General features: G+C 57.6%; 44 protein-coding genes and 2 pseudogenes. 16 read left to right on the top strand and 30 right to left on the bottom strand.

Annotated elements, in window-relative coordinates:
* The 6 genes and pseudogenes from RSSM_RS19395 to RSSM_RS19420 all read right to left on the bottom strand — a co-directional run.
* Nucleotides 1–215: pseudogene (locus RSSM_RS19395) on the bottom strand (type II secretion system F family protein); the annotation flags it as partial.
* Between the two features lie 51 nt (nt 216–266).
* Nucleotides 267–1,232, bottom strand: a complete 966-nt coding sequence (locus RSSM_RS19400; protein ID WP_008682556.1) for a type II secretion system F family protein — start codon at nt 1,230–1,232, stop codon at nt 267–269.
* A 110-nt stretch (nt 1,233–1,342) separates the two neighbouring features.
* Nucleotides 1,343–2,662, bottom strand: coding sequence for a CpaF family protein (locus tag RSSM_RS19405; protein ID WP_008682559.1), 1,320 nt, complete (start codon nt 2,660–2,662; stop codon nt 1,343–1,345).
* Between the two features lie 154 nt (nt 2,663–2,816).
* Entirely contained in the window at nt 2,817–4,658 is a 1,842-nt protein-coding gene (locus tag RSSM_RS19410) for a serine/threonine-protein kinase (protein ID WP_008682561.1), read from the bottom strand.
* Nucleotides 4,659–4,672: 14 nt separating this feature from the next.
* A complete protein-coding gene (locus RSSM_RS19415; RefSeq protein WP_008682562.1) occupies nt 4,673–6,466 on the bottom strand; it encodes a glucan biosynthesis protein in 1,794 nt (597 codons plus the stop codon).
* Nucleotides 6,467–6,733: 267 nt separating this feature from the next.
* Nucleotides 6,734–8,074 carry a glucoamylase family protein gene (locus RSSM_RS19420; RefSeq protein ID WP_008682564.1) on the bottom strand — a complete coding sequence of 447 codons (1,341 nt, stop codon included), beginning with the start codon at nt 8,072–8,074 and terminating at the stop codon, nt 6,734–6,736.
* 633 nt (nt 8,075–8,707) lie between these two features.
* Between RSSM_RS19420 and RSSM_RS19425 the strand changes: the two genes are divergently transcribed.
* A complete protein-coding gene (locus RSSM_RS19425) occupies nt 8,708–8,968 on the top strand; it encodes a hypothetical protein (RefSeq protein WP_008682565.1) in 261 nt (86 codons plus the stop codon).
* A gap of 351 nt (nt 8,969–9,319) precedes the next feature.
* On the top strand, nt 9,320–11,398 hold the full coding sequence (gene mdoH / locus RSSM_RS19430) for a glucans biosynthesis glucosyltransferase MdoH (protein ID WP_008682569.1): 2,079 nt from the start codon (nt 9,320–9,322) through the stop codon (nt 11,396–11,398).
* Nucleotides 11,399–11,457: 59 nt separating this feature from the next.
* On the opposite strand, the gene RSSM_RS34295 is transcribed toward mdoH, so the two are convergent.
* A complete protein-coding gene (locus RSSM_RS34295) occupies nt 11,458–11,910 on the bottom strand; it encodes a hypothetical protein (RefSeq protein ID WP_008682574.1) in 453 nt (150 codons plus the stop codon).
* A gap of 246 nt (nt 11,911–12,156) precedes the next feature.
* Here RSSM_RS34295 and RSSM_RS19440 point away from each other — a divergent pair, with 246 nt between their 5' ends.
* From RSSM_RS19440 to RSSM_RS19460, 5 genes are all read left to right on the top strand, one after another.
* A complete protein-coding gene (locus RSSM_RS19440) occupies nt 12,157–12,771 on the top strand; it encodes a hypothetical protein (RefSeq protein WP_044303069.1) in 615 nt (204 codons plus the stop codon).
* A 146-nt stretch (nt 12,772–12,917) separates the two neighbouring features.
* On the top strand, nt 12,918–13,880 hold the full coding sequence (hemB, locus tag RSSM_RS19445; protein WP_008682578.1) for a porphobilinogen synthase: 963 nt from the start codon (nt 12,918–12,920) through the stop codon (nt 13,878–13,880).
* Complete coding sequence (locus RSSM_RS19450; protein WP_008682580.1) at nt 13,877–14,620, top strand: class I SAM-dependent methyltransferase; 744 nt, start codon at nt 13,877–13,879, stop codon at nt 14,618–14,620. Before hemB ends, RSSM_RS19450 begins: the two co-directional genes overlap by 4 nt.
* Before the next feature lie 4 nt (nt 14,621–14,624).
* On the top strand, nt 14,625–15,482 hold the full coding sequence (larE, locus tag RSSM_RS19455) for an ATP-dependent sacrificial sulfur transferase LarE (protein WP_044303062.1): 858 nt from the start codon (nt 14,625–14,627) through the stop codon (nt 15,480–15,482).
* Nucleotides 15,479–17,092, top strand: coding sequence for a serine/threonine-protein kinase (locus RSSM_RS19460; protein WP_008682585.1), 1,614 nt, complete (start codon nt 15,479–15,481; stop codon nt 17,090–17,092). Before larE ends, RSSM_RS19460 begins: the two co-directional genes overlap by 4 nt.
* A 1-nt stretch (nt 17,093) precedes the next feature.
* Here the strand turns inward: RSSM_RS19460 and RSSM_RS19465 are convergent, their stop codons facing one another.
* The 4 genes from RSSM_RS19465 to RSSM_RS19480 all read right to left on the bottom strand — a co-directional run bounded on the left by RSSM_RS19465 (nt 17,094) and on the right by RSSM_RS19480 (nt 20,920).
* Nucleotides 17,094–17,594 (bottom strand): 6-pyruvoyl trahydropterin synthase family protein, encoded by a 501-nt coding sequence (locus RSSM_RS19465; RefSeq protein ID WP_008682589.1) that lies wholly within the window; start codon nt 17,592–17,594, stop codon nt 17,094–17,096.
* 110 nt (nt 17,595–17,704) lie between these two features.
* Nucleotides 17,705–18,472: a peroxide stress protein YaaA gene (gene yaaA, locus RSSM_RS19470; protein ID WP_008682591.1), complete on the bottom strand. Its 768-nt coding sequence runs from the start codon at nt 18,470–18,472 to the stop codon at nt 17,705–17,707.
* Nucleotides 18,473–18,503: 31 nt separating this feature from the next.
* Nucleotides 18,504–19,121 (bottom strand): metallophosphoesterase family protein, encoded by a 618-nt coding sequence (locus RSSM_RS19475; protein ID WP_008682593.1) that lies wholly within the window; start codon nt 19,119–19,121, stop codon nt 18,504–18,506.
* Nucleotides 19,118–20,920: an FMN-binding protein gene (locus RSSM_RS19480; protein ID WP_236621244.1), complete on the bottom strand. Its 1,803-nt coding sequence runs from the start codon at nt 20,918–20,920 to the stop codon at nt 19,118–19,120. The genes RSSM_RS19475 and RSSM_RS19480 overlap by 4 nt, the downstream gene beginning before the upstream one ends.
* A gap of 105 nt (nt 20,921–21,025) precedes the next feature.
* Between RSSM_RS19480 and RSSM_RS33275 the strand changes: the two genes are divergently transcribed.
* Nucleotides 21,026–21,205 (top strand): hypothetical protein, encoded by a 180-nt coding sequence (locus tag RSSM_RS33275; protein WP_144059962.1) that lies wholly within the window; start codon nt 21,026–21,028, stop codon nt 21,203–21,205.
* Between the two features lie 11 nt (nt 21,206–21,216).
* Here the strand turns inward: RSSM_RS33275 and RSSM_RS19485 are convergent, their stop codons facing one another.
* The 14 genes from RSSM_RS19485 to RSSM_RS19555 all read right to left on the bottom strand — a co-directional run bounded on the left by RSSM_RS19485 (nt 21,217) and on the right by RSSM_RS19555 (nt 36,612).
* A complete protein-coding gene (locus RSSM_RS19485) occupies nt 21,217–22,299 on the bottom strand; it encodes a BPSS1187 family protein (protein ID WP_008682598.1) in 1,083 nt (360 codons plus the stop codon).
* 90 nt (nt 22,300–22,389) lie between these two features.
* Nucleotides 22,390–22,878, bottom strand: a complete 489-nt coding sequence (locus RSSM_RS19490) for a hypothetical protein (RefSeq protein ID WP_063709098.1) — start codon at nt 22,876–22,878, stop codon at nt 22,390–22,392.
* Between the two features lie 128 nt (nt 22,879–23,006).
* Complete coding sequence (locus tag RSSM_RS33840; RefSeq protein WP_008682603.1) at nt 23,007–23,177, bottom strand: hypothetical protein; 171 nt, start codon at nt 23,175–23,177, stop codon at nt 23,007–23,009.
* Nucleotides 23,178–23,490: 313 nt separating this feature from the next.
* Nucleotides 23,491–23,745, bottom strand: a complete 255-nt coding sequence (locus RSSM_RS19500) for a hypothetical protein (RefSeq protein ID WP_008682605.1) — start codon at nt 23,743–23,745, stop codon at nt 23,491–23,493.
* 6 nt (nt 23,746–23,751) lie between these two features.
* Entirely contained in the window at nt 23,752–25,341 is a 1,590-nt protein-coding gene (locus RSSM_RS19505; protein WP_236621246.1) for a HEAT repeat domain-containing protein, read from the bottom strand.
* Nucleotides 25,334–25,744: a hypothetical protein gene (locus RSSM_RS19510; protein ID WP_008682610.1), complete on the bottom strand. Its 411-nt coding sequence runs from the start codon at nt 25,742–25,744 to the stop codon at nt 25,334–25,336. Before RSSM_RS19510 ends, RSSM_RS19505 begins: the two co-directional genes overlap by 8 nt.
* Before the next feature lie 42 nt (nt 25,745–25,786).
* Entirely contained in the window at nt 25,787–26,587 is an 801-nt protein-coding gene (locus tag RSSM_RS19515; RefSeq protein WP_008682611.1) for a hypothetical protein, read from the bottom strand.
* Nucleotides 26,588–26,726: 139 nt separating this feature from the next.
* Nucleotides 26,727–27,458 (bottom strand): SOS response-associated peptidase family protein, encoded by a 732-nt coding sequence (locus RSSM_RS19520; protein WP_008682613.1) that lies wholly within the window; start codon nt 27,456–27,458, stop codon nt 26,727–26,729.
* 17 nt (nt 27,459–27,475) lie between these two features.
* Nucleotides 27,476–29,614 carry a DUF4129 domain-containing protein gene (locus tag RSSM_RS19525; protein WP_008682616.1) on the bottom strand — a complete coding sequence of 713 codons (2,139 nt, stop codon included), beginning with the start codon at nt 29,612–29,614 and terminating at the stop codon, nt 27,476–27,478.
* Between the two features lie 441 nt (nt 29,615–30,055).
* Nucleotides 30,056–30,997, bottom strand: a complete 942-nt coding sequence (cysK, locus tag RSSM_RS19530) for a cysteine synthase A (RefSeq protein WP_008682617.1) — start codon at nt 30,995–30,997, stop codon at nt 30,056–30,058.
* 153 nt (nt 30,998–31,150) lie between these two features.
* Nucleotides 31,151–32,161: a 2-oxoacid:ferredoxin oxidoreductase subunit beta gene (locus RSSM_RS19535; RefSeq protein WP_008682619.1), complete on the bottom strand. Its 1,011-nt coding sequence runs from the start codon at nt 32,159–32,161 to the stop codon at nt 31,151–31,153.
* A gap of 143 nt (nt 32,162–32,304) precedes the next feature.
* Nucleotides 32,305–34,194: a 2-oxoacid:acceptor oxidoreductase subunit alpha gene (locus RSSM_RS19540; protein ID WP_008682621.1), complete on the bottom strand. Its 1,890-nt coding sequence runs from the start codon at nt 34,192–34,194 to the stop codon at nt 32,305–32,307.
* A gap of 343 nt (nt 34,195–34,537) precedes the next feature.
* Entirely contained in the window at nt 34,538–36,046 is a 1,509-nt protein-coding gene (locus tag RSSM_RS19550) for a P-loop NTPase family protein (RefSeq protein WP_008682623.1), read from the bottom strand.
* Nucleotides 36,047–36,057: 11 nt separating this feature from the next.
* Nucleotides 36,058–36,612, bottom strand: coding sequence for a gluconolactonase (locus tag RSSM_RS19555; protein WP_236621247.1), 555 nt, complete (start codon nt 36,610–36,612; stop codon nt 36,058–36,060).
* Nucleotides 36,613–36,965: 353 nt separating this feature from the next.
* Between RSSM_RS19555 and RSSM_RS19560 the strand changes: the two genes are divergently transcribed.
* Together RSSM_RS19560 and RSSM_RS19565 are read left to right on the top strand one after the other, a co-directional pair.
* Nucleotides 36,966–37,916, top strand: a complete 951-nt coding sequence (locus RSSM_RS19560) for a membrane protein (protein WP_044303065.1) — start codon at nt 36,966–36,968, stop codon at nt 37,914–37,916.
* Between the two features lie 108 nt (nt 37,917–38,024).
* Nucleotides 38,025–39,881, top strand: coding sequence for a Gfo/Idh/MocA family protein (locus RSSM_RS19565; protein ID WP_008682629.1), 1,857 nt, complete (start codon nt 38,025–38,027; stop codon nt 39,879–39,881).
* A gap of 606 nt (nt 39,882–40,487) precedes the next feature.
* Here the strand turns inward: RSSM_RS19565 and RSSM_RS31815 are convergent.
* Nucleotides 40,488–42,659, bottom strand: a complete 2,172-nt coding sequence (locus RSSM_RS31815) for a sulfatase-like hydrolase/transferase (protein WP_160168156.1) — start codon at nt 42,657–42,659, stop codon at nt 40,488–40,490.
* Between the two features lie 571 nt (nt 42,660–43,230).
* Between RSSM_RS31815 and RSSM_RS19575 the strand changes: the two genes are divergently transcribed.
* Nucleotides 43,231–44,241, top strand: coding sequence for a transglutaminase-like domain-containing protein (locus RSSM_RS19575; protein WP_008682637.1), 1,011 nt, complete (start codon nt 43,231–43,233; stop codon nt 44,239–44,241).
* Between the two features lies 1 nt (nt 44,242).
* On the opposite strand, the gene RSSM_RS19580 is transcribed toward RSSM_RS19575, so the two are convergent.
* Both RSSM_RS19580 and RSSM_RS19585 read right to left on the bottom strand, forming a co-directional pair.
* On the bottom strand, nt 44,243–45,832 hold the full coding sequence (locus RSSM_RS19580; RefSeq protein WP_236621248.1) for a family 16 glycoside hydrolase: 1,590 nt from the start codon (nt 45,830–45,832) through the stop codon (nt 44,243–44,245).
* 265 nt (nt 45,833–46,097) lie between these two features.
* Nucleotides 46,098–49,154: a COG1361 family protein gene (locus tag RSSM_RS19585; RefSeq protein WP_008682644.1), complete on the bottom strand. Its 3,057-nt coding sequence runs from the start codon at nt 49,152–49,154 to the stop codon at nt 46,098–46,100.
* A gap of 321 nt (nt 49,155–49,475) precedes the next feature.
* Between RSSM_RS19585 and RSSM_RS19590 the strand changes: the two genes are divergently transcribed.
* The 5 genes from RSSM_RS19590 (at nt 49,476) to RSSM_RS19610 (ending at nt 54,976) form a co-directional block, all read left to right on the top strand.
* On the top strand, nt 49,476–49,826 hold the full coding sequence (locus RSSM_RS19590) for a tetratricopeptide repeat protein (RefSeq protein ID WP_008682645.1): 351 nt from the start codon (nt 49,476–49,478) through the stop codon (nt 49,824–49,826).
* Nucleotides 49,823–50,722 (top strand): DNA repair protein RecO, encoded by a 900-nt coding sequence (gene recO, locus RSSM_RS19595; protein ID WP_008682647.1) that lies wholly within the window; start codon nt 49,823–49,825, stop codon nt 50,720–50,722. Before RSSM_RS19590 ends, recO begins: the two co-directional genes overlap by 4 nt.
* A 56-nt stretch (nt 50,723–50,778) precedes the next feature.
* The gene (locus RSSM_RS19600) at nt 50,779–52,044 is read left to right on the top strand and encodes a tetratricopeptide repeat protein (protein ID WP_144059964.1); all 1,266 of its coding nucleotides are present in this window, start codon (nt 50,779–50,781) and stop codon (nt 52,042–52,044) included.
* Between the two features lie 5 nt (nt 52,045–52,049).
* Nucleotides 52,050–52,601, top strand: coding sequence for an LPS assembly lipoprotein LptE (gene lptE, locus RSSM_RS19605; RefSeq protein WP_081613844.1), 552 nt, complete (start codon nt 52,050–52,052; stop codon nt 52,599–52,601).
* Nucleotides 52,602–53,128: 527 nt separating this feature from the next.
* Nucleotides 53,129–54,976: a potassium/proton antiporter gene (locus RSSM_RS19610; protein WP_008682655.1), complete on the top strand. Its 1,848-nt coding sequence runs from the start codon at nt 53,129–53,131 to the stop codon at nt 54,974–54,976.
* Nucleotides 54,977–55,032: 56 nt separating this feature from the next.
* Here RSSM_RS19610 and RSSM_RS35200 read toward each other — a convergent pair whose 3' ends face one another.
* Both RSSM_RS35200 and RSSM_RS33845 read right to left on the bottom strand, forming a co-directional pair.
* Nucleotides 55,033–55,155: a hypothetical protein gene (locus tag RSSM_RS35200; RefSeq protein ID WP_008682657.1), complete on the bottom strand. Its 123-nt coding sequence runs from the start codon at nt 55,153–55,155 to the stop codon at nt 55,033–55,035.
* A gap of 141 nt (nt 55,156–55,296) precedes the next feature.
* Nucleotides 55,297–55,889 (bottom strand): annotated as a pseudogene (locus RSSM_RS33845) (hypothetical protein); the annotation flags it as partial.

Consider the following 55,889-nt stretch of genomic DNA (forward strand, 5'->3'; position numbering starts at 1 on the left):
CTGCGTGCTTTCTCGTCGGCTTCGATGTTTCGAATGCCGCGTTTGGCCTGTTTCATTCGGTCCAAACGTGATTCCGCAGGCTCCTGGTCGGAACCACTGATTTTGTTGATGACCAACCAGGAAATCGAAGCGACGCCCAGGAAGATCGCCACGGTAGTCAGTAGCATCGGGTTAATGAATCCCGGGGCGGCGTTTTCAGCGAGGAGTGTGAACATGGGAGTGACGATGGATTGGATGAATGAATGGGAAACGGCGCGGAACAAAAGTTAAACCTTGATCGTGATAATCTTCTTGATCACCAACGCACCGATGATCTGTGACACGATCGCGGCACCGAGTGCGTATCGACCGAGGTCGTCGGTGAACAGCATCATTACGTAGTCATAGTTGAGTTTGAGCATCGTCAGGAAAAGAACCGGCGGCAACGCGAGCAAAACCGCACCACTCATCCGACCTTCCCCAGTGAGAGCTTGGATCGTGCCGAGGATCTGCAAACGCTCGCGAACCAGGTGGCCGATCTTGTCGAGGATCTCGCTCAAGTCACCCCCGGTTTGACGTTGTAGAATAACGGCCGTTGCAAAGAACCGAATGTCCATGTTGGGAATACGTTCGGCCATGTCTTCAATCGATTCGTCCAGCGGAATGCCGAACTTCTGCTCTTCGTAGCAGCGTTTAAACTCGGTAGCCAACGGCGGTTCCATTTCCTCACCGACCAATCCGAAACCGGCCTGTAGAGAGTGACCGGCACGAAGAGATCGACCGAGTAGTTCGAGTGCCTCGGGAATCTGCTGACCAAATCGGGCGAGTCGTTTCTTCCGTTTAAACAGCACAACACCCAACGGAAGAGTCGCGAGAAACAGACCCAAGACAGGACCGAGCAATACCGGTACGGGGGACATCACGCAGATGACAACACCGGCCAAGAAGCAGGCACCACACATTCCCATGAACTGCACCATGGTGATGTTCATGTCGGCCTGTTCGAGATACTTGTGAACAGCCGGGACGTGATCCATGACTCGGTCGAGTAGCGACCTCGCTTTATCCATATCGTCCACCAATAGCAGAGATTGGCTTTTCTCTTGCGTGCCTCCGCGATTATTCGTTGCCAGAGCGGCAAGTCGATCTTCGGTCGCGGTCGTCTCTTCGGATGGCATTAGCACGGAAGCGGCAAACGCGACCATGGCAGCAACGAAAACACCGACGGCGGCAATGATGATGAGCGAGGACATGGGAAAACTGAAACTTGGAGAAGAGTGAAAAAAGAGATCGTCGAACAACGGCGCGTTGACCGCGGGGGAAATGCGAACGGTTCCCCCCGGTCAACATCTTCGCTTGTTCGTTAAGCTTCCATCATGACTCGTTCGCGGAACGCGCTGCTAGGCAAACGCACACCTGCGGACTCGAGTTTGCTCATGAAACCAGGGCGAACGCCGGGGCATTCGAACACGCCGTGTGCCTTGCCTTCTTCGTTGATGCCCATTTGGCGGTAGCGATAGATGTCTTGAAGCACGATGGTGTCTTGTTCCATACCGACGACTTCGGTAATGGCGGTTACCCGTCGAGGGCCACCCTGCAATCGGTTAGCCTGGATCAACACGTCCACCGCACCGGATACCTGTTGACGGATGGCTTTGACGGGCAGTTCGAACCCGGCCATCATGACCAGCGTTTCGAGACGTGCGATCGCGTCACGTGGCGTGTTGGCGTGAATCGTAGTGAGCGATCCGTCGTGACCGGTGTTCATCGCCTGCAACATGTCCAACGTTTCCCCACCACGGCATTCCCCGATGATGATTCGTTCAGGACGCATCCGCAGGGCGTTTTTAACGAGGTCCGTTGCGGTGACGGCGCCGGACCCTTCGATGTTGGGTGGACGAGTTTCCAATCGAACAACATGGTCTTGTTGCAGTTGCAATTCAGCCGCATCCTCGATCGTCACAATCCGGTCTTCGTGGCCGATGAACGATGAAAGTGTGTTGAGGAGCGTCGTTTTACCCGAACCGGTACCACCCGCGATGATCATGTTCAATCGCGCTTTGATACAACCTTCGAGCAGCATCACCATTTCGGGCGTGAACGCACGGTAGTTGAGCAGGTCTTCGAGCTTGAGCGGGTTGCTACCGAATCGACGAATCGAAACGGCCGCACCATCGAGTGCCAGTGGCGGGATGATCGCGTTAACCCGAGAGCCGTCTTCGAGACGGGCATCCACCATCGGGCAGGTCTCGTCAACACGACGTCCAACCTTGCTCACGATACGGTCGATGATCTGCAGAAGGTGCTTCCCGTCGCGGAATTCCACGTCGGTCTTCTGCATCTGGCCGCCTTTTTCGACGTAGATGTTTTTCGGACCGTTGATCAGAATATCGCTGACTTTGGGGTCTTTCAAAATCAGTTCGAGAGGTCCGAGACCGAAGGTTTCATCGAGAACTTCATCGACAATCCGTTCCCTTTCCTGACGGTTGAGCAGGGTGTCTTCGGCATCGCAGAGATGCTCGACGACCATACGGATTTCTCTTTTGAGTGTGTCCCCTTGAAGGTCACCAACACGAGAGAGATCGAGTTTATCGACCAGTTTACCGTGAATACGGCGTTTGATTTCTTCGAACTGTTCCTGGCGACTGGTTTCGGGGCGGGCTGGTGCTGTGTTCGTGCGCATTGAGTGCTGTCCTTTGCGAGATGTCTAAACCGACTCACGCAAATCTACGACGGGAAACGTGACACACCCGTTTTAGGCAACCAATGCGATCACTTTGGGTAGCGGAAACTTTCACGCCCAGGTTATCCGTAACGGTTGTACCGATAAGGACGATTTACTTCGGCGATTGCTCGAAAGTACCAGCGGGTGATTGTGGGGCGGCATAGCGGTTACCGAGGACCGCCATCGCAATCATCCAACCTCCGCCCAAAAAGAGAGGGCTCAAACGCGGCCAAACCGCACTGCAGGCCGCAAGGGCGAAGAACATCAAACCCGAGATCGCGTTGCCTCCCCAAACATGCCCCGCCATCGCGAAGAAGCCAAAACCGCTCAGGATGCTAGCGAAGACCATCACATCGGGATGCTCTAGAAATCCCCAACCCCAAAGGATGTTGACCATCGTCATGGTCGCGAGATACCCCAGCCAGATTGACCAAACCGGGCGTTCGGCATTTCCCTGCGGCATCCACTCGCCGTCACGTGCGTAGTGGATCGACCAGGCGATTCCTAGCAGCATCAAAAGCCGAGGGATGAAATAGCCGAGGATGGACGCACTGCTCAGGGCCGAGGACTGCATCGACTGCAAACCGGACGGCGACATTGACTCCTGTATGATGAACATCACCACGTGTGCGGCCAACACAATCGCGCCAATGCGAAGTAATGCGCGCCCCCAGTTGGCGAACGTTGCCTGATGCTGGTCACGTGTTAGTTCTCGTGCGACTTTGGAGACGATGCCGTCTTTTCCTGCCGACGGGGGTTCACCATTAAGGATTCGGTCGAGATCGTCGGCAAACTCGTCTGCCCATCGATATCGGTCTGTTCGACGGGGAGCCATGGCTCGGCAAAGAACATGCTCGAGGTCCGAAAGTTCGGAAATTCTCGGCATGCCGCCCGGCCAATTCATGCGGAGCGACGGAGCGTCGGCACCGAGAACGCTCGAAAGGACCTCGGCAGTCGAGTCGCCGCGATGAGGAGGGGTGCCGGTCAACAAGGCGAACAGGATGCCGCCTACCGAGTAGATATCGGTCGCCGCCGTGACGTCCGACTCGCCCCGCGCCTGCTCGGGACTCATGTAGTGCGGTGTGCCGAGAATCTGTCCGTCCAACGTGACGCCCGGTTCATCTCGGTGCCATTTCGCCAAACCAAAATCGACAATCTTCGGGAGACCGTCGTCATCGATTAGAACGTTGTCCGGCTTGAGATCACGGTGGATAATGCCACGGCGATGAGCGTACCCGACCGCTCGGGCGATATCGCGGGCAATCTGTATCGATTGACGAACCGCCTCACGTTCGGTCATCTCGCATCCAGACAAACGTGTGTTCGCCGCGTTGACCTCGAGATGTCCTTTTCGTTCTTTGACGGTTGCCTGCAGTGATCGACCGCTGACCAGCGGCATCACGAAATAGTCCATCCCACGCCAGCAACCGATTGCGTGAATCGGAAGAATGTTCGGGTGAGAGAGCGTGGCGGCGGCCTCCGCTTCGATCCGAAACCGCATCTTCAGTTCGTCATCGGCGAGCAAACCGTCGCTGATCAATTTAACCGCGACGTCACGACGGAGACTTTGCTGCGTCGCCTCGTAAACGGTCCCCATGCCTCCTCGGGCGATTTCTCGTTTAAGAACGAAGTCATCAAGGACTTCACCGATGAGCGAATCTCTAGCGGGCTTGGTTGCCGGATCGAACCACTGTTGGTTGGCAAAGAAGCTGCGCAGCGGCTCGGCATGTTGCGGGAACCGATCCACTATCTCATCGAGACGGACGGGGATCCCTGCCTCGCGACGTTCAATGAAAAACGCCAACACGACTTCGAGCGATGCATCCGATGGCAACGGAATGCGCGCACAGATCGTTTCACCAACGGCGTTTTCATTCAATTTGCCGTCCGGCGTATCGCTCGATACGTCATCCGATCGAGAAGCGAGAGGTTTGGGAACTGGAGCGTCTGGCATGCTCCAATTCTAGCTTACTCCTGCCTCGTATATACGGCGGGATAGACAAAATTGGGGGTGCCTCTCGGGCAGAGATACCGGAACGTTTCACTCTGCGGGATTCCGTCTGCATCGTTCAAGGTCATCTCGATCTCAATCGGTGCGTCTTCGGTCGCCTCGAATGCGATCTCGACCGACACGCGGTCGCCCGTTTGCACCACTTTACGATCAACCAGCTTCCCGCGAACCAATCGAACCAACGGATCGAATTTGCTGTCGGACGCGGCGATATTCTCCGCATCGGAGACCAAGCGTTCCTCCTCCGGTTCGGCAGCGAGAGACACATTCTCTTCGACAGACGAGACTCCGGCGGACACCTCATCGACGTACCGCTGCGCGGTGCGATTGAAATCGAATCGCATTCGGATAAGCCTGTCGTCGCGCTGCACGTCAAACTCTCGGCACGTCAACAAAGGAAGCCCGCTTTCGTTTTTCGGCACGACGGCGGACGAGAGAGCCGACTCTTCGGAGAAGAAGAAAACCGTGTAGTTCAATTCCAATGGCCGGTTTGCATCGACCGGTGAGTCGCTAACGAAGTATGCCCCGATGTTGTCGATCCCCTCGTGGGCTCCCGGTATTTCAAGCAGTTCGATCCGTCCGGCGCCCCATGACTCGTTGGGACGGACCCAAACACTTGGTCTCTCGTGATAGCGAGCATTGGAGTCACGGAAGTGCTCGACGTCGCGGTCTCGCTGCAACAGCCCAAAGCCGTGAACCTGATTGACGGACGTGCTGGTGACCGACGGATAAGGCAGACGCGCGAGGCCTCGCCACATCCAACGGTCGCCTTCGTGGATCAGCAATCCGTCACAGTCATGTACCGAAGGACGTTCATCGAGCTTGGGGCCCTGCAACCCATCGCCCCAAATCCACATGCTCGTCAGTGGCGCGATAGCGACCTTGTTAGGTACGTCTCGAAAGTAGAGCGTTGCCCTCACGTCCATTTGCGACACATTCTGTCCGGGGTCGACCGAAAACTCATAGGCACCGGTCAGCGACGGACTGTCCATCAGCGCAAGCACTCGAACAACCCGGTCGCTCGGGCTAGGCTCCTGAACCCAGAAGGAGCGGAAGTCGGGAAATTCTTCGTCCTGGTTCATCCCTATGTTCACGGCCAAGCCCCGCGCCGAGGTTCCGTACACGGTGTCTGCGGTGCGAGACCGAAAATAACTCGATCCGAGAAACGTCAGCAGTTCCTGCGGGTCACCCTCCGGCTCAAAGCGACCTGCGATCTTGATCCCCGCGTAGCCGACCGACGCCGGAACCGAGAGGTCGGCGGCGGCACCGCCAAAGCGAAACTGGCTCGGGTGATAATGCAACTGCTTTGCGGTCCCGGTTCGCGAGAACTGATCAACAGCAAACACATTGACGCGATCTTTTTGAACGAAGCCGCGGTGGAAGAACTCCAGCCAAAACGGGTGCTTCGAATCGTTCCAGACGCCTTGTTCGTGCCGGAACTGAATCTCGCGATACTGTTCGTAATCCATGTTTGCGAGCACCGGAATGAGCGGCGGCTCGGGGACATACTCAGACGCCGCAACTCGTTTGGCGAACTCCTGCAAATCGCGGAACTCGGAAATGCGAAGTTCAGGCTGATGAGCACGCCGCAGAGAGGACGACGCCGTGCGATTGGCGGCAAACAAAGGTGGCTGCTCGGCGGTTGCGGTGCCGTATACGCTGAACAGCAACGTCGAGGAAAGCAGGAGCGTGGAGCCGAGCAGTAGCGTTGCGATTGCACCATTAGCGGTGCTGATGTGTCGAGTGACCATGCGCGGTTGGGGCAGTTGAGGAGGAGAGAAGAGAAAGTGCCTCGCTCGCCCAAAGTGCGAATCCTGCGCCGAAAACGCCTGGTTGGTTTCCGTCCGGACCGTGATCGATGTTCGTTATCGATGCCGGTTTCGGCACAATCTTATTCGCTGCCAAGCATGTCGCCATGCCGCGCATAAAACCGCATTGAAGGCGAAGACATCGCCTTAAGAGAACATCGCGTAGACACCGGCAAACCATCGCGAACCGGCGTCGCTCGTACGCCAAAATCAGACTGGTGTAAAACCGGCCAATCGGAACGCCCGTTGTGGCAGCGGATGCTTCATGAAAGCGCTCCATACGCCACCGCTGCGTAAATTTTCAGCCATCAAGAGAGAGATGCCGGTGTCGATTCCGATCACGTCACGGCTGACCCAGCCCGTGGCGGGATTGAACGCGTTGGCGAATCCATAGCGTCCGTAGACTCGATCGCCAAAGTGATCACGTTGATATCGAAGTGTGGCGATCGCTTCGTCAGGAACGACCGCGAGTCCGCCCGCCGACGCACTCGGAACGACTGTTCCGTCGATACCGCGGTCGGGTTCGAAACGGTTGTCCTCGTACGGCCCACCCCAATCGCGATAGCCGGACACCGAATCGCTGCTCGTGATCCCCCACAGGTTCTCGCTGTAGTGTCCCATCTCGTCGGGAAAACGTTCGGCGAGTTGCGAGAGGAACTCGATTTGGGCGTGATGAGCGGTGATCGAGTTCCGCCAATAGCTACGTCCGCTCGGACTGCGAACGTCACGGAAGTCGAAGAATGCCATCGGGTATTGATGAACGAACAACGGCGGATAGCTCAAGAATGTTTCGCCGCGATGCACCAACATCCGGTCGCGTTTCCACGCGTTCCATGCCGAAGGATCGATCGCATGGTTGGGGGCGCCGATCGCCATCAAAACAAGGATCGTCAACTCACTGAACCGGTCCCATTGGCAAGGCAACAAACCGTGTTCGGGCGACCACCCCATATGCAGGCAGTTACCATCGCCCAGCATTGATTGCCAATTGGTGCGGGTGATCAGTTCCTGACAGAGATTCTTGATTTCGATGTCATCGCCGAACGTCGTTTCGCTGCAGATCACCCCCGCCAACATCAACGCGGTGTCGACCGTGGAGGCTTCGCTGTTCATGCGTCGCCCGCCGTCGCTGCGGCCGATGAAGTGATAGACGAATCCGTTGTGGTGCTCGGCCACATCGACCAAAGACCGCAGCATGATTCGCGATCGTTCGCGAGCACTCTCAAAACTCTCGAGTCCTGATTCCGGAGCGATCGCGTACGCGGCGAGCCCAAACCCGCAACTCGCCGAACTCGCATGTTCGCTGAAACCGCCACCGTTGCGCATCCCACGGTCGCTAATAAACCCGGTTACCGGGTCTGCCGCATCGAGAAAATACCGGTAGCAGCGTTTGCGAAGGTCGGTCAAAAATGGGTCGTCGTGCACCACGGAAGATCCGCCGAGGGAAGAACCGCATACGAGAGGTGCGGAGGCCGCAACAACGCTAGAAATGAAACGGCGGCGAGTCAATGTGCCGAGAAGCTGCGACGAGGCAAATTTCGGAGTAGACATAAGGCACGAGGCGAGGCGGGAAGCAGGCGGGATAGGAAATTTCAGGAGGGAACGCGAGAAAGTCGAACCGGGTTGAAAATGGTTCGCCGTCACCGCGGCCCGAAGGATACTGAAAGGGCCCAACTGCCGTCAATCTGTCCTTTGCAGCCGCCACACTGCGAGAATCGACGCCAATAGGCTTGTTCGATACGACAGCCGGGTGAAACCTGTTCACTGGTATCGCTGTCGAGTGCTCAATTTTGGAGCATTTTCCGCCAAACGCTTAGTAAGTGTTGGGCATCATGGTCAATTTACGATCACGTCGGACGTGATAAATCAAACCGATGTCCACACTACTGAAATAGCATCCTTTTTCTGCATAGGGAGCCCCAAAATGAAGATTTGGTGGTCCTCCGCGGCATGGTCGCCGACACACACCTCGTCCGCCCCTAATGTGGAACCATCTCGCAATAAAACGTGCTTTCGAACCGCGGTTTCTCGCCTGCCAATTTTAGTTGCATGCAACTGCACTAGGTTGACGACTACTTTGGCACACGCTTTGAAGTTACTCGATACCCATCGGGATGAACCGACAACCGGGACGTCAAACTCTTCTCAATGTCCCGACACTCTTCTATCGAAAAGGCTTCTGTCATGGACACGAATCAACAACATCAACGCGCCGAAGGATCGGGCATCGCATCAACATTCCAATCGACGAGCAAGAGAAGCGTTCCGCCGATCATGCAACGTTCGATGAACCATCCCGAACCCATTCGGATGGCCGCTCCGTTGCGATGGGATTGGTGGTCACGCTCGATTATGGAGGGCTCGCAAATGTTGCTGCGGAGCATCTTCCTGCCGCAGCACGAAACCTTTCGAGTCGCCAACGACTCATCACGACGAGGTCGTTAGGGGCCGGAGAATCATCGACCATGATGACTGCAAACCCGCGGCGGATGGATCTCCCTACGTCGCTCTGATGTAGGTCGATCGTCGTCGTCGATCAGTCATCGTTAACGATCAATCGCGTTGACGCAGCCTCGCATGGCAGAGCCTGCCGGCGAGGCTGCGCGCAACGCATCGGTCGATCGTACCCCCGGTCTGCGCCGAAACGACAGAGCGGTTCTCGACAAAGCCGGTCTCTCGGCACGCGCGACTCACCCCCGCGTCGCTCGTTTTGGGTGCAACCGTCTTCGACGCAACTGACCGACGCGAAACTCTTCTCTTCACCAAAGCTTCTCCCAACGTTCAACTGGAACCATCATGACCGCCCCTGGACTCAACCGCGACGAGTCGACCGCCGACGTCATTGCGTCACGATGGCGAGTGCTCGTCACATCGTTCCTATTGTGGTTAGTCGGATGCTGTGCGTTCTACACGATCGCGATCGCTGACAACTCACTTCGTTTCTTCGAAGCGATGAGCATGCTGCTCTTTGTCGTGCTCTTCGGTTGGATCGCGTTTTCGTTTTCGCTAGCGATGGAAGGCTTCCTCGGCAAATGGTCAACCAAAAAGCAACAGACACCTGAGAACGCTCAACGAGACGACAACCCGTCGCGTCGCACCGCGATTTTAATGCCGGTTTACAATGAGTCACCAACACGGGTGTTCGCTGCGATCGCGGCGATGCGAGAACAGTTGTTGGAGCGAGACCATCCCGGCGGATTCGATTTCTTCGTGCTCAGCGATTCAACGGATCCCGACGTTTGGTTGGAGGAGGAGTGGTGTTGGTCGGAACTGACCGATCGGTTGGGCATCCACACCAACGGCGGACATCTCGATAACCCGGCCGCCGTGGGTGAAGAGAATCCTGCTCAGGGCGACGTTGGTATTTACTATCGACACCGCTCGGAAAACACCGCCCGTAAGGCGGGCAACGTCGCCGACTTCTGTGAGAATTGGGGCGTCCAATACCGGTACATGATTGTCCTCGACGCCGACAGCCTCATTTCGGGCGATACGATCGTGGAAATGGTACGCCGAATGGATGCCGATGACGCGATCGGGATTCTGCAGGTTCCACCGGTGCCGGTGGGGCGACGTTCGCTTTTCGCTCGCCTACAGCAATTCGCGGCGGCGGTGTATGGGCCGATGTTTGCCGAAGGTTTCGACCGGTTTGCCGGTGACCGTGGAAACTATTGGGGACACAACGCGATCATTCGTACAAGTGCCTTCATGCGACACTGCAGCCTGCCGGTGTTGAGCGGTTTGCCTCCACTGGGCGGCGAGATCCTGAGTCATGACTTTGTCGAAGCCGCGTTGATGGTCAAAGCAGGATGGAAAGTCAAACTGGCCAACGATCTCGGCGGCAGCTACGAAGAATGCCCGACCACGTTGCTCGATTTTGTGAAGCGGGACCATCGCTGGTGCCAGGGCAACCTGCAGCATTGGCGAATCATGCTCGCCGAACGGATCCACCCGGTTTCTCGCATGCATTTTCTCAGCGGGATCCTCTCGTATGTTGCCGCACCGTTGTGGTTAATCTTTCTCGCGACAACTTTGGTCGCGGCGATCATCAATTCACGACTCGGACAGGCAGGCTCCTGGGACGGTGCAACTGCGGTGTGTGTCACCTTATTCGTCGGCTCGATGGCTTTGCTGCTGCTTCCCAAAGCGATCGCGGTTGCCACGTTATGCATGGACCGACAAGAACGCAAACGTCTCGGAGGCGTCGGTCCCATTGTCACCAGTGCGATCCTCGAGACGCTACTGTCTACAGTCCTCGCACCCATGATTGCGGTGTACCACGCCCGGTGCGTGTTTTCAGTGCTGGCCGGACACAATGTGAAATGGACCGCCCAGCAACGATCCGAAACCGGCGTATCGTGGTCGGAAGCGTCGGCACAAATGTGGCCACTGACCGTACTCGGCGTATTCATGACCGTCGGCTTGGCAATGATCGAACCGACGTGGCTCATCTGGTTTTCTCCCCTACTGATCGGGTGGACGTTGTCGATTCCGATCGCGGTGATGATGGGCAGCCAAGCGGTCGGACGCAAACTCGCCAGTTGGGGATTGTTGCGAATTGCGTCGGAACGATTTCCTGAACCGATCCTCGCTCGTCATCAGTTCTGGATCAACGAGATCCGCACGGTGAGGTCAGAGCAAAAGCACGAGAGTTGGTTCGAAAGGCTCTTCGCGGATCCGGCCTTCCGCAACCAACATATCGCGATATTGCGTTCAGCCGAAACCGATCGGCGAGTACCACGCGGTGCACCCGAATGGGAAACGCGTTGTCAACCCCACCTGCCTGCCGCCGCGATCGCCGAGCCCATTCGGCGACGATTGTTGTGCGACGGTGAATGGGTCGAAAAAATCGGTGAGGAAACACAACCGCAGTAACCGACTCAGCCAAACGATTGCTCGTTTGAATCCGCGATGCGGTGCGTTTGTGCGAACCGCTAACTTTCGCAGGGCTGATCGGATGGCGAACCGGAGTCCGACGCTTTGTGCGGCTCTGCCGTTTGGCTGGATTCGCCATCTTCATTTGGCTGAGTGGCGGCAACTGGCTCGGGCGATGGGCTTGAATTCGAGTCCGCCGCTTCGCTTGATGCTTGAAGCTCTTTCTGTCGCTTCCGTTCGGCTCGCTTGGCAACGTGAGCCGCGGCGATTTCCTCCATGGTCAGAATCTCTTCGGGTTCCTTCCGACCGAACTGCTTCTCGTAAAGGTGTTCAATGAACTCCGGCAGCGGCAGTTTCCATGGTTTCTTGTCACGGTCGGCATAGCCGCCAAACTTCTTGGGGCTGAGCCCGAGCTCCCTCGCCATTTGGATGTGCTTGTGTGACAAATGGAATTTTCGTCGAGCGTCGATCCAGGGTTGGAATTTGTGGGGAATTCGTTGTTTTTTTGCCATAGATAGAAGATTCGGAGCGGGCGAACAGAGGTCGACTCGATCGACCGGTTTGATGTGGAGGATTTCCAGATTTTTCGTTCCGCATACATTACAATGCGGCCAGGATTTTTCCCACCTAGCCACCTTAGAGATAACCTCCCCACCATGTTGTTGTCAGATTCACTTTTTGTCCGATTGCGTCTTTCGTTTCACCTTGTGCCCGCCTTGATCGGTTGCCTGACGGTCGTTGGCGTCGGTCCCGCAGAGATGCGGGCCGATGACGCTGTTTCGAGCGAACCGGCGATGAAGGTTGTGTTTGAAGAGGATTTCGAATCGGGGCTCGATGCGTGGGATGTCCTCGATCCCAAGACATGGACGCTGAACGAAAAGGATGGCAATCACACCTTCGCGATTACCGCCCGCAAATCGGAATACGTGCCACCCGTCCGAAGCCCGTTTCACGTCGCGTTGGTGAAGGACCTTGAAGTAGGCACCGTGGAGATTTCATTCCGCGTTCGCAGCACGATGGACACCGGCAACCACCGGGACTGCTGTGTGTTTTTCAACTATGTCGACGACCAACATTTCTATTACGTGCACCTGGGGGCAAAGCCGGACCCACACAGCGGACAAATCATGATCGTCAACGAGGCTCCGCGGTTGGCGTTGACCGAGAATGAAAAACCAACCCCCTGGGATGACGAGTGGCACCACGTTCGTGTGGTTCGCACGGTGGAGACCGGAGCGATTGACGTTTATTTCGACGATATGGAGACACCTCACCTAAGCGTCGTGGACAAAACGTTCAGCAAAGGACGCGTCGGAATTGGATCGTTTGACGACATGAATGAATTCGATGACGTGGTGGTGCGTGCTCGCTAGGGAGTGTCGCTTTTGAACGCATCGGGGTATGCTTTTTGGTTTGCGTTTGGTTGCTCGTGATCCGTTTTTGAGTAGCCCGTTTCTACCTTCTGCGAATTAGCGAACCAGTGCCGTACCCCGCCCGCGCCCCTTTTCCTGCCACCCGCATGCGTCGAGTGCGTGCCCATGATTGGGCACGTCGATTGACTCGCGAAAACGTTCTCAGCGTTGATGATTTGATTTGGCCGCTGTTCGTGCACGACGATCAGGGAGTCCAACCGATCTCTAGCCTTCCGGGCGTTTCGCGGTTGGATGTTCGACACACGTTGGACGCGGTCCGGCGGGCGGTTGATCTCGGCATTCCGGCGGTGGCTTTGTTTCCCGCGACCGATCCTAAATTGAAAACGGAAGACGCCCGAGAGGCGATCAACGTGAATAACCTGGTTTGCCGCATCACGCGGGAAATCAAAGCGGCCGTGGGGGATGCGATTGGCGTAATCCTGGACGTCGCATTGGACCCCTACAGCAGTCATGGCCAGGATGGTTTGGTCCGCGACGGAAGGGTCCTGAATGACGAAACCGTCGAAATGCTCTGCCAACAGAGTGTGGTGCAGGCCGGTGCGGGGTGCGACATCATCGCCCCGAGTGACATGATGGATGGTCGGATCGGACGCATCCGCGAAGCGCTCGACGCGGCAGGACACTGCGATGTGCAGATCATGTCGTACGCGGCCAAGTATGCCAGCGCGTTCTATGGCCCGTTTCGCGATGCGGTCGGCTCTGCGGCCAATCTTGGTGCCGCCGATAAGAAGACATACCAACAATCACCGTCGCAGTCCGACGAAGCGGTCCACGAAGTGGCGCTTGACCTCGCCGAGGGTGCCGATTGCGTGATGGTCAAACCCGGGATGCCGTATCTCGACGTGGTTTCGCGGATCAAACAAAGTTTTGGAGTGCCGACATACGCATATCAGGTCAGCGGCGAATACGCGATGTTGCGTGCCGCGGCCGATGCGGGTTGGCTCGACGGCGACGCGGTGATGATGGAAAGCTTGGTAGCGTTCAAGCGTGCCGGGGCCGATGGAGTCCTGACGTATTTTGCCGATTCCGCCGCGGAGCTGCTGCAATGAACTCCGACCCAACAAAAAACGCTCAATCGCGCAACGAAGAGGCTTCTGCTAAGCAACCTTCGCCGGATGCAACTTCGACGTCTTCACAATCGCTCGCGTTTCCATGGCACTGGGAAGACACGCTCATCGCTGGGCAAAAACGACCGCTCGCCGCCGCGTCGGACCCCGATGGGATGCTACTCGACGCGTGTCGTCGCCAGGACGAAGGCGAAGAAGGTGTGATTGACCCCTTTTGGGCGACAACATGGCGAGCCGCCTCCGGGCTGGACCGATTCCTTGACCGGGTCGATATCTTCGGGAAACGGGTTCTCGAGGTCGGATGCGGCACGGGGCACGCGGGCATCGCTGCGATCCTTCGCGGTGCGATTGTGACCATGACCGACGGCGTTGCCGATCCTCTGCATCTGGTACGGCTGAGTTTATCGCGTCTCGGTTTGAAGGCGGACGTGCGAGTGTTCCGGCTCGGTGAAGATCATCTCGAAGGTGAGAAATTCCCGTTCATCCTCGGAAGCGATGTCACGTACCTTCGTGAACTGTGGCCGGCGCTTCTCGATTCGGCCGAAGAACATTTGGCCGATGGCGGTGAAATGTTGTTGAGTGATCCGAAACGAGTGATCGGGAATGAGTTCCGCGAATGGATCCAAAAGTATCCGCAGTGGGTGTACCGCGAAGAGTCAGTAGAACTCGATGACGACCCTGAGCATCCGATCCGAATCATGCGTTTGACCCGAAGGGAATAACGCCATGAGCGCGTCTATGTCAAATTCGGTGCATGCGAGCACCTCACGACTCATCGGGCATCTTCGCGAGTTGGGAAACCTCGTCGTTGCGTTTTCGGGCGGCGTGGATAGCAGCGTCGTGGCCGCCGCGGCATTGGCTGCCGTCCGGGAAGACCACGCTCACACGGCGATCGCGGTAACCGCGAAATCTCCGTCGCTGGCGAGTTGGCAGGCGGAGTTAGCCGTACGAGTTGCCGCCGAAATCGGGATCGAACACACATTTGTGAAGACGAACGAGATCGAACGCGATGGCTACGTTCGCAATCAATCGGATCGTTGCTTTTACTGCAAACAAACGCTCTACCAATTCTTGACGCCAATCGCATCTCAGCGCGACGCCGTGGTTTTGTCCGGAACCAACGCAGATGACTTGGGCGATTATCGACCGGGAATTCAGGCCGGGAAAGACGCGTCGGTGCGTACACCGTTAGCGGACCTTGGCATGGACAAAGCAACCGTGCGGGCGGTTGCCGCGGCGATGGGGCTGAGCAATTCCGATCTGCCTGCGTCTCCTTGCTTATCCAGCCGGATCGCGTACGGCGTGAAAGTGACGGCCGAACGTTTGGCTCGCATTGACGCGGCTGAATCATGGTTACGATCAAAAGGAATCGGTGATTTGAGAGTCCGGTTGCACGCTGGCGAATTGGCGCGGATCGAAGTCCCGCCGGAACAGTTTTCACGGATCGTTGACCTGCAGCGAGCACACTCGTTAACGAATGAGTTCATCGCTATGGGTTTTCGAAACGTCACGTTGGATTTAAGAGGGCTCCGAAGCGGCAGCCTCAACGAAGGGCTCGTAACGCTATCGGTAACGCAGTCATGAGTGATTTAATTGGTTGCCGTATCGGCGATTATCAGGTTTTACGTCGTATCGGCAGTGGCGGCATGGCGGACGTATACGCCGCCCGGCAACTGACCCTGCAGCGTGACGTGGCGTTGAAGGTGCTCAAGTCCGTCACCCAAAACGACGACGATCACCTCAAACGATTTCGCAGAGAAGCCCAGGCCGCTGCGCGATTGAATCACCCATCAATCGTGCAGATCTATGAGTTCGCCGAAGTCGATGGCGTCCACTTCATTGCGCAAGAACTCGTCGACGGCATTAACCTGAAGCAGGCACTCGATCGAGAAGGCTCGTTTACCGCCGAACAAGCAACCGAGGTCCTTCGGAGCGTCGCGGGTGCGTTGGAACTGGCGCATCAAAATGGGGTCACCCATCGAGACATCAAACCTGAAAACATCATGCGGGGCAGCCAAAACGCAATCAAAGTGACGGACTTTGGACTGGCGAGAATGCTGACTAAGATCGACTCGAGCACCGCGAACCTGACCCGTGCCGGATTGACACTCGGAACTCCACGCTACATGAGTCCCGAACAGATTCAGGGTGATAGCGTCGATGCCCGGAGTGACCTCTACTCGCTCGGCGTGACGATGTATCACCTCCTGACCGGCGTTCCGCCGTTCGAAGCGGATGAGCCATTGGCGTTAGCCGTCAAACATTTGCACGACACGCCGCGACCCATCGACCACGTGCGTGGCGGCGCGGACCTTCCCGATTGGTTGGTTTCGATCGTAATGCGTTGCCTGCAAAAGTCGCCTGACGCCCGGTTCGAATCCGCGCAGGCGTTGTTGCGAGCGGTCGAATCACACGCTCCGTCGGGAAGCGGTTCGGTAGCGTCGGCGACCGTTGTGTCGGACACCGTCGTCTCGGGACAGAAAGCCCCGCACCAAAATCCCGGCGCAGGAGTTGGCTCGTCTGAGGATTCGCAACTCGACGAGGATGGTAACGGATTGATCCCGTTGGACGTCGGCGTCAGTTCGGCGACCTTGCAACTCCAACGTGCGACCGACCTGCTGCGAGCATCCGAGCGAAAACGCAACCACCGCACCCTGCTGTTTCGATTCGGGGTCTTTGCCGCGACGGTCGTCCTCGGAGTTGTCGGATGGATGGCGGCTCGCGCGTCGCGTCCAGAATCGATCGGACGTGAATTGAGAGGACCGATCGTGGCGACCTCAGAAACAATCGAGCAGCAATACCTGACGGCACTCACGCGAAACGATGTGCCCGCTTGGCGTGCCGTGTTGGATTATCCGGCAGAACCGGGCACGCCACAGGAGGACTATCACGACAAAGCGAAGCTGCAACTGGCACGACTGCTTATTGAACAGGAACAGTATCAAGACGCGACCGTTCTGCTGAACGAACTGGAGAGTTCCTCTTCGGTCAAACGTTTGTATCTCATCCTCGCGATGGTTCATCGGCATGCGATCGCCGTCGCAACAGAAAACGCGAGGGAAGCGTCTCGGTTGAAAACACAGATCGCCGACAAACTAAGCGAGTTATCCGCCGACACGCCGGCAGCGGTCGAACTGTTCAACCGGATTGTTCCCGAAGAAGAACGGCTCGCGTTGGGACTCGTTCACGCGTAGGTCAGCCGACGTGCCAAGGCAATCGGCAGACGCCCCATTGCCCGCAATTCTCATCGACAGCGACCTCAATAAACGTCAATGCATCACCGAACTGCTCGCGTGTCTGCTCACGGACGCGTTCGGCGATCACGCGAGCGATCTCTTCCGCGGTGGTATTGATGACCGGCAAAATCACGGCGTCTTCATTTGGGAACACCCATCGACGTTCTCGGAAACGCACGGTCGTTTCCGTTTCGTCTTGCGACACTTTGATTTCGTGGTGGTGCCGAGGCAGGATCACGTGATGATCGAGAGCCTGCGTTTGCAGCAACACGGCGTCACGCAATGCGATGAAATCGACAACGTAACGGTTTTCGTCGAGCGGTCCTTCCACGCTGACTCGGACGCCATAGTTGTGTCCGTGAATCCGCTCGCAGATGTCACCGGCAAAGGTGATGAAATGGGCGGCGGAGAACACGAATTGTTCTTTGGAGACGTCGACTCGGAAGGTGGGCTGGGTCATGGAGTTTATCCAAAATCAGAAAGATCGTTGAGGCGGGGATGCGGTCGAGGCGACTGTGGCGTCGTTGCGATGGGCAGAACTCGACGTGAACTCCTGCCCCGCACGCTGGGTCATCCGCGAGTGAAAACGGGAACCGTTTCGGTCGAGAGCTCTTCACGGTAGCAGTAATCGTCTTCGGCGAACTGGATCAATTTAGCTTTCGTTTTGACGCGGTTACGGATCACCCACGACGCCATTGTGCCGCGAGCTTTCTTGGCGAAGAACGTGATCATTTTGTATTTGCCGTTCTTCATCTCCTTGAACGCCGGGGCAATGACCGGCGTGGGGAGCGATTTCGCATCGACGCAGCGAAAGTACTCGTTCGAGGCAAGGTTGAGCAGGAACCTCGATTGGTTCTTCTCGAGTTGCTCGACGACGGACTTCGTGACGTACTCACGCCAGTACGCGTAGAGGTCTTTGCCACGTGAATTCGGCAACGACGTTCCCATTTCCAAACGGTATGGGAGGATACGATCGAGCGGCCGCAGGATTCCGTAGAGCCCCGACAAAATTCGCAAGTGTTCTTGGGCAACATCGATCTGTTTTGCAGTCATCTTTTCTGCTTGAAGCCCCTGATAGACATCGCCTTGGAAGGCAAAGATCGCTTGTTGCGAACCTTCTTTCGGATGTGGGGCCATCCAGTCCTGGAACCTTGCGTGGTTGAGTTCGGCGAGCGATTCGCTGACATGCATCAGGTCTCGCAGCGATGCGGGAGTCTCCTGTTTGAGCAATCCCGCAATCTCGACACTTTCATCAATCCATTCAGGCTGCGTGGACTTTTTGATCTTTGATGGTGTTTCAAAATCGAGCGTCTTGGCAGGAGACAGTAGAATCAGCATGTTGTTTCTTCAGGGTTGGGCGTTGCGGGAATCATACATCGACGTCAACGATCACTCCACTCGGTCCCGCATTGACGACGAGTGAGTCACCCACGCTTACCTGTTTGCCCCAATCACTATGGATGTGTCCGCAGACAACCAATTTTGGCGAACAACGTTCGACACAGTCGCGGATGCTTTGGCTGCCGCGGATGCGACCACTGCTATCGTGGTCGACCGTGTTGATCGGGGGCGAGTGCACGACAAGTATTCCGCCGCTGGGGCACCCCGCTAACATTTCGGCCCCGCTCTCTTCGTCGAAATCATAGCTCCACGCACCGAACGGTGTGACCGGGATTCCACCACCGACGCCCCACAACTCCACGCTACCGGTCGACGTCGTCGCGGTCGTCCCGTTGCCGTGCAGGACGACGGCAGATTTCCACTCGCGAGATGCGTCGGCAAGTTCATCGACCGTCTCACCGTTGCCAGGGACGAGGAACGACGGCAACTCGATCGCCCGAAGGATTTCGAGCGTGTCGGCAAGCCCTTGATGTTGGTTTGCGAAGTCGCCGGCACCGATCACCACGTCCGCTCCCTTTGACATTTCGACCAAACGGAGAGCAGCATCCTTGTCCCGGTGCAGATCGCTGAAACAGAGCACTTTCATGTGTACCAAACCTTCATTGCGGAAACCACGAGCAGGACGACAAGCCCGGCATCGTAGCGAGTGAATTGATTGCTTGACGAGGATCGACGCAGATAGTCCAACAGGAATCCGGTCGGACATCCCATTCGACAGTACGCCATCGGTACACGTAGTGAAACAAGTAGCGTCCCGACGCACAACACCACGCTCGAAACGGCGGCTAGCGGCCACAAATAGGCATGAAACGGTTCGAACCCCGAGACATCCGTCGCCGGTCGAAATAACAGCAAGAGATACGCGGTAACAAAGGTCACCGGGCCCAGGTAGACGAACCGACGCGCCCACCGCGACGGTATCGAAAAGTGCCGCGATGACTTCGACGATGGACGCACCAGTTGCTGAACCGCACCATGCGGGCACAGGTGGTTGCAATAGGGGTTACCGCGGACAACAGGCGGCGACGTCAGGGCAATCGCAACCAATGCGACCAACCCGAGCGCCAGCATCCAACTCACACCCGATGCCGCCCACCCCATCAGCAACGACAGCGAGATCAAGTTGCCGGTCCAAAAGCCGATCACGACAATCGTCGTCGTCAACCAAAGCAGCCGAAATCGTCGGTAACGCATCCATCCGCGACGTGACGCGATACCGAGTAGTGTCAACAAACCGAGGACCGCAGCATCACGTACCGTGAACCGAATTTGCGACAGGGATTGCGAGAGCGACTCCCAGGACCACGGGGAAGGTGGCGACCGTGTCCAGTTCTCGATTCCTCCCTGCGAGTCAATCTCGGATGCAATCAACGCAATGGAATCCGCAATCGCGAGGCTCGTCATCGTGGCACCGGACACTCCCTCGACGCCCTCATCGATCGGATTCCAATCGGCGAGTTCACTCAGTGTTTTTCCTCGAATCAAATTCCAAAAGTACTCATCTTCGCGGACATACGTGACATAGGGTTCGTTGTCGAGCGATTGCCGAATCCAAAGGTCGGTCACCGTTTGTTCGGCGTCGAGGCTAAGGATCAACTCGGTAGGACCTTGGTAACCGATAACTTCGTCACAGAAGGTGCCGGTCCGAAAGACAACCCACTCCGCCTCATCTTGATCATTGCGGGCGAACGCAACCGGATCGTTGAGTTGGATCTTTTTCGCTCCCGGAATTCGCGCGACTTCATGGTCTTCGATGGGCCGGTCGAAGAGCAACGAAGTGGACTCGGCACCGAGACGGGCGAGGAGGCCTTCCGCCATCGCGAGGCTCGTCAGCGTGGCGCCGCTAACGCCGTCTATATTCCGCGTCTCTCCGTTTCGATCGACGCCGTTCCATGTCACCCCATTGAATTGCCCCAGGAAAGCGTCGTCTGCCACGACTGCCGCAACGTGCTCGTCGGTATCGTGACTGCTTAGAACGCCGACGTCTTTGATGAATCCATCGTCATCCATCACGAAGACGGCTTCGGTGGGGCCGCGATATCCTAACGCTTTGGCCGCGTGCGGCATCGTCCGGCCGACCAAGTCCAATTCCGTTCCCTGACTTCCCCGGGTTCTCCACAAACCATTCTCAGATGGTTCATCCGAGACCGTCTCGGCGCCCGGAAGGATTTGTTGAATCTTGGCGATTGACGGTGGGGAACTGCCGTGATCGTTCAGATCGCCTGCCGATTTCGTTGTGTGCGGTGACGGAAGCATGCACAACAACACAACCACCGCGATAACACGTAGCCCATGAACGAAAGGGGCCAACCAGGATTGTTTACGTGCTCGAGAAGTCGCTGTCGCCTTCGGTGCATCGACGACGGGAAGCGTAGTCTTATTCAAGCACAGTCACCATTGTTTTCGATAACAGACGTCGGTGGAGGAGCCCACGTAAGCGGCAATCGCAGACTTCCAAAACATCCTGAGTGTTGGCCAATCGACGCGGTGATGCTTTCCGCGGTCGATGATTCGGGGAACGCGATTTTATCGCTCCGTATCTGCCGCGTCTATTCGAGCCGACGGAATGACGTCGACGCGTCAAAGAAGCTATTAACATCAGCAGGCGAGATGGAGGAGACTCCAGAGACGACCGAACTCGGTTCCTGCGGAAGAGAACTCGCTCACTGACGCTGAATGATTCAGTCCTTCAATTGAGCGTGGTCGCACTCCGGATCACGTGGGTCCGGCTGTCCTACCTCCTCGACGGGATGTGTGAAGAGGTATTCCCACACTGGTTGGTGTATCAACCCGCCGGTGTCTGGATCTTTGACGGCGGCCTTTCCCGGTTGGACAGCGCCGTGAGCACGGCCTGGATTGCCACCGACGTCCGCATCGGTGATGAGCCGACGCGTGTTCGAATACGGTGGGCTCGCGCGGTCAACGTTCACAATCGGCCCGTAGTCGTTCAGCCCCAGCATCTCCCAACTGCGACAGTAGTGATCTTCGGCCCATCCCTGATCGAGCACATGCGAGAATGCAAAGAAGCGATTCGCCGGCGTGGCGGACGGGAGTGATTGCCAAGTCTGATGTTGGTCACGAGGGCCACACAGTGCAACAACGCGCGCCACCTTTTGGTGCTTGGCAAACCGGGACGCCGTCGTCGAACCGTGGGAACTGCCCGCGACAATCACCTTTTCCCAGTCGAGGTCGGTTCCATCGGAGTTGAGAAACTGGCCCCAATCACCGTCGACGTTTTGGGCACGGAGCCATTTCACCAACAGGTAGGCTCGCTCCGCCATGGAATCCGGTTTGGCAATCGCCACTTCGTCACTGGCGTCGATACCGGTCGCCGCTTCGAGGCGAAGATTGCCCCTGCATTCCGGATCGACGGGTTTCTCTTGGCAACATTTGGAGAACCATTTGTTCGCGTAGTGGACTCGGATCGCATGAAGTCCATAACCGTTGAGTCGCTCGAACAGGGCGGAGTTGTGTGCCATCAACCAAATCACCAACCGACCGTGTGCGGGAACGTTCGGATCGAACCAAGCCTGTTGCATGTCGGCTGGTTTGCCATTGTCGTCGTCGATCAGGAATCCAATCTCGGGGTACGCGCGAACTCTTGAGTCGATGGTGCTGGCACGGACGCTGACTCGCACACGACCACGAGCGGAAGAGGTCGACGGCGGCTCATCGGCGAATAGACCGGGAGTGCTGCAAAAGTAGGCAACTGCGAGGGGCAACACGCAACAAATCGCGTGGAAACGCAAACAAGTGGAGAACATTGATCGGCAATGACAGTGGGGAGAACGAAGGCGTCACCGTAACGCTTCTGCATGGGCCGTATGATAACCCATCACTCGCATCAATACGGCTCAACCGCCGATATTGGGAACCGCCGCGATCTTGGGCGGTGTTTCGTCGGCGCACCAATCTCGCACGCGTTCAAGAAATTCGTCCTCTTCAATCCCAACGGCTTCGACCCGAGGGGAGCCGGATTGAATCAGATGCAGCAACGCTGACTTGGTTTCGGCCAACCGTTGGCAGACCTTGGCCTGTTCGTCATCCGAGAGCGGATGCGATTGCAGTTTCATCTGCCCGGCGGTCGAGGCTTCACGCAGGAGTCGCGTCAAGCGGTTTTCATTTGCCGCGAGTTTTTCGCCTTCGAAATAGACTCGCCGCAATTGACCGGATGTGTTGAATTGAAACACCGGATCGACACCGTCGAACACACTCACCGCCTTCGGACTACGCCATCCAAGGACGTACTCGTGTTTCGTCAGGTCGTTTGTGAGTCGGCCTCGTTCGGGAAGGTTAACCCCTTCCGCTAGGAGGTCTTCCCGGTCAGCTTCTTCTCGTGCCATGTGTCGTGCGAATCATCCGTTGAGAGGATCGAGCAATGTTGGATTTTACCCGCGGCGAACATGTATGCCGGATCGCGCTGGAGCCGGACCGATTCCTCGGTTCGGCTGTGATACATCAGGTCACGCTGCTACGCAATGCGCGAGTCGTCTTTGGTCGACTTCGACTTAGTTTCGATTCGATTGCTTTTGCGAGACAGTTGTGGATCTTCGTTTTCTTCTCGGTTAGATGTCGCCGCGACTTTGTAGGTCAGGCCGTGGACGGTTTGAATGATGATTGGCGCGTTAACGGGAACGAACATGACAGGGGTCTCGCAAAACAGGTCTTTAGACAGCGGGTTAGGTAACGAAGCGTACGTCATAAACGAATGTTTCGACGTTTCATTTGACGCATCGCAATTTGGATGCCAGTAGTTCCCTGAAATGAATGAACGGCGATTCGGGTTATAACGATTACCCCAGACCAATGTGGCCGCTCACTGCCTCAATGCCCCTCAACGGGAAATCCTCCCCCGTAGCGAGCCGCGTGAAAAACGAGTAAATCGCCCAGAGACGGCCGTCTTCCTGCGACTCAGTTACGCAGGCCTGCGAATTTGCTAGCTAGCTGCCTCAAATTCATGCACCGTAGTGGTGATCCGGGTCCGAAAGGTGACGATCCGCCTCGCGACATGCCTCAGCGAACGTCTGCATTGCAGCGGCAACACGCGTCAAAGTCGGCGAGAGATCGCACAAAGCTTCTCTTTCGAACTTGCGAGCCGGCTCATCCCGCCACTGCTGTTTGGTTTGCTGCCACTGTTCAGCAAAGTCGAGAAACTCCTGGCGCACACGCGACTGGCTTTCGGTCAGCGGACCGAGTGGGAAAGGTTGCATGACCGTTTAGATCCCCTGGGGGTTGAAAGTCCGCAACATCTTGCGGCCTTTGTAGAGGTGGAACATATCGGTGGGGGCCGGCGGGCGCATCCGTCCGGCGGTCGGCAGGTCCATCGTCTCCAACCCGTCGGTGACCACAACGCACTCGGTTCCTCCGCGAACGGCAGTGAAGACCGCCGCGGTCTCCTCCAAAAAGAATCCGAGCAGGGCAGGTTTCACCGCTTCGTATTCGTTTCGTTCGAGATACGTTTGCAGCGGCTCGATGAGTCGCCGTTGGGCCTCGTTGAACTCGGCCGCAGGAACCGTGAAGATGTCATCGTGCTCGGCATGCCAGCCCGCATAGATGGCGTAGATGTCTTCCGGTGGCAGGTCGGCGACGTCGGCGTTGAGAGCGAAAACGGTCGGCCCGGAGATGCCGATGTTGCTGTAACTGCGATCGCCAAAATCGTATTGGAAACGCACCAAGAACACGTCGACCGGATCGTGGTAGCTCGGCCAGAGCATCCGGCGGGAATCGACAACCTCGACCGAAGTCGGCGGCACGCCCATCTGTTGGGGTTGGGTCAACCAGAGAGCGATTTCGGCCTCCGCAGTGGCCGACGGTGTGCGGTACTTCTCGTCGATCTCGTCGGAGAGATTCAGTTCGTCGGCGTAGGCGATGGCTCGCAGTCGGGCGGACGGTTCCGCTGACAACGCGATCAGTTGTTCCTTGCCCGAGGGCTGCCCGAGTCGCGCCAACGCACCGGCGGCTTCGCATTGAACGCGGCGATGACGCAGTTCGGCGGCTTTGTTGAGTTCAGCGATGGAGCTTTCTTCGCCGATCAAGCCGACCGCATCGCAAAGCGAAACCGCCAGAGCAACGGCCTCCCCTAGGATCGCCTGCACTTGCTCGACATCGGTTCCAAAGCTGCGCGGGTCCTCTTCGAATTTGGCGAGTCGCTGCGACACGTTCCGCAGGAGTGCGTTGAGCGCGTCAATGCGATTGGTCGCGGGATGCGAGTCCACCTGGCCGCTGCGGAACAGGTGTCCGGCAAGGTCGAGAATCGGGGCGGCGAGCGAGGGTTCGGCAAGGCAATCGAGCAACCCGGGGAAAACCGCATCGACCGGCCAATCGTTGTGCTGCATCAATGGGCTGAGAATTTGCCCCGATGCCATCCACCCCCGCGGGGGCGCATCGTTCAACGTTTGCACGAGTGCACCGAGTGATTGCTCCGAACGGATCATCGCCAACAAATGCATCAACAGATGCCGGTTGGCAACCTCCGGCGACAACGCGGCAAGGACTTTGACGAGCCAATCCACCTGCAGGCCGCGCACGGCATCGTCGTCCCCGGCCGCCTGCGCTTGCAAACATCGCAAATGGATCAAGCGCAGTAGACCACCGGTCACGGCGGGGTCCGCATCGGGGAGTTGATCGGTCGCGTCGGAAAGCAGTGAGAGCAGCTTTTCACCGGTCAGTTGATCGTTGTCGGCGAGCTTCTTCAGTGCCAAGCCCGCTCGGACCGGATCCACGTCACGCGTCAGGATCACACCAAGCAATTCGTCCGGCTGCGTCATGTCGTGAAGGTCGGCGTTGGTATTATCGAATTCAGGCATCAGGCTGCTCACCGCGAGGATCGTAGGTTAGCGACGGGTCGATGGCCGCGGACCAATTCAACGACGCAACATCGGCTTCGGTTGCCCAGCGGCTGAATTGAGGGTCGTACAACGGTTTGCCGCTGACAGGACAGAGCGGCGATTCGGAATCGGCGTAGACGTGCACGCCGTTGATGTCGGGTTGCAACCAAATGGCTTCGCACTCGTCACAAACCACGAGACCATGGGTCAGTTTGAGCGATCCATTTTCGTGATCGAAAAAGGCGCGGACCGTGCAAAGTCCACCGCCACAGATCGGGCATTGCCCGATGCTGTAACGCATGCCTTCGTGGTCGCCCGGGCGGGAGTCGCTGCCCGGCGGATCCGAAAGCGAGTCGTGTGAGTCAGGTTCGATTCGTGTCACGTCGTGTAACCCTAGCGGAATAATTCGAGAGTGTTCGATGTGTTAGAGCGGGTAAGCGGTAATCACGCGGTTGCCTTCGAGGACCAACTGAACGCGGCGGGCCATCGGTTTGCGACGTCGGTTCCCCTCGCGGCCCCCCACGAACCCCACACGTTTGCCCATGTCGACCGTGTAGATGGTGCGCCCTTTGTCGGTCTTCTTCGTGGTTCGTTTGCCGGCTTTCGCGTTTTCATAAGCCTTGTCGATCGTTTTCAACGCACCTTCCATCCCACCATCGAAGACACCATGTTTGCCCGGTCGCCCCGGTTGATCGGAGACATGCCGGCGCAGGTGTTCGAGGCGATGCCCTTCGGCGCTGCCAGGCGTGTACATCAAACCGGCCGGCGAGATATAGCGGTCACGTCCGACTTCGCGGAGCAAACCGTACTTCAGCGACTCGTCCGCGTCGGTCGACGTCGGCTTGTTCTGCGACGTGGAATCCGACTTCGCGTTGGACGAAGACATCCGATCGGCGAGCGGTCCGCGCTGGGTCGTTTCCGTCTTGGTGTCGGGGGGCGAGGATCTTTGGGCCGCTGCGACCGTCGCCGAAGAGTCCTTGGAATTTACATCTCTTGACTCGATGGCGTCGGACGCTTGCGAAGATCGCGTAGGCTGGTCATCGATACGCTTCGCGGCGCTGTCGTCTTTTCGGCCGGCGTTGTCTTCCTGCGAGATCGATGGCAGGTTCCAACCGGTCGCCTCGTTGATCGCGGGACGCAGAACCGTGTAGCCGCCGATCAACAACGCGATCACCACACCGGCGACCGTGGTATTTTTTTTGCCGGAGGTGTGAGAGTTAGCCATGAATTAAATATTTGCGTATCAGTCGAGAGAATGAATCAGACATGAAAGTAGCACTTTCTGGGCTCTTTGGCTAACCTGCCCCCCGGCGGCGATACCGTGTGCCCCGCAGCCAACGATTGTCAAAACGAGTCGGCTGAGATCATTGGTCGGGCGTCGACGCGAATCCGAGCGGGCCGATCTTCTCGATGTCAGCGAGTTGTTCGTCACGTTTCTTAAGGTTGGCGTTCTTACGTTTGGTCCACGACGCCGCCATTTGCCGATCGACGCTATGAGTTAGTGGCGGTTCATATGCAAATTCGCGGAGTACTTCGAGCGATTGGTCCGCCGAGCGAGGCTTGCGATCCATCCACGCATCGAGACCATCACTACGGAGAAAAAACGGCGAACGATGGTGACCGTGTTCCATCACGTAAGGCAGCGCGGGACGCATGACCAAACTCATCCGAAGGTCGGGCTCTTGGTTCGGTTCCTGTTTGAATGAGAAGATCGCCGCAGCGAGCAAGAGTTTATCTTCGGTGGGAGAGAAACTCGCTTCGGTGCCCTCCGTTTCGCCCCAATAACAGGGCTCGCGGAACGAGGTCATCGGCACGACGCAGCGGTATTTTTGAAACGGGGTTTTCCAAGGCCACTTCGTGCGCGACTCGATCCGTGTGTTGTTCAAAAGGTAGCGGGGACCGCCTTTCCCGGAGTCGCCCCCCATGCCAAACGTCATCGGGCGAATCTCTCGCATACCGTCACGGTTGATCGCGAGCGTCGGCGCCGGGGCGAGCGGGAAGATCTCTTCAGGGATGTCGAAATCGAAGGTTGCCTGAGCGTCGAGGTGTTTGCAGATGTCATGCAAATTCGTACGGACGTGAAAGCGATTGCACATCTTGAATTAGTCTCGATTCATAGTTGAGGCCGCATGACCTGCCATACCGACGAGGCTGCGGTCACGTCGTCGCGTCCGGCCTTCGCGCGTCCGTATACGACTCGGTTGTAGGCATCGACGACCTGGATTGCGGATTGCCTGAGATTGGGGAACTCGGCGACCAACCGACGTGTGTATTCACTCGGTGTTTCATCATCATTGCGCGTGACCCCTTGTTCTCTACCCCATGCTTCGAGGGCTTGGAAGGTGACCACGACAACCTGCCCAGCATCCGCGTTGCCGACAGGGTTCTTAAATGAGGAAAACGGCCGCAATGACCGTGAAGGTTTCGGTGCAGAGGTGCGGGTAACCGGTTCAACGGTCTCGTCGTCGGAGCCTCCCAACCAACCGTTGAGCCACTCGAGAAAAGCGTGGCGATTGAGGTATGCGTAGACCGCGACCAACGCCAACAGCCCCACGACAATGAAGAACTTGATCAACCCAGCAAACCCCGACAGCAAACCGGACCAATCCGTCGGCGGTGATGGTGCGGGGGGAGGTGTTTGGGCGGGTGGTGGCTCCGTGTTCGCCGCTTGGTTTTGTTGGCGTTTGTCAGGCTGAGGCTTGGTGTCTGTATCTTCCTCGCTCGATGAATCCTCGGACGATTGCTCGCCCGCATCGGACGGCGGGTCATCGGATCGTGTTTGATCCTCGCGATCGGATTCATTTTGACTGTCATCCGATTTACCGGGTTGTGATTCTGGTTCGTTTGACTTTTGTGTGTCTCGGTTCGGAGAATCAGTCTGCTGCTGGTTCGATTTTTGTTCGGGCGATTCCTGTTGCGGGGAACCGGACGACTGTTCTTCGGCAGATTGCTGGCTCTGTTTTCGTTCGCTTTGTTTTTTGCTTTGTTTTTTGCTTTGTTTTTGCTCGCTTTGCGTTTGCTCGCCCTGGTTTTGTTTGCTCTGTGCTTGCTTTCCTTGTGCCTGCTCGCCTTGCTTTTGCGATGACTGCTTAGACTCGCCCTGTTTCTTACTCCCTTCGCCTTCGCCCTGCGGCTTGGATCCATCGGACTTCGTCTTGCCCGAATCATCGTCTGATTTCTCGCTAGCCTTTTTGCCGCCGGATTCTTTTCCGGTGGGGCCATCGTCTCGCTTTCCGGAGTCGCCTCCCGGCTGGCCACCTGGCTTGGACAGGGAAGGCAATTCCGGTGCATCGGATGGTTGACTCGCATCGGGCCTCGGGGCACCTTGAGCCTTGCCACCGCTGCCCGGTTGATCGGCACCTTCGTTGCCCCACCCGTACTTGCTCGCGGTTGTCGGAGAGGTGTTGGTTAAGAAGTCGGGCATTTCGAAGGAGACGATCGCACGGCCCGGCATCGGTGCGAGAATTGCCAGCACCAGGATCACGATGATCAGTCCGATGCCGCCGGCCAACCACGCGGCGGTGACTTGGGTCGGCATCTCGGTATTGCGTTGACGCAGGTACCGACGCAGATTCAAAAACGACGTCACGACCAAGAGCGATAGACTGGCGAACAAATACGACGCGAGTTGCCAACGAGCGGTCTCCCAGGATCCCGGATTGCCTCGCAAGAAAAACTGCCCGATCCCAAAGAGTGGCAACGCGCCGAGGGCAAGGTATAAAACGGTGCGTCCGGGCTGATGCCCGTGCAACGCATCACGCTGGGCGTCCCGACTCTCGTTTTTGGGCGGTGCCGAATCGGTGGCGATCGTGCGTTTCGGCTGGGCGCGACCGCGCAACTGTCCGAGCCATTTTTTCGCGCTGTCAACGAGCCCTCGTCCGCTGCTATCGACTCCATCGTCGACGATCGTGCAGTCGTGGACGATGCGGTCGGCGAGATACCCGACCGTCATGATGACGGCTGCGGAGAAGATCGGGTTGCCGAGAAACCGCAGCATGACGACGAAGGTTGCAACGCCCAAGGCGACGGCGTACACCGACGAGTAACTGCGACTCTCTTCAATCGTCACGCGAGCGAGCGCGGTCGCGCCCATCGTGTACCAGAAAAGCGTCCACATCACTCGCTGCGGATAGTTGCCCTGATAGAGCACGAGCATGAGAAAGCCCGCGAGGCTGTTGAGCATCCAAAAGATCAACAGCGGCGCAAGGCCGATCGCGACGTAGTCGGCGAGTGTTTGGTAACGACGATTCAAAGTCGGTGCGCAGCCGAGCGGGCCGGCGGTGTGAGGAGGCTAGTGACGGAGAGCCTCTATTCTAACACGACGAGCGGATCAAAAACGAATCCGCCGCACACGTGCCTGCTCACACTGGTGCCATTCTCTAGGCCGCCTCGAGCGTTCAAAAACGAAGCAGCCGATGTCGCCCGACTTCGATGGCCTGAATTCCGGCGAATTCAGCTACCGGGGATCGGACACGCCGAATCTCAGAATGCTCAAGTGGTTTGTCGAAGCCTAGATTTAGGGTAGCGAAACTCGCCAACGGTTTGTCGATTTAATCAAGAGTCAACCTGTTTTCGTTTAACCGGTAGCCGTAGGCGACGTGCAGTGGCAAGAATCACCGAAAGTCTTGGCGACTTTCGCTACGGCCTCGAACCCGCATTCTTGATCGTGACGCGCCACTAGAACCCGAAATCCTTAGAGGCCCAAGTCGCCGAAGAGTGGCGTGCTGAGGTAGCGTTCGCCGAGGCTGCACATGATCGTCACGATTCGCTTGCCTTTCATTTCAGGCCGAGCGGCGATTTGAGCGGCGGCGCACATGTTGGCCCCGCTACTGATCCCCGCGACGATGCCTTCCTCTTTGGCCAGGCGTCGCCCCCAGGTGAACGCGTCTTCGTCATCGACCTGGATCACATCATCGAGGATCCCCGTATCGAGGTTTCCAGGAATGAAACCGGCACCGATCCCTTGGATGCGGTGTTTGCCGGGTGCCCCGCCGCTGATAACCGGCGAGTGAGTGGGCTCGACGGCGAAGGCTTTGAAATCGGGGTTTTGGCTTTTCAGGAACCGAGCGGCTCCGGTGATCGTTCCGCCGGTACCGACGCCGGCGACGATCGCGTCAATTTTTTGATCGCTGTCGGCCCAAATTTCTGGCCCCGTGGTGGCTTCGTGGATCGCTGGGTTGGCGGGGTTTTCAAACTGCTGCGGCATGAACGCGTTGTCGGTTTTGTCGACGAGGTTCTGTGCCGTATCAATGGCGCCTTTCATTCCGTCACCGGCAGGGGTGAGAACGAGGTTCGCTCCCATCGCCCGCAGCAACGCACGACGTTCGACCGACATCGACTCGGGCATCGTCAGCGTGAGTTTGTAACCTTTCGCTGCACAGACAAATGCCAATGCGATACCGGTGTTGCCACTGGTCGGTTCGATGATGTGAGTTTCCGAGTTGATGTTGCCGTCGCGTTCGCCGGCTTCGATCATTGCAACGCCGATTCGGTCCTTGACGCTGTTGAGCGGTTGGAAAAACTCACACTTGGCAAACACCGTCGCGCCGCCAGCGGGGACAAGACGATTGATTTGCACCATTGGCGTGTCACCGATTGCACGAGTGACGTTGGCGAAGGTCGTTCCACGAGCCATGAGATTTCTCCTAATGAGCACTGAGCCTGCCAGTGATTAGCTTCTAGCTGGGATGGGGATTTGCGTGGGTGATATCGATAGATGCTCGCGGCGATTGCGATCACGCCGCGAGACGTTGTGAGGAAAGCAAAACGTCCGTCAACCGTGACGTCGTTAGGCCACCTGCCATGTATCGCCAGAATTGAAGAGAGCCATCAGATCGCCTTCGCCCTTCTTCGCTTTGGCGGCGGTAACCTGTTCGTTGATCTGATCGTTGTAGGTTGCGACACCTTCAACGCACCGCAGAACACCGATCGGTTCTGGCATCTCGGGATAACGCATTCTCGCCAGCATCATTTGGATCGCTGGGTTGGGATCGTGCGCGTCGTGGATCAGCAGGTCGTCCGACGGGACGTCTTCGGTGTTTACGATTTCGAGATGGTTGCCGGTCAGACGAATGCCTTTCTCGCCCTTGGCACCAAAGATCAACGGTTTGCCGTGCTCGAGCTCGACGATGTTATCAGCACGTTGCTTGCGTTCTTGAGCGTACGCCATCGCGCCATCGTTGAACACGTTGCAGTTCTGGTAGACCTCGACGAGCGAGGTGCCTTTGTGAGCCGCGGCGGCTTTGAGTGTTTCGCCGAGGTGTTTAACGTGGGCGTCGATGCTGCGGGCAACGAACGTTGCTTCAGCAGCCAAGGCGACCGACAGCGGGCTGAGCGGGTGATCGATCGCGCCCATCGGCGTGCTCTTGGTGATCTGCCCCTCGACACTCGTCGGGCTGTACTGGCCTTTGGTCAGGCCATAAATGCGGTTGTTGAACAGGACGATGTTGACGTCCAGGTTCCGACGCAAGCAGTGAATGAAGTGGTTGCCACCGATCGAGAGCGCGTCGCCGTCACCGGTAATGACCCAAACCATCAACTCCGGCCGCGTCGACTTCAGGCCGGTCGCGAAGGTCGGTGCACGCCCGTGGATGCTGTGCATGCCATAGGTGTTCATGTAGTACGGGAAACGACTGCTGCATCCGATACCGCTGATGAAGACGGTCTTTTCGCGTGGAAAGCCGAGTTCGGGCAGCACCTTTTTCATCTGCGCCAAAATCGAGTAGTCACCGCAACCGGGGCACCAGCGGACGTCTTGGTCGGATGCGAAATCAGCGGCTTTGAGTACAGGAAGATTCATGAAGGAAAAAACGAATGGCGGAGGACGATGGGTTTAAAAATGGTGACGTTTAGGAAGAGGCACGGTCGGGCGATCCGCCTCCGATTCACACGCAAAGTGTTGCGGTAACGGCGAGGCAGCCCAACCCGTTTCGCTTCCTCACATCATCCTGCTTTGGTTTGGCGAAGGGTCGTGGCGTGATGCGTGATCGCATCGACCAATTCGGTAACCGCGAACGGCTTGCCCTGCACCTTGTTGATGCCGACGCAGTCAACGAGATACTCCGCACGCAGCAACATGCGAAGCTGGCCGGCATTGAGTTCGGGAACCAGAACCGTTCGGAACGAACGAAGCAGCGTTCCGATGTTCGATGGCAGCGGGTTCATGTAGCGAATGTGCGCGTGGCTGACGTCGTGACCGGCGTCGCGGCATTTCGCGACCGCGGTCAAGCAAGCCCCGTAGGTACCGCCCCATGAAACGACCAGCACGTCGCCGGACGTCGCACCGAAGACGTCCTGTTCCGGGATCCGTTCGGCGATTTTGGCAACCTTCGCGGCCCGCGTGTCCACCATGTGTTGGTGGTTGTCCGGGTCGTAGGAAACGTTTCCGGTGCCGTCTTCTTTTTCCAGACCACCGACGCGGTGCATCAGTTCCGGAGTACCGGGGATCGCCCATGGTCGGGCGAGGTTTTCATTGCGGCCGTACGGCAGGAATGTTTCATCCGAATCGCTGGCCGCCGGATGCGAGCATTTGATTTCAGGCAGATCCTTCATGTCCGGGATTTTCCACGGTTCGCTGCCGTTTGCGATATAGCCGTCCGAGAGCAGCATGACAGGCACCATGCACTCGGTCGCGATTCGCCAAGCTTCGACGGCCATTGCGAAACAGTCACCAGGCGAACGTGGTGCGAGGATCGGCATCGGGGCTTCGCCGTTGCGGCCAAACATCGCCTGCAACAAATCGCTCTGCTCGGTCTTCGTCGGCAATCCCGTACTCGGGCCACCACGCTGCACGTTGACGATGATCATCGGCAGCTCGAGCATCACGCCTAGCCCCATGGCTTCGCCTTTGAGCGCGATCCCCGGACCGCTACTGGCGGTGACCGCCATCGTTCCGCCAAACGCCGCACCGATGGTCGCACAGACCGCCGCGATCTCGTCTTCGGCTTGGAACGTTCGCACGCCGAAGTTTTTGTACTTGGTCAGTTCGTGCAGAATGTCCGAGGCGGGCGTGATCGGATAAGTGCCGTAGAACAGGTCCTTGCCGCTGACCTGCGACGCGGCGATCAGGCCCCACGCGAGGGCTTGGTTGCCCATGATGTTGCGGTAGGTGCCGGGCTCGAGTTTGGCAGCCTCGACCTGGTAACTTTCGCCGAAGACTTCCGTCGTTTCCCCGTAGGCCCATCCAGCACGCAGAGCCGCCATGTTGGCGTTCATGATGTCCGGCTTCTTGGAGAATTTCTCTTCGATGAACCGCAGTGTCGGGTCGAGCGAACGACCAAACAGCCAGTAAACGAGGCCCATCGCAAAGAAGTTCTTGCAGCGGTCGGCAAACTTCGTGCTCAGACCGAATTCGCTCACTGCGTCACGGGTCATTTTGGTCATGCTGACCCGAACCACGCGGTAGGATTGCTCGATCACGTCGGCATCGAGCGGATTGCTCTCGACTTTGGCGAGCTTGTATTCCTTCTCGTTGAAGCCGTCTTCGTTGGCGATCAAGATACCGCCTTTGCGAAGGTCGCCGATGTTGGTGACCATCGCCGCCGGGTTCATCACGACGAGGGCGTCGAGCGTGTCACCGGGAGTGAAGATCTCCTGGCTGGCGAACTGCACCTGGAAACCGGACACGCCGGCACGTGTTCCGCGTGGTGCCCGAATTTCCGCGGGGAAATCGGGGAACGTCGCCACGTCGTTGCCCGCCAACGCCGATGTATTGGTCAACTGCGTTCCGAGCAGCTGCATCCCGTCGCCCGAGTCGCCACACAAACGCACGGTAATGCCTGAGACGGTTTCGACAGTCTTCGATGTGGCGGGTGGAGTACTGGTATCAATCATGGAAGGAGCGGAGAGGGCTGTGGAGGAAGCGGCGAAGGCTGGAGGTCGTCGAACGGTTGAGGACGGACGCGGCCCGCCATGGGCAAGCGAATTTCGCCGTCGAATCGTATCGAACGCGACACTATGGATTTTTCAGGTGTCCCGTCGCCGAAAAATCGATTCGATCGATGGCGATCCCGTGGTCACCGGGCGACCTAGAAAACCCGTTTCACTGCGGTAACGGAGCCCTACACACCCGAATCAGACGGGGTTGTAGGGACTCGAGGGATTTTATCGAGCGTTGGTGACCGTCAAAATTACCCTAATCGTATCTTTTTTAATAATTTGCGGGAATGGTCTTTGTTCAATCCCGGTTCATTTCCCGGACGTAAACCGCCAACGAGGTCTCGAAAGTCGACCTGTCGATCTTGTACTGCGGTTGCGAGTCGGTGAAGTGGTTGCAGTGCTCTGAAACCACTCGGTAGAGAAAGCGGAACAAATGCCGAGGAACGCGTAGCGATTCGAAATCGACGAGCATCCGTTCGTACGATAACGAATCGTCAAACAGATCCTTCGGCTCGGGTGACTTGCCGTCCGCCGCACAGGCTTGCATGCGTGCCCGGGTAAGGTCATAGAGCGATTCGCCGGTCCACTGGAACGCCGGAATCACGTTCTGCTTGTCCAGTCGAGCCCGTTCGTGGAATTCGCGGCTCTCCCGTTCGGTGTCCCGGTAGAGCTCCTCGGGCAACATCATTTTGAACCCCATGCCAGGGTGCTTGAGCAATTTGTTGTCCAGCAACGGCCATACAAACCGCCGCATCAACTCGGGCTTTCCGCCGGTCATGTGCGGTTCGTCCACGCGGTCCATCAGGACGATCATCCCGTCAAACCCCAGCCGTGATAAAACACCCTGGAATTTACGCAGCAGCTCATAGCGATCGTCGGTGCGATCGTACCGAGGCATCGGCTGGCTCTCGAGCTCCTTGCTGGGGAACTGCATCAGGACCTTGCGAACGGCCGCGGTTTCGCGCTTGCCGACCCGCATGTGACGGTGGATTCCGGCGGCGGCGAAGTGGTTTTTCACCCACCGAATCAGATAGGGCAGTTTGCCAAAAAAGACGAGAATCGGAATCAGCCACAGCAGATTCCAGGTGCGAACGCCGTCCTCGTCGGCTGAGTTTAAAAACAGCCAACCGATCACGCACGTGACCAGGACCGACCAGAGGATCGCAAAGTAGAAATCCAGCGAGGCGGTCCAGTTGTGGTAACCCAATTTGGATCGGAGCTGGGCAAATCGCCCGGTAAACGTTGACGACGTGGATTGATCGTAACAAGCCGCCAGCAGCAGCAAGTCACGGGCGTCGTTGCGATCGAGTTTGGATATCCGTTGGGGATCGATTTGATTCCCGTCGTCTGATTTCGGGCGGAAGTCAACGTCATCGGCCAGCACTTGGTCGACCAACTCGGTCACACCGATGCACATGATCGAGTCCATGTGGTCCCACAGACGCCACGCGTCGAGAGCTTTCTCGGGCTTCCTCGCAGCACGTTTGCCGAGCCGTTCGCAGAAGTGATCCAGGAACGGATTGAAGTCGTCATACCGCAGGATGTAGACGCGCCGGTCCGGATTCTGTTCGTTGAACTGGATCAGATGCCGGTCGACTTGCAGACGCATCGCCGTTTTCCCGGACCCCTTGGGACCGAAAATGATCGCGGTCGCCGGTTCGGTGGGATCGCCGTAAACCTTGTCCCATGCGGGGTGGTAGGCGTTACGAATGCAGTGCTGTTTGAACACCGGGTCCGTTTGTGCGTCCTCTTCTGCGAAAGGATTCCGAACGATGCCGTGGTGTTCAAGGAAGTTTTGAGTATTCACGCGTGTTTACGTTACTGACCGACGGAAGTGACCATTTTTTTGAACGATTCGCTATTGGCTTTGATAACCGCCTCGGGGCCAATCATTTTGACGAAATACTGACGACGGCGTGGCGAATCGCCTTCGGGTTCGACCAGGATCGCCCCCATCATCGCGTAGCCTTCGTGACGCACCATGCGACCACCGGCGAACGGTCCGCCACCCATCCGCGTCGCATACTGCCCGGATACCTGCACGGTGTGCACCGCCCATCCGCCGCTCTGTGTTTCCTTGGGCCCGACGGTTTTTCGATCCGGGCCGCTGAATTGGCCGATCCATCGATCGATGTTCGCCTTCACACCACCGCTGGCGGGCATCATCGTGACGCGGGCGGTTTGGGCATCTTCGCCTTCGCCGGCGGAGGCCTGAAATTCGTGTTCGATAATATTGTTTGCCTTGGGTGCCCGTTTGAATTCGGCCGGGACAACCAGCGTGCCTGCGCCGAAGACGTCAATCTTCTCCGTCGTCGTGGCGGTTTCGTCACCGGATGCCCACAACGGTGCGGCGAGCAGGGTGAGCACAGCCATGATCAATGTTCGTGGTCGCGTCAAAGCACAATTCATCGGAATCACCTTGGGCAATTGGGGGTGGGGTCAGGCAACATAGGCACACGATACTGTCTTGAGGCTGTCAAGATGAGGGGGCTAATCGCGTATTTGCGGGGAAGGCGCCTCTCAGGCTGACATGGAATCCGATGCGGACGGATGCGAATCGGATGCGGGAGGATGCCCGGCGGACTATGCTTCCGACCAATACATTGTCGCACCAGGACACTTTTTGCACCGACAACGGTTGGCGAGCGGAATGTCTGCTGGCATACTATTCCGCGTCGTTGCAGCAGCAATTGATCCCGCCTTAACCACTTCTGGAGCCCTTTTTAGTGGCTAAAATCCTGCTTCTCCCGCTTCGATTGGCTGTCGGCTACGGCCTTTCACCCCGCCTGTTGGGTCACATTGCGATCGTCATGTTGGTGATCCTGCGGATCACGATCGGCTACCACTTTCTCAGCGAAGGCACCGAGAAATACCACGCCGGCAACTGGACCGCGAAGCCCTTTTTCGCCAACGCGACCGGCCCGTTTGCCGGGCAGTTTCGCAAAATGGTGTGGGACCACGACGGCGCGATGCGACTGGATCTGAAACAGTCGCAGATCATTTGGGCCACGTACCGCGACGCAATCGCTAACCATTATGGTTTCGACGAGGAGCAAAAAGCCAACGCGCAGCGAAACTACATCGAGGCCGTTGAACAATTCAAATACATAACGGAACTCAACGCGAACGAGATCGAGGAGTTCCAGTTGGGCCTGGAGCGGATCGAATCGCTCGATTTGGACCCCGTCCGCGACGGTGTCAGTTCGCTCGGTGGACAACGCGAAACCGTTCGGCGAGAGTTGACCCAGTTGATCGCCCCGACGCTCAACCAGATCGACATGATTTGGGAAAACTACGAGACCTCTCAAAACCAACTCGCCACCGACGAACAGATCGCCCGGCATCCCGCGTACAAACTGGTGCGCCCGCGAAATGCCATGATGGACACGAGCCTGATCGACGTCATCATTCCCTACTTCGACATCGCCTTGGGATGGTGCCTGATCCTTGGCTTGTTCACCTCGGTCGCATCGCTCGCGTTGGGCGTTTTCCTGCTCTCGGTATTTTTGAGCCAGTTCCCTCCGACGACGGGACCGGGTTCGTCGAACTATCAACTGATCGAAGGTTTGGCGTGCTTCGTTCTGGCTGCGACCGGGGCGGGACGTTTCGCCGGACTAGACTTCTTCCTGCACCTGATCATTCGAAAAGTTTGCGGGCCTGACGAAGCGGCCGGTTAACGGCTCGAACAGATCGCCGGTTGATTCGGAGGAGTTTCACCTGATTCGACCGGTTCCCACCTACTCACTCACCTCTAAGCACCTTCCCCCGACGGAATTTCCTCTGCGATGGTTGATAAACTCTCAAAAGACCAACGTGACGTTGGCGAATCAAACTACTACAACGCCGTCGGCAGCTACTACGATGTCAACCGGCGTGATTTCTTGCGTGGCGTGGTCGCCGCCGGCGCGGCGGGTGGAGCGGGTGTCGGTGCGGCATACTTTGGCTACGGCAAGGTCAACGACCCGGTCCGCGTGGCAGTGATCGGAACCGGAGACGAAGGCAATGTTCTGATCGGTGGCTGCAATCCCGAATACGTGGACGTCAAAGCGATCTGCGACATCCGCCCATTCAGCCAACACCGTGCTTTCCATGGCGATTGGTCGAGCTCATCGGCGCTGAAACGTCGGCCCGGTTTGATCAGCGTCGCGGGTTACAAAGACGAGGCCGAAGCTCGCCGGAACGTCAAAGTCTACGACGGCAGCAACGGCGGCATCATGGAATGCCTGGATCATCCGGACATCGAAGCGGTGATCATCGCACTCCCGCTGTGGTTGCACGCACCGGTCGCCGCACTCGCGATGGAACGTGGCCTGCACGTCCTGACCGAAAAACTGATGGCTCACAACGTGGCCCAGTGCAAAGTCATGGCCCGCATGGCTGGCGAGTTGAAAGACAAGGACGGAAACCCGATCCATTTGGCGACCGGCCACCAACGTCACTACAACGTGAAGTACGAAAACGCGGTTAACCTGATCCGTTGGGGACTGCTCGGTCAATTGCACCACATCCGTGCCCAGTGGCACCGCGGAAACCTGCCCGGCGGCGACAGTTGGTCGATGCCGATCCCGGGTGGCGAGATGATCGGATCGGAACGCTTCGATCGCATCGCCAAAGACATCGAATATCGCAAGCGAGCGTTGAAGGAAACGCGGGATCCCGACGAACAGGTTCGCTTGAAGAACGAGATCGCACTCTGGGAAGCCTGGGATGCGGACAAGAACGTCGACCCGAAAAAGTTCGGCTACACCGATTTCTCCGTCGGCGACAAACTCTTCACCGCCGCCGAGGAATTGCACCGATGGCGATTGTTCCAACGAACCGGCGCCGGTTTGATGGCCGAACTCGGTTCGCACCAACTCGACGCCGTGAGCATCTTCCTCAGCTCGCTGCGTGACGACGGCAAAAAGGTACACCCACTGACGGTGCACGCTGTCGGAGGCCGCCACATCATGCCGCTCGACCGCGAAGTCGGCGATCACGTTTACTGCATGTTCGAATTCCCTGGGCCTGAGTACGCTCCTTCGTTCGATGTCGGCTATTACGACCGCGTCGAAAACTATCCGAAGTCGAAGAAGGTCAAAGGCGGTTACGAACAAATCGAACCGGTCGCTGGCTACGAAACCGATCCGAACAAGAAGGTCGTCGTGACTTACTCGTCGATCAACGGAAACGGCTTTGGCGGTTGGGGCGAAGTCGTGATGGGGTCGAAGGGAACTCTCGTCATGGACAAGGAAACCGACGTTTATCTCTACCGCGGCAGCGACACGAAGAGCAAAGCAGGCGTTGCCAAGAAAGCCGGCGGATACGCATTGGACACCTCCGCATCAGGCGACTACGCCGCACCGGTCGCTCAAGCAGCATCGTCCGGACCGGTCAGTCGCGGTTACCAGGAAGAGATCGAGCACTGGGCGTACTGCATCCGCAACCCAGATCCCGAAAATCGCCCACGGTGCTACCCTGCCGTCGCGATGGGAGATGCGGTGATCGCTCTGGGAACCAACGTTGCTCTCAAACGAGCCAACCGCGGAGAAAGCGGCTTCATGAAGTTCGAAGAAGAATGGTTCGACGTCGACAGTGACGCGACGCCAGACGACAGCGACATCGCTGCCGAAACCAAGTTCATGAAAAAGCCGGTCGCCTAGCCGATCGTCTTCACTGCGAAGAGAAGCTCCACGCCCGCCTATCGTGAATTTCGATAGGCGGGCTTTTTTGTGGCGGCGTGTTTATTTTGGCCGCAATAATCAGGGAACGAACACGCGTTCCTGGGGCGTTTTTAACGATGCAGTGGCCTGAATTCGGGTGAATCCAGCACCGGGATTGGACTCGTCAAAATGCAGAATCCACCACGGTAGCGAAACTCGCCAACGGGCTGTTGATTTATTCGTTTAACGGGCAGCCAAAGGCGACCTACTTGCCACTGCACGTCGCCTACGGCTACCGGTTAAACGCAATACCGTTCAATTTTCGTTTAACCCGTGCCCGAAGGGTAGGTTGTGTTCCGTCAAGCGTCGCCTACGGCTACCGGTCAAACGAAAACGCCATAACCCGGTGCTTCATTGAACGGTATTGCGGTTAAACGAAAACAGGTTGACTCTCGATTAAATCGACAAACCGCCAAGAGTTTCGGCGGGTCCTGTGAAACGCCGAAAGTCTTGGCGACTTTCGCTACGGGGGCGACTCGAATTTCTAGCGGCAACCGCCCACGGTTGCGTGCGCTGAATGGTCGTTGAGGACTTGTGAGCCCGGCGTTAGGGCTGGGGGCGCTTGCTGTGGTAGCGCCGCCACGTGTTCATCGACGTTTGCAGGTGCTGCTTTGCGGGTTGTTTGATTTGGTAGCACTGCAGACTCACTTGGCCTTGATACCCAATCTCGTCGAGTACTCGAATGACGCGGCCGACGTCAAAATTTCCCTCGCCCAACGGTTTGATCAGCTCACCCCAATCGCGTGTGCCAGGTGGAACGCGATTCGCGCCGCTAATCTGAACTAGCTTCAAATGCGGAGCAATCGATCGCAAGGTTGCTTCGAGTTGAGCGTTCTCGTTTTGCCGCAGAAAGTGACAAAGGTTGAAGCTGATTCCCAGGTTGGATCGGTCGGCAAGTTTACGCAGGTGTTCGGTTCGCTCGATCGTGTCCGTTCGAAACCCGACATGGGGATACAGGACAACATCCAGGTTGTTTGCCTTGGCCTGATCACACACCATGCGGATGACGTTGACAGCATCCTCGTCACTCGCGTTCGCGCCCGAGAGCCCCAACCAAACGAGTGTTCCTTTTCCCCGAAGCATGCTGAGATGCTCAACCACCTGCGAGGGAACCTCCTTGCTCGTGGCGGGCAAAACGACGTACGTCGCGGCAACGTTGACGTCATGTTTCTCAAACGCCGCAAAGAATTCTTGGCTCGCATTGGCGGGACGAGTGCAGATACCGTCGTACCCCAATCGCTTCAGCAGCAGGGCCTGGTCTTCGGGAGAAGTTACGCTGCCGAACGCGTTGTCGATGACGGAGAGCGTGCGTTTCTTTCCGGTCTTTGTTCCCGGAGCATCTTTGTCTTTCGCCCTGTGTTGGATGTAGCGATCGTGCAATTGGCTGAGAACCTCTGGGTGCTGCTGCGCAATATTATTTTCTTCTTTCGGATCTTCGCTGAGATTGTAAAGATTCCAATCGGCAGGCCGCTTTGGCTCACCCTTTCCGTAGCGGACGATCTTCCAGTCACCGTATCGCAGTGCCCGGCGATTCACCGACGGCTTCCAGATCCAGTAGAACTCGCGTTGAGGAAGCTGCTCATCGTCAAAGAGCACCGGCGCGAGATCGATACCGTCCAGGCTCGCAGGCGGTTCCGCTCCGGTCACTCCCGCCAACGTTGGGAGCCAATCAACGATGTGAACCTGATCGGACACCGTTTTCGGCTCGATACGACCGGGCCAATTCGCGATCCCGGGAACATGGATCCCGCCTTCCCATACGTCGACCTTTTTGCCACGCATGGGCAGCGGCTGATTGAAGTCCGTCAGTTTCAGGTCGCTCGGGTACGCGTTGCCATTCCACGATCCTTGGGGGCCATTGTCTGAAGAAAACAGAATGAGCGTGTTCTCCCGCTGGCCCGCTCGGTCCAACGCAGCCACGACCTCACCGATTGCGTGATCAACGTGGTGGACAGCCGCGAGGAGCAGGCGTTTCTCAGGATCCGTTTCGGATTGAATCTTGCCGTCGGGATCATTGAACCATTTGATTTCGTCTTCGTTCAACCAACGCTTCGGATTGGCCGGATCTCGCTGCGTCGGACGGTCGACGAACGTCCCCCGCTCATCCAGTGGCGTGTGCGGGGCATGGAACGTCAACATCATGAAGAACGGTCGATCGTGGTCCTCCTGGATCACGCGCACCGCGTCTTCGGCGATCAAGTCCGTCGCGTGTTTGCCGTTTTCCGCACCAGGAATCAGCTCGAGATTGCGATGCCAGGTGTTGTAGAACCCGCCCTTGCGATAGCGGTGGTCGTACATACCAACGGCCCCGGTGAGCGACCCATAGCTGTAGTCGAACCCGTGATGATTGGGGCCGTCCTCCGGATTCGAACCCATGTGCCATTTACCGATGAGATACGTTTGGTAACCAACCGATTTCATCATGTTCGCCAGGGTTGGCGTTCCGACCGGGAAGCAACGCTCGTTGGTCGCCTCCAACGGCGTCTGCCCAAAGCGTCCTGGGTAGCGACCGGTAAAGCACGCCACACGCGTGGGAGTACATTGCGGCATCACATAGTGATTCGCGAGCCGCGCCCCCTCAGTGGCGAGCCGATCAAGATTCGGCGTGCAAGCCTTTTGCGGGTTGTTGTAACCGATGTCCGCCCAACCTTGATCATCGGTGATGATGACCACTACGTTCGGCTTGTCGGCATAAACCGCGGCGGAAAAAAGGGTCACGAACACGATTGCCAGGGCGGGCAAACGACACAAACACAGGTGTTTAGGCAAGAACATGGGCGGGGCGAGGGGGGGGTGAAAGGGCGGGCGACACTCACGCCCTGTCCGCAGCCCGAGGATTCATCGAGCGAGAACAACGAGGCATGACCAGTGTCACGGAAGGTGGGAGGTTGGCGGCCAGAACAGTCATCGTGCGATGTGGTCTCGAGGCCCCCAAAGAACCGCCAAGATACCACGAGCGAAAACCCTTTTCAGGTCATCGCAGACGAAAGAATGCCAACCCTGCATCAGACGCATCGAGACCGGCACGGACAGCCCCCTCGGCACCGAAAGTGTTCTTGCGTGCACCTTGCCGGGTTCTTACCGATCCTTGTTGGTTGCAATCGATCGGCGAATAACGTCCGCTGCGAACCGGAACGACCCGCATAAACGGCAGGGAATCAGAATCGGCGAGTCGCCTCGAGGAAGATTCTTGGAAGCGGCCCCTGTTTGCAATTAAGCTCGAAATGATTGGTTCACGACTTTGTCATCGTCGATCGTAGGGCGATGAGTTTTGCTAGGAGCATATTCCATGGTCTCGACACCGCTGTCTCGCCGTCACTGGCTCGCTTTGTCAGGTAGTTCTCTCGCCGTGTCGATGCTGCGCGCGGACGAACCAACGTCGGGAGCCAGCGAGTACGACTCGGCGAACGACACCCCGGCTTCTGCTCCCACCTACACTTCCGCGAAGGAGTTCGACTGGCAGTTCGGCATGAAGCTCCAAACCCCGGTGACGTTCACGAGTGGATTGGTGACGTTTCCGGTGCCGATGGAATGGCCAGAACAGAGCGTTACCCTCGGCACGCGAGATGTGTCGGGGCAAATCACTCAAATGCAAGTCCGTGACCTGCCCGGCGGTGCCCGGCAGGTGGTCATTGGGATCGCACGAATGACCGCGAACAGTTCGGCGAACGTGCTGCTGAACTACCGCATTGAAAAACGAAACATCATCGCGCCTACCGAAACTGATTCACTCGTGATTCCCACTCGCGTGCCACGCGACATGCGATCCTACATGGGCAGCAGCCCGATGATCGATAACACCAACCGAGAAATAAGAAGCCTCTCTCGGCAACTCGAGTCCGAGAGGGAAGAAGGGGAATCCGCGTGGCAAACCGTTCGCCGAATCTACGACCGGGTGCGAGAGAAGGTGACCTATACCGAAGGGCCGATTCGCAACGCCTCTGACGCATTGAAAGACGGCAAAGGTGACTGCGAAGACATGACTAGTTTATTCGTGGCCCTTTGTCGCAACGCAAAAATTCCGGCGAGAATGGTTTGGATCCCAGGGCATTGCTATCCGGAGTTCTACCTCGAACGCGACGGTGGCGGGAACGAGTCAGGGCACTGGTATCCCTGCCAAGCCGCAGGGACCGAGCAGTTCGGCGAGATGCAAGAAGACCGCCCGGTGTTGCAAAAAGGCGATCGGTTCAAGGTACCCGAACATCGGAAGATCGTTCGCTATGTCAGCGAGTACTTCCGATGCGATCGCCGCGGAAAAGGATCACCCAAGATTGACTTCGTCCGAGAGCTGCAATCCTGATCTACTGGATCGGACGGACGCGGATGTCGCGCCACCGGACTTCGTACGGCCCCTTGTTCTTTCCAATGCCGTGAACTTGCAGGCCGATGAACCCGCTGCCTGAGGATTCGGGGTCGACAATGTCAGCGACCTTCGTGTCGTTAACCCACGTTTGGATTCGATCTCCGATCGCCCTGACGCGATACCGATTGAACTTTCCGTTCTGATAGGCATCTTTGATCGGTTGTTCTTTCGTGATCCAACCACGACCGGTCGCTTCGCCATAGATATAGCCCGACTCGCCCGGAGCGGATTCGATCTCGACCTGGGGACCATAGACGCGTCCACCTTCGTCACGAGTTTTTGAACGGATCTGCACACCACTGTTGAGCCCTTCGTCGACGTTGACTTCAAACGTCAACTCGAAGTTTTCGTAGCTTTCGTCGGAGCACAAAAACGAGTTGGGGCTGCCGACTGCGGTCTTGCCGATGATGATTCCGTCTTCGACTCGGTAGGAGGCGGTGCCATTCTTTTGAGTCCAGCCCTCAAGGGATTCCCCGTTGAAGATCGATTGCCAGCCGTCGCCGTCAATGTTCGGCGGCTGGTTCAGGGCGGCCGCTTTGTCCGTGTCAGATGGCTGTTGTTCCACGTCTGCTGCGTTGGCCGGTTCCCCCGCGGCGGCTTCGGTGGACGTCAACACTTTGTTGTCGATCGCAGGCAGGTCAACCGTACCGGTAGCGGCCCACGCGGTTCCGCGACGCAGAGTCGTTTGGAAGGCCAGGCCTTTCATAGCATTGACGTCGTGCCCGAGAGTGCTGTGGAAGACACGCCCTTTGCCGAATTGAATCGTCATCAAGATCGGCTCATGTTCACCGGTACCGCGGGTGGACGGGTCGCTGTAGGCGGTCGCGAGGACGTCCATGTTTTCGGCAGGGCCGCGAAGACGACCGTACAGCTCATCGGCAACTTGCATGAACGACCGAGGCAGTCCCCTTGTGATCGGGTGGTCTGGATTGCGAACAACGATTTCGAAAGGAACGCGACGACCATGGGTGCCGCCGGATCCTTTGGACGTGTCGCGAGTGAATCGTTGGAGGTCTTCTTTCCAACGGACATAGGGGCCGTCCTTCTCGTTACGGCCTCCCCATCCGCCGATGCCGATCATGCGGTTGTATGCTTCCCAAGCCGGGAACGAATTGTCGGCAGCGTGAACACTGACGAACCCACCTCCGTCCTTCATGTAAGTCTCGAACGCCTGCTGTGTTTCTTTGCTCCACAGTTCGCCGTTGTAGTTTGAGACGACCACGTCGTAGTCGGCAAAGTTCGGCGAGAAAGTCGACATGTCGCCACGTTTCCCCGGTGTCGTTGCGATCGTCACGTCCGCGAACCCACCTGACTCGAGCGTTTCGACAATCATGGGGGTGGTCTCTTTCCATTTGTGGTTGTTCTGACCGTCGATCAGAAGAACTTTCAATGGAGCCGCTGTGTGAGAATCGGCTGCCGACGCCGCAGGGGTGCCGAAAATCGCGGCGACGCAGAACGCCAAAAACAGGGGCAGACAGGAGGTCACGAGCCGGGTGTACAAAGGGGGACGCATCAAAGCTGTATTCATGGTTTCGGTAGGTACGAGAGGTCATTCCAAGAGGCGGGCCGGCACGATCGCGGTTCGTGTTGCCACGATGGCGAGCGAATGCCGGGGTGAACAGAGGGGCGTCTAATCTACCAGAAAACCGCCACACGAAAAAAGCGACTTGTTCCGTCACCCGAATCTTCGGTGTGCGGAACAAGTCGCTTGATGCGATCTCGTTTTGACTTCACTCATCGGCCAAGGCGGTCACAACGTCTCGCCTTGGTCGATGGTGCAACGGCGGTCTGGCCTAGCGAAGCGGCAGCGAGAATTCGTTGCCACCTGGGCCGCTGCGACGGGTGATCCGGTCGTTCTTCGGTGCCAGGTAATGCGTCGCTTCTTCGGCGACCAAGACGGTGTCGCCACTGCGGACTTCCGTGCGGAAGCGATGGTGCCCGCCGGTCTCGGCTTGAGCAACAATGGTCATCTTGACCTCTTCACCGGCATCGATGCGAGGGATCGGATCGATCAACACCTGACCGGTGATGACTTTGCCGACGTGTCCACTGATTTGCTTCGGCTCGATGCCGTGGCTGAACTGTGCGACTGCTTGGACGTTGTGGGCCGGTTTGCTGCCGCGGTTGCGGATCACAATTTGGTACGAAACGTCTTCACCAATCGGTGCCGGAGCCGACGGGTCGACGACCGACAAGACAAGGTCAGCAATCGCCTCGACGTTGGTGTCCAAGCTGACGTTAGTCTGTCCGGCGGCGCTGCCTTTGCAGTCGAACGCGAATTGGTGCGTTCCGGTCGATTCCATGCGGCACTGGAACTGATACTTGCGGACGGCACCTGGAGTCAGCGACGCGATCTTCCAACGCAGTTGGTTGTCGATCATCGTGGCACCTTCCATGCCGCCTTGGTAAACAACGCCCATTGGGAGTTGCAAGTTGGCGATGACGTCTTCGCTCGCGGTTGTGCCGTGGTTGGTCAACTCGAGTTGGTACGTTGCGTTGGAGCCTTGGTATTTCACCTCGGGGCCGCTCAAGATCGCTTCCAGGTCAGCGGCCAGAACGCGAACGTTCTTACCGGCTTCGGCACGCAGGTCGAGGTCGCCAACGGCGAGTCCGTGAATCTTCAATTCGCCGAGGTCCTGTGCGGTCAGTTCCACTTCGAACTGAGCTTCTTTGCCGGCAGGGATATCACCGATGCGTTGGCTCTGTGGCGAACTCGATTCAGGGCTCAGGGTAAAGACGACTTCCGGTGCAATGCCATCACCCGGGTTGAGAACGCGGATTTGGTAAGTCTTCGACTGGCCGTAGATGACTTCATCCGGTCCATCGATGGTCAACGCGAGTTGCGGTTCTTGAACGATAACCTGAACGATCTTCTTCTGAGGTGCCAGGGTCCAGTCCACGTCGAGGTCGTGAGTCCCAGGACGTGCGGCCTTCAAGCGAACGTACATGGTTTCGCTCTCACCGGCACCGAGTTTCTCGATCCGCCAGTTCAGATTGCGGACTTGTTCTTCGGTTGCCGACTGCACGTCGCCGCGAGTGACCTGATGTCCAACGACGTCGCCCCAGTCAGGAATGTGAGCACGAACGACGAGGCCTTCGGCATCGACCGATCCACGGTTTTCAACGCGGATCTCGTACGGGTGCGTTTGGCGAATCATCACGCGGCGTGGGCCGGCGGTGAGGATACGGATGACCGGGAGTTCCGTCGCGGTCATGTTCGAATTAGCAGCAACGTTGATCGCTGGTGTTTTCGGAGTCGCAATCGCAGCCGCTGCGGTGCCGTGCTGGTCACGCATCGCGTTGGGATGCTGAGTGGCGGCGGGCGACGACGGGGCTTGTTGCCCGTAGCCAGTGGATTGTCCGTAAACAGGCGTTTGTCCGTAGCCAGTGCCCTGTCCGTAACCGGCGGTGTGATAATTCGGTGCCGTTGGACCAGCCGCGGTTCGGCTGCGTGGAGCAAACGCGTCTTCGTGCGACGTGAACTGCGAATCGTGCTGTGCCTTCATCGGATCAGGCGTCGCATGCTGGTTTTCGATCGGCAATCGATCGCTGATCGGGTGCAGGGCAACGTCGGAGTTCCCGACTCCGGCCAGCGAGCCAGCCGAACGTCCGCCGTCCTGATTGTTTCCGAACGTGGTCATCCGGTTGAACTGGTTGGCTGGTTTGGAGCCGGCCGAATTGGCGGCAACGGTTCCGGCGTCGGCAGGTGCCTGTTGGCGGCTCGACACGGCTTGGTTGTTGACAGCAGTCGGCTGCGGAGCAGGTGCCGGACGAGTCGTTGACGGTGTGTTCGTCGACGCGATCTCTGCTTGGCGTGCGGCGCCGAGCGTGATCGAGGACACGTTCGTTTCAGGCTTCGCAGGAGCGGGTGCTGGTGCAGGTGCGGTCGCTACTTGACGCGGTGCTGGTGCCGGTGCTGGTTTCTCCGGTGCAGGAGCTGGTTTCGGCGCCGGCTTCCGGACCGGTGCGGCCGCGATACGAGGCGTTTCGGTCTTGGCCGGTTCTGGTTTGGACGTCACTTCGGTAGCAACGCGGCGTGACGAAGGTTGCTCGCTCTTGACGACCGCTTTCTTAGTTGGCACGGCGGCTACCTTGGTAGGCTCCGCAACTGCCTTCGGCGGTTCGGTCTTCGCAGGCGTGGTTTTGGCAGGCGCGGTGCTCTTGACCACTTTGCGGCTGACGCGTGGAACCAACTCGACCGAATCGGTGGTGTCGGAATTCTTGATCACGCGCGGCGTGCTCTTCTTGACCAACGCAGGTTCTTTGGACTCGATGCGAGTCGGCTGCGACGCGGTCGAATCGAGACTGACCGGACGCCGGCTGCTGCTGGAGACCGACAACGGAGCCGGGCGACGGCTGCTCGTTGCGGCTGGCTCCGGCGAAGGGGTGCTCAACCGACGAGGTGTGGTTTGGGCGATAGGCGGTGGTGTCGGAATTGCCGAGCGGGTGCCACTGGTGGACGAACTACGCGAAGGCTGCGCGAGTTGACGGCTGGCGGTACCGGGGTCGCGGATCGGCGCCGCCGATTTCGATGCGGTGTGCTCGCCGTTCGGGGTGTGATAGGGGATACCACTCCAGTCCACGTCGCGTTCGGTCGGTGTAGGCGTCGCACGGCGGTACGGCTCGCTACTTTTCGAACTGCTGCTGTTCGATGATCCACCGAACAGGCTGCCGAGCAGGCCGCCGGCGTTCGAGTAATTGGAGCTACCGTATCGGCGCTTCGAGCTGAGTTCTTTGCCGACCACCTGTTTGATTTGTGGTGATTCTTCGAACGTTTGGGCGGTCGCGACATTCGCGGGTCCCAAACCGACAGAGCTGGACACGACCGCGGCGGCGAGGAGTGCGGCCATACCGCGAGTTCGCCTTGGCGGGCTCAAGAAGGAAAAAAGGGCGTTGCGGTTCATTAGATTCTCGCCTCGAGGCACGAAAGGGTAGTTCCATCGTGATATCGGTTCGAACAGTCGTGCTTTTTGAATCAATCTTTCTGACCTTGCGGAATTGAACGAGATTCCCGGTTGTGAGGGCAGTGAAAGTCGCCGATAACGTCTGAAATTGCCGTTCGAATCTGGTCTGCGTTTCCCGCTGCGGCGGTCCTCAATACCCGTTGAGGCCGCTCTTTTCTGCCCGATCACGATTCGTTTTTGCCTAAATACCCACTTTGCCAAAACACAATGTCACGACGCGAAAAAATTGAAGCGATGCTAGTGGACGATCCCACCGATACGTTTCTGCGGTATTCCCTGGCGATGGAGTTCCGTAGCGAGGGGAATTCTGAGCAGAGTTTGGAAAAACTCGGCGAGTTGACGCGTGACAAAGAGCCGTATGTGCCGGCGTTCTTCATGGCGGGACAGCAACTCGTCGAGTTGGGCCGAGTCGATGAAGCCCGGGGCATGCTGCGAGACGGAATCGAAGAGGCTCGCCGGCAAGGAAACTCGCACGCGGCGGCGGAGATGAGCGAATTGCTCGCGTCGCTCGGCAGCCTGGGCGAAGGAAGCGATGCGGACGAAGACGACGATCTTTGAAAAACACCAACACGAATTCCAATCACCATTCCACCACCGCGATTGTCCTGCGTCTGGTGGAATTCAGCGAAACGAGCCTGGTGGTCACTCTGTTGACTCGGGACTTGGGGCGAATTTCAGCATTGGCCAAAGGTGCTCGACGCCTCAAGGGGCCGTTCGAAGGCTCGCTGGATTTGCTGTCGGTTTGCCGCGTGACGTTGATCGCCAAGGCGGGCGACACGCTCGATTTGTTGACCGAATCGAAACTGCGTCGGCGGTTTCGTGGCGGTGATCGATCCTTGTCGCGAACCTACGCGGGCTATTACGTGGCCGAAACGCTGCGTTGGTGGCTCGACGATTCGGAACGTCACGAGGAGTTGTTCGACCTGACCCTTGCGACGCTGGGCCAGATCGATGGCGAAGGCCCGGTTGCTGAAATTCTGTTGGCCTACGATTGCCAGTGCCTCCGTTTGCTCGGTCACGCGCCGGCGACGAGGGCCTGTTCCGCATGTGGCGTGAAACTCGATTTGCTTCCCCAAAGCGGCGAGCAGAACGCGGCGGCGAAAACGAAACTGCCCCGCGGTCGCAAAATCGCGTTTTCGCTCGACGGCGGCGGGGTCGTATGCGAGGCCTGCCGGGCACGCCAATCTTCGTTGGTCTTGATCACCCACGCGACTCTCCAATCACTCGACGGATTGCTACAGAAACCGACCGAGGCTGCCGATGAGGATACCGGTGGCCCGCCCAAGGAAGACACCGAACGGGAAAGCAATTTTCCGTTGACTTCGCTGTTGCCATGGGTGAGTGAAACTTCGTATCCCGAACTGCGTGGTTTAATCAGTCGGTACATGCAGAGTTTGCTGGGTCGATCTCTCCGGATGCAACCGTTCCTACCCGGAACGATTCGCCGGCGGTAGATCATCACCGGAATTCCTCCTTGTGCCGGCGACTCGACAAGGATGATGGAACATCGATGCCTGACCCGAACACCTGCCCAACACCTAACGAGACACTCTCTCGCGGCTTCGCGTGCTTTGGCTGCGGACGCTCTTTGACCGTGTTGCTAACCGGCCTGATCTCGCTGACTGCGATCGGCAACGCCGCCGCGCAAGAGGAAGAAACCCTGTGGCAGTCGACACAGAAGACGGCCGACAGCGTGACCCGTTTCCTCACCGGTCGTGAGCAAACCGACGCGGCTCGAGCACGAGAGCTGTACCAAGAAGCCGACACGATCTTTCGAAACGCCGCCCACGATATCCGCACCGTCGCTCGCGATGGCGAAACCGAGGGTGACGAAAAGAGCCAATTCGCGAAAGCGGCGAAACTGTTCGGCCGGGCCGCAGACGCCGAACCAGGATCGGCATTGTCGCAAGACGCCATGTTCATGCAGGCTGAGAGTCTGTTCTTCGCCGACAAACTGATGGCGGCGAGCGACGTCTACGCGAAGCTGCAGAAAGACTACCCACGCAACCGGCACAACGACCGGGTGGCGGCACGGCTATTCGAAATCTCGCAGTACTGGATCGACACCGAGAAAGCGAAACCAAACAGTTGGTGGTCGCTGAACCTTTTCGATCCCACCCGGCCACGTCTCGATGTTGACGGACACGCCGTTCGCGTGCTCGACCAAATCCGTTACGACGACCCCACGGGACGTTTGGCCGATGACGCAACCATGGCTGCGGCGGCGGAGTACATTCGCCAAGGCAAATATGAAATGGCCGACGAATTCCTGACGGACCTTCGCGAGACGTTTCCCGACAGCGAACACTTTTTCGTGGCTCACCTTTTGGGGATCCGCGCCAAACTCGAGATTTACGCCGGGCCTCAGTACAGCGGGTTGATGCTCGAAGAAGCTGAAAAACTCGTCAACCAAACTCGCCAACGTTTTCCCGACAAGATGCGTGACCAAGAGACCGCCGACATGATCGCGAGGGCGTCCGCGGAAGTCGCCTATCGCCGGTCCGAACACCTGTATGCACGGGCTCAGTACCGCGAAAAGAAGGGCGAGAATCGCGCCGCATCGGAATACTATCAAAAGATTCTCGATGAGTACCCGAGCACGCCGATCGCGGACAAAGCTCGTGCTCGTCTCGAGAAAACATCGGGCCTGCCGCCGGTTCCGAAACAACGACTCAGTTGGCTGAAGGCCGTTTTCCCGGACTCGGACCGGTCGCCGCCGTTGGTTACCAAATTCGAGTCGCCCTCCGGGGAAGACCGCGAGACAATGCTGCGGTGATCGAAATGAATTTGCCCCAATGGGTGAGACTACGAACCGGGAGCGTTGCATTCATTGCGGTGCTCCTGTTTGTCGTTACAAACGGGTGTGCACCCTATCAATTCGGCAACGCGGCTTTGTTTCCGTCCGGGATTCAAACCGTGCATGTTCCCATTGTGCGTGACGCATCGTTTCGACACGACCTCGGACTCCAATTGACCGAAGCGTTGATCCGTGAGATCGAATTGCGGACACCGTACAAAGTCACCGCGGATCCTTTCGCCGACACGACGCTACGCTGCGAAGTGATCGGAGAAACGAAACGCGTGCTCACCGAAACCGACGCCGACTATCCACGCGCTCTTGATGCCGCGGTCCAAGTCCGTGCGTCATGGACCGATCGAGCGGGACGTTTGCTGCTGAACAATTCCATCGTCCCGACAGATGACCTGACGATCCTTTTTAGCCAGGATGAACGATTTGTTCCTGAGGCCGGGCAAAGCGTGGACATGGCGATGCAGCAAGCCATCGAAGACCTCGCCGGTCGAATCGTCAGCCAGATGGAAACCCGCTGGTAATCGCCTGCGAGACGCATCGAAAATGATTTAGCGGATGTCGCCGGTCGTCGATCGTCGATCGTCGATCGTCTGAAACCTCTCGATTCCAGCTACGTGGTTTGGACACGTCACATATCAAAATGCTCTAGCAGAGCGTTTGGGCGTTGGCGAAAGCGTTCGGTCACTCGATGTAGCAAACACACGATGCCATGGACGCCACTGTCGAGCGTTAACGGAAATCATCCGCTAATCACCGCAGATCCTCGCGTCATTTCTTGCCAGCTCGCTACCGTACCATGGCGTTCGTATGCCCCTTGGCGATGCGACTGCGTTGCAACCCGAGATTTGCGAACCGACTCTCGATAGCATGAGAGTCGCTATCTCGTGAGGTTCACGCAAAGGGTTTTCTCACGCAAACTTTTGTTTTGCGTTACCGCCAAACTGCGGCGGGTATCCAAATGTCGCGTCATTGAACAAAGACATCCCGGGTGTGTAGGCTTTGAGATCCGTGGTCTGTGATCGGTAATTGTGTTTGAAATGATTCTGCGATGTTGAGCATTGAAACTCTGATTCTGATCACGGGAATTCTGCTTTTACTGGGGATCGCGTCGAACCAATTCTCATCACGGATGGGAGTGCCGGTTCTTTTCATCTTCCTCGTCGTCGGCATGCTCGCGGGGTCCGAGGGAATCGGCGGGATCGAGTTTGAAGACTACTCCGTCGCGTACGGCATCGGAACCGTTGCACTATGCCTGATCCTTTTTGACGGAGGCGTCCGCACACCCTATCAATCGATTCGCTCAGCATGGAAACCGGCCAGCGTTCTGGCGACGCTCGGCGTTTTTATTACCGCCGTAACGACCGGCCTGGCGGCGTCTTGGATCCTGGGGCTGACTGTTTGGCAAGGCTTGCTGCTGGGCAGCATTGTTGGGTCGACCGACGCGTCAGTGGTGTTCTCGGTCCTGCGCGGCGGTGGTGTTCAGATCCGCCCGCGTCTGGCGAACACGCTCGAGGTCGAGAGCGGCTCGAACGATCCGATGGCGATTTTCCTGACGATCGGTCTGATCCAGGTGCTTACCGGCGAAGTTCCGTTCGGCGTGGGGCTGCTGACGCTGTTTCTCAACCAAATCGTGGTGGGAACGTTGGTCGGCCTGTGGGTTGGATGGGCCGGATCATGGATGCTCCAACACATCCGGTTGAAAGCGGCCGGGCTGTATCCGGTCATGGCGACGGGACTCGGCATGTTTGCGTTCGGGTTCGCTGCCGCGTTCGGTGGCAGCGGATTCCTGGCGGTGTACCTGGCGGGAATCGTGATCGGAAATCGCCGCCCGGTGTTTCATCGCGGGATTTTGTTGTTCCATGACGCATTGGCGTGGATGTGCCAAATCCTGATGTTTACCGCGTTGGGTATTTTGTCGTTTCCGAGCCGGTTGATCGCGGTCGCAATGCCCGCACTGATGATTGCGTTGGTGTTGATCTTCATCGCGAGGCCGCTCGCGGTTTTCATCTGCGCCGCGCCGTTTCGGTTTTCTCGCCAAGAGTTGACGTTCCTATCTTGGGTCGGGTTGAAAGGGGCGGTTCCGATTACTCTCGCAACATTCCCCATGCTCGCCGGATTGCCCGGCGCGGCGGTGATGTTCGACACCGTGTTCTTCGTCGTGTTGGTGTCGGCGTTGGTTCAAGGTTGGACGTTGCCGTCGGTCGCGAAGTACCTGAAACTAGACATTGTCAGCCGTCGACCGCCACCGGTCACGCTTGAGATCTCCTCACTGCGAAACGTCGAAGGGGACATCGTCGAGTATTACGTGGACAAGGGATGTCGGGCGGAAGGTAGCTTGATTCGCAATCTGGCCCTTCCCGAAGGTGTCGTCATTGCGTTGATCGTTCGTGATGAGCAAACCATCCTGCCGCAAGGACGCACCCGCATTCAACATGGCGATCACATCATCGTGGTATTGCGTCCAAAGATCCGGGCGATGGTGGATCGTGTCTTTGCGTGCGACGATTGCTCACCCGCGTCGCTACCGGTGCAAATGGAGTTTCCGCTGCGTGGTTCCATCATGATTCGCGATCTGGAACAGTGCTACGGATTGACGCTCGGGGGCAATCCCAACGCTTCGCTGAGCAACTGGATGCGAGAACAACTGTCGACCGATGAACTGAAAGAGGGTGCGACCGTCCGCAACGAGCAACTCGCGTTTCACATCCGTGAGCTCACCGAAGATGGTTCGATCGAAAACGTCGGCATGACGTTATTACCTCAAGAGGAAACGACGCCAGAGGCCACCAATCCTACCGAGTTGAAAGTGGCAGAAACGATTCCCGCGTCTCCGGTGAGCGAACCTACTGACGTTGCCGAGAGCGGTGAGATTCCCCACAGCGGTGATAATGCTTGAGATGCGGTTGTTTAGAGCTTTTCTTAAACCCTGACGCGTCCGATCCGGTAGCAAGATCACCAGAATCCAGCCCCGGAAAGGCTGGCGACATCGGTTACATCATTCTTCCAAACGCTCTCGTATTCCGACGCAGTTTGGTTTTCAGGCAGGTGGTAGTGGATCTTGTTAAAGATCCTCACGCAGCAGGATCTTTAACAAGATCCACTACCCGGAATAGCGTTGGCATTGACGACTAAACGATATCGACAAAGCCAACGGCTTTTGTCGTGCGACTGCGGTCTCTCGCGACGGAGGAGGCCGGAGTCGAAACGTGGAGCCAACTAGGCCGCTTTGCGTTGTGATTCGTTCGCGGCCGTTCCCAAGGCGGGTACGTTTGCACGTTTGCGACGCAGGTCTCGCATTGCGACTGCGTTCTCGTGCAGTTGCGATTCGATGTGGCGAATGCGTTCTTGCATCGACGCGTTTGCATCGAGGCTCGCGTCGAGTTCCGCAGAGACGCTTTGCAGTTGTTTGCGAAGGTCGCTTTCGACCACTTGCAGCGATTCGGCTTTCTGACGCATCGCGACGGCTTGCGGTTGAAACTGCTTTGCGTTTTCGAGTTGTGCGTTGGTTTCCTGGAGTTCGCGACGCAGGCTGGCGATCACCTTGGTTTGTTCGGCGATCTGTTGGCGAACGTGTTCGTGCTCGACAGAGTAAACGGTGATCCGTTCTTCGCGTTTCTCCAGTTCGCTCTGCAGTTGAGCTTCCTGAGCACGACGAGCCTGCAATTCGGACTCGGCTTTTGCCAACGCGTTGGACTTTTGAGCGACCGTTTCCTTGAGTTTTTCAAACTCGGGACGGAACGAATTGAGACGCTGGATTTCGGCACGATGGCGATTGATCGCATCTTCCTGTTCGTTGAGTTTCGCCTGCA

Source organism: Aporhodopirellula sallentina SM41 (genome assembly GCF_000346505.1).
Taxonomy (GTDB): domain Bacteria; phylum Planctomycetota; class Planctomycetia; order Pirellulales; family Pirellulaceae; genus Rhodopirellula; species Rhodopirellula sallentina.

Bases quoted from the DNA above. Each gene is read 5' to 3' on its own strand.
- RSSM_RS19475 (WP_008682593.1), bottom strand. From the start codon at position 19,121: ATGAAAGTGCTCTGTTTCAGCGATCTGCACCGGGACAAGGATGCTGCT.
- RSSM_RS19515 (WP_008682611.1), bottom strand. From the start codon at position 26,587: ATGGCTAACTCTCACACCTCCGGCAAAAAAAATACCACGGTCGCCGGT.
- RSSM_RS33840 (WP_008682603.1), bottom strand. From the start codon at position 23,177: ATGTTCGTTCCCGTTAACGCGCCAATCATCATTCAAACCGTCCACGGC.
- RSSM_RS19490 (WP_063709098.1), bottom strand. From the start codon at position 22,878: ATGGCACGAGAAGAAGCTGACCGGGAAGACCTCCTAGCGGAAGGGGTT.
- RSSM_RS19460 (WP_008682585.1), top strand. From the start codon at position 15,479: ATGAGTGATTTAATTGGTTGCCGTATCGGCGATTATCAGGTTTTACGT.
- RSSM_RS19585 (WP_008682644.1), bottom strand. From the start codon at position 49,154: ATGGCCGCACTCCTCGCCGCCGCGGTCGTGTCCAGCTCTGTCGGTTTG.
- RSSM_RS19600 (WP_144059964.1), top strand. From the start codon at position 50,779: ATGCCTGACCCGAACACCTGCCCAACACCTAACGAGACACTCTCTCGC.
- larE (WP_044303062.1), top strand. From the start codon at position 14,625: ATGAGCGCGTCTATGTCAAATTCGGTGCATGCGAGCACCTCACGACTC.
- RSSM_RS19535 (WP_008682619.1), bottom strand. From the start codon at position 32,161: ATGAATCTTCCTGTACTCAAAGCCGCTGATTTCGCATCCGACCAAGAC.
- RSSM_RS19405 (WP_008682559.1), bottom strand. From the start codon at position 2,662: ATGCGCACGAACACAGCACCAGCCCGCCCCGAAACCAGTCGCCAGGAA.
- RSSM_RS19415 (WP_008682562.1), bottom strand. From the start codon at position 6,466: ATGGTCACTCGACACATCAGCACCGCTAATGGTGCAATCGCAACGCTA.
- RSSM_RS19425 (WP_008682565.1), top strand. From the start codon at position 8,708: ATGGACACGAATCAACAACATCAACGCGCCGAAGGATCGGGCATCGCA.
- mdoH (WP_008682569.1), top strand. From the start codon at position 9,320: ATGACCGCCCCTGGACTCAACCGCGACGAGTCGACCGCCGACGTCATT.
- RSSM_RS19450 (WP_008682580.1), top strand. From the start codon at position 13,877: ATGAACTCCGACCCAACAAAAAACGCTCAATCGCGCAACGAAGAGGCT.
- hemB (WP_008682578.1), top strand. From the start codon at position 12,918: ATGCGTCGAGTGCGTGCCCATGATTGGGCACGTCGATTGACTCGCGAA.
- yaaA (WP_008682591.1), bottom strand. From the start codon at position 18,472: ATGCTGATTCTACTGTCTCCTGCCAAGACGCTCGATTTTGAAACACCA.
- cysK (WP_008682617.1), bottom strand. From the start codon at position 30,997: ATGGCTCGTGGAACGACCTTCGCCAACGTCACTCGTGCAATCGGTGAC.
- RSSM_RS19590 (WP_008682645.1), top strand. From the start codon at position 49,476: ATGTCACGACGCGAAAAAATTGAAGCGATGCTAGTGGACGATCCCACC.
- RSSM_RS19565 (WP_008682629.1), top strand. From the start codon at position 38,025: ATGGTTGATAAACTCTCAAAAGACCAACGTGACGTTGGCGAATCAAAC.
- RSSM_RS19540 (WP_008682621.1), bottom strand. From the start codon at position 34,194: ATGATTGATACCAGTACTCCACCCGCCACATCGAAGACTGTCGAAACC.
- RSSM_RS19520 (WP_008682613.1), bottom strand. From the start codon at position 27,458: ATGTGCAATCGCTTTCACGTCCGTACGAATTTGCATGACATCTGCAAA.
- RSSM_RS19465 (WP_008682589.1), bottom strand. From the start codon at position 17,594: ATGACCCAGCCCACCTTCCGAGTCGACGTCTCCAAAGAACAATTCGTG.
- RSSM_RS19580 (WP_236621248.1), bottom strand. From the start codon at position 45,832: ATGAATACAGCTTTGATGCGTCCCCCTTTGTACACCCGGCTCGTGACC.
- lptE (WP_081613844.1), top strand. From the start codon at position 52,050: ATGAATTTGCCCCAATGGGTGAGACTACGAACCGGGAGCGTTGCATTC.
- RSSM_RS33275 (WP_144059962.1), top strand. From the start codon at position 21,026: ATGCTTTCCGCGGTCGATGATTCGGGGAACGCGATTTTATCGCTCCGT.
- RSSM_RS19420 (WP_008682564.1), bottom strand. From the start codon at position 8,074: ATGTCTACTCCGAAATTTGCCTCGTCGCAGCTTCTCGGCACATTGACT.
- RSSM_RS19440 (WP_044303069.1), top strand. From the start codon at position 12,157: ATGCGGGCCGATGACGCTGTTTCGAGCGAACCGGCGATGAAGGTTGTG.
- RSSM_RS19575 (WP_008682637.1), top strand. From the start codon at position 43,231: ATGGTCTCGACACCGCTGTCTCGCCGTCACTGGCTCGCTTTGTCAGGT.
- RSSM_RS19485 (WP_008682598.1), bottom strand. From the start codon at position 22,299: ATGTTCTCCACTTGTTTGCGTTTCCACGCGATTTGTTGCGTGTTGCCC.
- RSSM_RS19610 (WP_008682655.1), top strand. From the start codon at position 53,129: ATGTTGAGCATTGAAACTCTGATTCTGATCACGGGAATTCTGCTTTTA.
- RSSM_RS34295 (WP_008682574.1), bottom strand. From the start codon at position 11,910: ATGGCAAAAAAACAACGAATTCCCCACAAATTCCAACCCTGGATCGAC.
- RSSM_RS19555 (WP_236621247.1), bottom strand. From the start codon at position 36,612: ATGGCTGTGCTCACCCTGCTCGCCGCACCGTTGTGGGCATCCGGTGAC.
- RSSM_RS19500 (WP_008682605.1), bottom strand. From the start codon at position 23,745: ATGCAACCTTTCCCACTCGGTCCGCTGACCGAAAGCCAGTCGCGTGTG.
- RSSM_RS19505 (WP_236621246.1), bottom strand. From the start codon at position 25,341: ATGCCTGAATTCGATAATACCAACGCCGACCTTCACGACATGACGCAG.
- RSSM_RS19410 (WP_008682561.1), bottom strand. From the start codon at position 4,658: ATGCCAGACGCTCCAGTTCCCAAACCTCTCGCTTCTCGATCGGATGAC.
- RSSM_RS19400 (WP_008682556.1), bottom strand. From the start codon at position 1,232: ATGTCCTCGCTCATCATCATTGCCGCCGTCGGTGTTTTCGTTGCTGCC.